Consider the following 57,671-nt stretch of genomic DNA (forward strand, 5'->3'; position numbering starts at 1 on the left):
GCTTATCCGAACGGCATTAACTACATTGAGCGGGCTTTCTATAAATCGTACAGTCTAACGTTTCAATTAGTCAGCTGTTTAAGGCTTTAGCCTCGATTCTCGTTTGAGAAATCCTAGCTTAGTCGAAAAGACCTAGGTTTTCTTTTGCGTATGCTTCAAATTCTGTGCAGCCGCCGATGTGGTCTTGGTCGATGAAGATTTGTGGCACTGTGTCTACAGGCTTACCAACAGTCTTCTCTAGGTCAGCTTTGCTGATGCCTTCAGCGTGGATGTCAACGTAACGGTAGTTGAAGTCATCACGTTTAGCTTTAAGAGTTTCAGCATGCTCTTTTGCACGAACACAGAATGGGCAAGCAGGGCGACCAAAAATAACTACAAACATTTAATTTCTCCTAAATACGGAATGAGGCTCGTTAACTCTATTATGTTAACTATTCTTTAGTGAATGCCACTCAAAATTTCTTAAAACCAACTATGCCTCAATGCCATGGGGAAATAAAGATGGAATTACCTCTTAATACAATAGGTTTTGTCTATCAGAGCAAATAATAGTCACAAAAAAGATCCATGCTGATTTCTGATGGGTATCTAGATTGATTACCCTTAGTTTAAGAGTGTGAATTACCCCTAAGAATAAGACTTTAATCCATCTTTAATGCGACAAGTTGCACCTCGTCAAAAAAAGCGCATACAGAACGAGGCATCTTAATACTGATGCACGACATAAAGGCTAAATTACAACAACCAAGAGTTCGCAGTTTTGTTCAGTCATAGGCGCAGGAGGCACCATGTTTCAATTTATGACATCTACAAAGATCATCTTTGGTGATGGAGCACTGTCTGCTTCATTGTCTCTCTTTAATCAATACGGTTACAGCGTGCTATTGGTTACTGGTAATACATTAGAACGCACCTCAATTGTTACTGATTATCTCGATGCACAGAGTATGCGTCATCAGCACATTGCCGTTTCCGGCGAACCTAATATCAAAATGGTTGAAGAGGCGGCGATCTCTGCACGACGGTTTAAGCCCGATATGGTCGTTGCTATGGGCGGCGGCAGTGCGATTGATATGGGCAAAGCGTTAGCCGCGGTTTTACCTAATCAAGGTAACTTGTATGATTATGTTGAAGTCGTCGGACGTAATGTTCCTCTAAAAACCAAACCTCTCCCGTTTATCGCTATTCCAACTACTGCGAGCACTGGTGCAGAAGTGACCAAAAATGCGGTTCTGAAGTCTGGGCAAGACCAAGTAAAAATCAGCCTTAGAAGCCCAGATATGTTGGCTGATGTTGCGATTGTTGACCCAACCTTAACTCATGGGACAAGTCTGTACCTATCTGGACGAGGCGCGATGGATGCCTTTACTCATCTAATGGAAGCCTATGTGTGTGGTGAACCAAACCCGTTAACCGATATGATTTGTGAGGAGGGGCTGCGTAAGTTGAGTTGCTCGGTGGTTAAAGCGTGCGTTTATGATGAGCCTCAAGCGCGTTCTGATCTCGCTTTCGCTTCTATGCTTGGTGGCATGGCGATAACAAATGCCAAGCTTGGTGCGGCTCATGGCTTAGCCTCTGCATTAGGTGGCAAGATCTCCGCGCCTCACAGTGTGATTAGCGCGCGCCTAGCGCCATTTGTGATGTTAGAGAACATAGCAGTCGCGAAAGAGCAGCAAAGAAGCGACATTCTAGCGCGTTATCAGCGAATCGCTCAGATAGTGACTGGCAAGGTAGAAGCAAAAGAAGAAGACGCAATTGCTTGGTTATCTGAAGTGCTAGATACGCTTAAGTTACCCAACTTGCTGGAGTTTGGTGTTTGTGAAGCCCAGTTTGATGAGGTGTCTGCCGATGCCCTCAAGTCAGTAGCGATTAAAGGAAACCCTTTACCGTTGAACCAAGAGAGGCTAGTACATATTCTTAAGCAGGTTTGCGAGAAGTGCAGTTGTGGAGAGAGGGATCATGAGACTATTTCGATCAATCCAATTGGGCAAGAGCCCGCTGCTGAGTCGAGTTTCACCATTATTAACTCTTATGCCTCAGAGAATAGCGTGGTGGAGAAGGGCAATAGCTGGACAATCTAAAACGGCGAACAAGCACAGTTAAAACAAAAACGGAGCCATAAGGCTCCGTTTTTACAATGAATCTACAGTTAGTTTAGAACTGAGAATATTTCTCGTAGCGAGAATCACGCAGTGACTCTTTCACACGTTTTAGATTTTCGCGGAAACCAGAACCACGACGTAGCGTAAAGCCTGTCGCTAACACATCGATAACCGTCATTTGAACAACGCGGCTTGCCATTGGCATGTAAACGTCAGTGTCTTCGGGAACATCCAATGAGATAGACAGCGAACTCGCTTTATCCAATGGAGAATCTTTTGCTGTGATAGCAATAACGGTTGCACCGTTTTCACGCGCTAAGTTTGCAATCTCAACTTGGCTTTTAGTGCGGCCAGTATGAGAGATAAGAACAATAACGTCGTTATCACTGCAGTTAATGCAGCTCATTCGTTGCATCACGATGTCTTCGAAACATGTGATTGGGATATTAAAACGAATAAACTTGTTTTGAGCATCTTTGGCGACAGCAGAAGAGGCACCCAGTCCGAAGAACGAAATGCGTTTTGCTTGAGTCAACAAGTCAACCGCACGGTTTACTTGCATCGCATCTAGGCTGTTTTTAGCAACGTCTAGACAAGCCATAGTTGATTCGAAAATCTTATGCGTGTAAGCATCTGGACCATCATCTTCTTCAACATTACGGTTCACATAAGGTGTGCCGTTCGCCAAGCTTTGAGCTAGGTGAAGTTTGAAGTCAGGGAAGCCCTTTGTGTCTAATCGACGACAGAAGCGGTTAACTGTAGGCTCACTCACGTCAGCCATTTTCGCTAAGGTAGCAATGCTAGAATGAATTGCAGTTTGAGGGGAAGCCATAATTACTTCGGCTACCTTACGCTCAGACTTGCTGAAATTTTCCAGGTTTTTTTGTATTTTTTCTAATGTATTCATAGTGTTCACAAGGGTATAGAGAACAACTTGCTAGTTAATATCTTTTTCCAGGGGGTATGGCTGAAGCAAATATCAGTAAACACAAAGCCAAATGTATATTTGGTCTCGTAAATACTGCTGCGTCAAATAGATATCAAGCTAACTAGCACCATAGAGTCAGTATAAACCCAACATACTATTTACTAATACAAAAACACGGCATGAATGCTTAAGAATATGACAAACCTCAACAAAATTTTAGAAAAGTACAGAATTGGAAGAGGGTTTGAGCAAAAAGAATGCAAAACGAGTATGAACTGACAGCTTAGTTACATCAAAAAGAAAGAAATTTTCAATTTGATGCAACTAAAATTGAATGACTATGCGTTGATTTGCGTAACCAGTTTGTTGATTTTGCCCATCAAGTTTGGTGCTAGTTTAGAGATCTCACGTTGTTCTTCAAGCATTGATGAAAGAATGTCATTGCCTGTTAGTGGGTTTGCTAGTACCACGCGGAAGACGATGATTGGCTGATGTGCCCACGTTTCAGGATTTAAGCGCGTACGCGACACGAAAGACTTACCTGTTTCACGCTGCTTCTTCTGAATAAACTTAGTGAGCTCATTGAGTAACTCATTCAACTCGCCACGCTCGGTCGCCTCAGCTTTAAGCAGTGCTGCTTTGACAGACTCCGGCACATAGCGATATGTCAGTAGGCAAAGTTCAGGCTCAGAAACGAGTTCGAAGTCATTCTGCTCTTTAATTAGGTCTGCAAAGTAGCGTGCTTTGTTGATGCTTTGGTCGATTAGCAGTTCGTATCCAGGGCGGCTAATGATGTGCATCGCAGCATAAACTAGCATTGCCATGCCTGAACGAGAACCCTCTAATGTATGGCTGCCTAAATCTTTTGATCCCTTACGAAGGATGTATTGAGCGTGATGTTCAATCGCTGTCATCGCATCTGGCTTCTTGAACAGAACCATGCCCGCACCCATAGGGATGTAAAGCTGTTTATGCGCGTCAATCGTGACTGAATCAGCTAGCTCAATACCATCAAGTAGGTGACGATGATTGTTAGACATCAGAGTCGCACCGCCCCAAGCCGCATCCACATGGAAGTGACAATCTGATTCGGCGCACACCTCAGCAATATCTTTAAGTGGGTCGATGTTGCCAGTTTCGGTTGTGCCAGCCACGCCGATCACGGCGAAAGGCTTAATCTTGTTCTGCTTAAGTTGTTCAATCTTAAGTCTTAGATCGTCAGTGCAAATGCGGTTGTCGTTATCCGTCTTAACCGATACCAAACCTTCTTGACCAATACCAAGCACATCTGCGGCTTTCTTAAGAGAGTAGTGACCACGTTCAGAGACTAAGATGGCGAGGCCTTCGTAGTCGTAGTGCTTCATAGCTTTAAACAAGCCTTCTTTTTCCACACCTTTGAACGAACCTTTTGCTTTTAGTGCATTGTTACGTGCAACCCAAAGTGCAGTAATGTTCGCGATGGTACCACCAGAACAAAACGCACCTAAAGAGTGGTTTGCACTGTGCATCCAACGAGAATAAAACTGGTCGCTATCTTGATAAATCAGGCGATGTAACATGCCCAGAACTTGACGTTCTAGGGGAGTGAAAGCTTTTGAGGTCTCAATTTTTACTAGATTCTGATTTAACGCAATCATGATTTTAGAAAGCGGCATCAGGAAGTACGGCAAAGCAGAGGTCATGTGGCCAATAAAACTTGGCGAAGACGTGTGAACCGAATGAGACACAAGAGAATCGAGGAGATGCTCAGTATGTTCAGAAACAAACTCAGGCTGCTCTGGGATATGAGCATTTGAAAAATCTTTCTCAATTTCACGCAGCGGCTTTTCTTCAGCCACAATATGTTCACGTAAGAATTGATTCAGGTTTCGTGAAAGTTTGTCTTCAATTTGAGTGAGTGTTGAATCTGGGCCTTCAGGTACTGTAAAGATACGTAGAAGACTGTCGAAGCTAACATCTGCTGTTTTTTGTTCCGTAACCATAGCAAGCGAGTTATTTTTTTAATATTGACGCGAGCGGGACAATCTAAACGAAAACGGGAACAATGTCCCGTCTTAATTATGAAATCCAACTTCTCATAAAAGCGCATTAAACCAAGGGTTATTTACACTTAATCGCTTCCAGTTTACTAATCGACTGGTTGTAACGCTGCAGTGCTGAGTCGATTTGCTTAGGGTGACTCAGCAGTTCTGCAAAGGCAGAGCGTAGTTCGTAGTTTTGAGCGTGAGGCGTTGATTGGCGGTCGTCGAAGGTTGTTTTCGCGATTTTGCCAAGCTCATCATCACGTGTTGATAGTGTTTTGATATCGTGTTGCTCTAGTTGCAACCAACCTTCTACCGGTTGCTCTGTAGCCACTTTACTTGAATCGTTTACAAGGTAGTAGTTTACCGCTGCGCGGTTAAGCTCAAAGTGGTGCTTGCGTCCTTCTAGGAACCACTCACTGACCTCTGTTAGCTCTGGATATTGCTCAGAAGTTAATGCAGCAAGGTCGGCATACCAATTCAAAGAAGCGTCGATGTACGCATCATATTTTTTTGCTTGGCACTGGTTTGTCTCAGACATTGAATCTGCTGCAAAAGAGAAAGTAGAAGTTGAAGCTAGCAGTAATGCGACGCAAAGGCGTTTCATAGTGGTTCCTTTTGTAAGTTTATTCTTTTTATAACTTTGTCGTTACAGGTTACCGTGACCGTTATTTGTTGAGCAATGACACTTAGTGCCTTTTTATTTCGGTAACTGTATCGGTGTCTTGGGCATTGGTATTCGAGTTGCATTCTAATCTAAAACAAACGCTATTCCTGCGATCTAGTTAGCAAGAGATACAAAGAACAACATCAAAATAGGCACGAGTAGACTTAAGATAAAGCCACTAACAATCGCGATAGGCACACAACGCACGCCACCTGTCGTTTGAATCACAGGCAAGGTAAAGTCCATTGCAGTCGCGCCAGCATAGCCAATAGAGGTGCATGGGTAACTGCGGATCAGCACTGGAATTAGTACCAAGGCAACTAATTCTCTTAACAGTTCAAGCATGAAAGATGCGCCGCCATAGACAGGACCAAAGGCGTCACCCATCAAGATACCAGCCAGAGAGTACCAACCAAACCCAGAAGACATTGCCAAGGCTTTAAACAGAGGGATATCAAGGATATAAGCGGCGATCACACCACCTAACATAGAGGTGATGATAATCGTGACTGCGATAACCATGCCGTGCTTATTGAGTAAGATCTGGCGAAGCGTGAGTCCGCTATTACGCAGTTGAATACCGATAAAGAATAGAAGAACAAACAGAATCCATTCGCTTGCGGTATCAACCCAATCAAGACCAATTGGCAGCACTAAGCCAGCGATGAGCCCTGAACCTACCACTAAGATAAGTTTGGCAGATTCCATCGCCATAGAAGAGAGGGGAAGTTTCTTGTTGCTACTGTCGGTTTTGAGTGGCAATAACTTATCAATGGCAGGCAGTGCCATTAGGTTACAAACGCTCAAGCAGACAAAGAAAGTGATGGTATAAAGAAGGATTGTCTGCAGGTTACTGCCTAGATTATCAAGTGCGGCTAAGCTTAGTCCCATTAACGCCAGAATCACGTAGATCAGACGTGAAGTCGATCGGTTGATAAATTCTAGCGTTTGAGCGTTCGAAATTGCAAAAAGATACCCCACGACGAGTGGCGCAAATATAAAGATCATCCCTGTAAACATGCTTTCCCCGTTGCATTTACTTCATATTACATTTACTTGTAATTTAACAGTGACTTAGAAGCCGCTAGTATTGATCACGTCGCTTAGCTTTGCATTAAAATCATGTTTGCTCAAGTTGCTTAACGTATAAAGCACCTCTGCACCAGTCACGTTAAGTTCCACTTCGTGATCATCGATGTTCTCATCCTTGTTTCTGAACATCAGCAGGTGGTTTGCGATTCGAGCGATATCCAAGTAAGAGACTTCACGTTTCTCGTGGTTATTGATGGTATTGCTGCACACATCAATAAAGTCGCTGTCAAAGCCCCAACGATTAAGTACCAATTTACTGGTAGCAGAACATTGGCCTTGGAAGATTTGTAGAGCAATGTCGTGATCTAGGTAATTGCCATTTTCGAGGTAGAGATGGTATTCGCTAACCAAACAGAACAAACCGATATCAGCCAGTAATCCAACAAGCAGTGATTTTTCATGTTCGAGGTAACGGTATTCAATAGGGGAGAGTTCTTTGAAGCCATTGGTCACCAGTACCATAGTGGCGCCAAGCTCTTTGGATATAGAAGCGCTTTGAACCAATAACTTATTACACTCTTTACTGAGGTTTACTGAGTGTTTGAGTTGCTCAATAGCTTGAGCTGTCACTATGTCACGCACTCGCAATATGCCAAGGCGTGATACCGCCGTCATAATGTCAACACAAGTAATATTGCGTCGGTTGAAGACGACGGAGTTAGCCACACGAATGACGATAGCTGTGAGGCCTGGATCTTCGAGTAAGCACTCGGCAACTTCAGCAATCCCAGTTGATTCGAGGGTACAAAGCGTTTGAATCTTCAGTACAACATTGGGGATAGGAGGAAGTGTTATTTTTCCCGCTGAGATAGAATGTCCAACAAGTTGGGCAAACTCTGATTCTAGGCCCTTTAAGAGAAGAGCCTTATTTTGTGGTAGCCAGAAAAACGATAAATGATTCATATAAAAAGTAAAAACAGGTCGGTCCTGCCATTTTACAAGCCACAATGCTGCGAGGCAATACTCACCCGTCTACATAACCTTTAATAATTTGAACCGGTGTATCACTAGGTGTCCAAATTCAAGCATGGTTTGATAGTTTACTGTGACGTCAATCATGAAAAACCAGAATACTCAATTGATTGATGTGAACTAAGTCCAGACTTATTTTTCTTTTCGAAGTATGATTTATTTAAAGGTGAAAAACGAAACCATAATATTCACCTATAGAATAACAAAATAGATTTAAAATTTTTCGCATAACAAGCTGCTTGTCTGGTGATCAACCTAATCGGGGTAATTTGATTAAGGATCAACGGATATGACCGAGACAGCATTTATTAATTACGTGAATCAATTTGGTGAGCATCAAAAACGTTCTATGTTCGGAGGTATTGGCCTCTTTCAAAATGACGCTATGTTCGCTTTATTGAGTGAAGGTTGTTTATTCATTAGAGGTGGAAAGTCATTAGATAAAAAACTGACCGATCTTGATTGTGAAAAGTATCGTCATGTAAAAAAACAGACAACAGCTACCGTTAATTACTACGATATTACTGACTTGTTTACATGCGAACATCCTGAATTGGATAGCATTATTCGTACTTCAATCGATAATTCAATTCAGCAACGTAGCTTTAAGAAGTCATCAGCTAGCCGTAGATTAAGAGATCTACCAAACATGCAGCTTACATTAGAGCGTATGGTTAAAAAGGCGGGTGTGGATGATGTTTCAACCTTTATGCAGTTGGGCGCGCCTGAAGTATTTAATAAGGTTCGTGAAGCTTACGGAAATGATGTTGACCTAAAACTACTTTGGAAATTTGCAGGTGCAATTGATGGTATCCATTGGAAACTGTTACAAGAGCCACGCAAGCAGCAATTACTAAAGAGCTGCCACTAAAGAAGTTTGCCTTATATGCTTAAGATTACTGTTAATAAATAAAAACCGAGGAATGTCCTCGGTTTTTTTGTTTCTGTCTTAGCAAGTTTGAGAGGCTAAGTGCTCGTTACGAGCGAGTTCGACTTTAAGTGTTAGTACTTGAAGCGAGCAGTGAACATCAGTTGGTCACCGTAGAAGTCGTTAATACGAGCTTCAGCGCCTAGAGAGAAAAGCTCTGTAGAGTGGAAACGCGCGTAAACAGAACCTGTCCAATCATCGTTGTCATCGATAGAAACGTAACCACCTTTACCACCCACTTCTAGTTGGGGACCAAGCCATTGACGAACACCAATGTTGATTTCCATACCGATATCAGTAGAGCTTGAGTTCTCAGGCTGAACGATACGAGCTAGCATTTCACCTGTTAGGTCTGCCCAGTTGTTTAACGGAGCGTGGAAACCTAGACCTACAGCTGAGTCGTAATCGCTTTCAAATTCTGAATCGATACGTGCTATAGCGTGAGCGTTCGGGTGAATTGACTTACTGAACGCACCACCAAATGTTACTGGGCTAGCACCGATACGTGCTTCAAAGTAATCATAGTTAAAGTTGCTCATTACCTGTGGTTGTTCATCAACAGCTAGTGCTTGACCAGAAGCCAATAGCATAGCGGTAGTAAGTAGAATTTTGCGCATAACGACCGTAAACCTATATTAGTGTTAATTCCTTTTGGTTTGAGACAAATCGGCAAACCATAAACATTGGGACAGTTTAATCTAACTCACGGAAAAGTAATCCTTTAAAATGTAAATCATTGGTCATTTAGTTAAAAAACAAGCAAATTAAGGATCAGTCTGTAACGGAGATCTCATGTTTTAGGGCGAATCAGAAAAATAGACAAGCGAATTATCCAAAATTTATATGTATTCGGACAGTTCTTATATCGGATGCCGCTTTTCTCAGTATCTATTACCAATTAGTGCTATTCACCAAAACTGGTGCGTTTATCCGCCATGGAAGTCAGTATGCGCTCAGTATCCAAGATCGAAGTCCAGTTAAGCAATTGCTTGTCGTTGGCGATGACATAGTCAGTCAATTGTTGAGTAATCGTGTCTCTCAATTGGTCGCCTTGCCAAGGTTTTGAAATATAGAAATCAAGCGCAGCGTGATTAATTGCTGTTACTGTATCTTCCAGCCCAGCTTGTCCGGTGAGCAGCAGCTTGCGGCTTGGTTTAGTCGCGTCGTGTTGGTTGAGTTCGATCAGAAAATCGATGCCGGTCTTTTCTGGCATGATGTGATCGCACAAGATTAACGCGAGCTTAATACCATCTTGTCCCATTTCTTTGATTACTTGCTTGGCTTCATCGACCGACTCAGCCCCTTCTACAAGAAAGTTCTCTTCAAATATCGCCAAGTCCTGAAGGACACTATTGAGAACTTCAGGTTCATCATCGACACATAAAATTAGGTACTTATTCATGAGGTGCTCCTTCTTGTTTGAATGGAAGCCACACTTGCATGTTTGTATGACTGCCTACCTCTGACTCCACCAAAATAAACCCTTGATGAGCCGAAACGATTTGTTGAGAAATGGATAACCCAATCCCTAAACCAAAGTTGCCTTCTTTTTTGGTTGTGAAATTTGGGTTGAAAATGGTGTTAATGTCTTCTTTGGCAATGCCGTGGCCAGTATCGGATACTTGCACCACAAGAAACGTGTCGTCACCTTTTGTGTGTTGAGAGGTGGTGATGGAGATCCTTCCTCGTTCAGAAAGGGCATCGAGCGCATTGGAGATAAGGTTCGTCCACACCTGTTGCAGCGAGAGCGACTGACACAATAAAGGCGGTAAGTCTGTGTCGTAATGCTTTTCGAGTTGGTGATGCTTAAGCCTGTTTTCAAAGATCACTAAGGTATCTTCAAGCCCTTCATGGATATCTGTGTAGTGGCGAACTTCTTCATCTTCGCGGGCATAGCTTTTTAGACTTTTAACCATGTCGGCAATACGCTTGCTGCATACTTGAATTGAGCGGATAGAGTTTCCAACATAGTGATAATGCTCTAAGTCATTGAGCAGCTCTTTGCCTGCGACAGGGGACTCTTTCAATGTGTTGAGAACCGTAGAGTCTTGGTTTAGGTTTAGTCTGACAGCTTTTTTGGCTAGCGCTCGATCGTCAATGGTTGAGGTGAGATGTTTTACGAGTTGTCTTTCTTGGGCTGTAGATAGTGGCTTGGCTAATTTTGAATGGGCGAGTACGTCTGTCCCTTTATTCGATTCTGGAAGTGACGAGTTTTCGAGTATCTGGTCGAGATGTTCAGACAAGGTTTCGATGCTTCTCAATATGGCTGCAATCGGATTATTAAGCTCATGTGCGACACCTGCCACAAGCTGCCCCAGCATTGCCATCTTCTCTTTCTCAATCAGTTGTTGGTGCGCAGATTCTAATGACTCTAATGTTTGCTGAAGCTTGATTTTATTGGTGATGCTGCGTTGCAAGCGTCGATTAAAGTGACGGAGCAATAGGTTGGTAAATAGCGGCAGCAGAGTGTTGTTTGAGTGCATCACCTGAGCAAAGCTATCTTTATCCAGTTTGATGACGCGTGTTTGCGTTAGGGTTATCGCGGTAGAAAACGAAGGCTCGCCCGTCACAAATGACATCCCGCCGACAATGTTCCCTTTGGAGTGGCGCACAACTTCTCGTTGTTGCCCAAGTTCATCTTTCTTATAAAGAGCCGCTTCCCCTTCAATGATCAGCCATAAAAAGCGATTGTCTTCGCCTTCTACTGTGAGCAGATGTTCGGGAGAGTAATCACGAATGGCCTTGGTTTTATCATCTTTCGAAAACACATCTTGTAAGGCATTGACGACACGTTCAGCGAGGGCATTATCAGATAGCTGGTGGTAGTCGTGAATGAAACCCGATTGGAAAGAGTGAATCTTTTGTTCAATGTGCGCCCTGAGTAGGCGCTGTTGATCCAAAGCATGACTGTAAGACAACAGGTTCTCTGAGTCGTATTGGATAACAAAAGACGTTAACTCTTTTTGCGCTGACTTGAACAGAACCTGATCTTGAATCGGCTTGGTCAGGCAGTGATTGAGCCTGCCTTCATTGACTGCGGTAAGAATGGACTGAATGTCTGACGAAGCGCTGACTAATATCGTTCTAGCGGTATTACTATGGGGCAGCTGTTCAAGTTCAATCAGAAATTGCACGCCATTAAATTCGGAATGATGATGAGTGATCACCAAGGCAACAGTTTGGTGGTGATCATGGATATCTTCTAATGCGTGATGCGCGTCTTCTATGTTCTCGGCAGTATAAATATCGAATACAGAAGCCAACGGAGCCAGCTCCGAACGTATTCTTTCAATGCTAACCGGATTATTGTCCAAGCAGATAACAGCGTATTGATTCACAGCTCAACCTTAATAGTAGCGACGCTTCTAGCCTAGCAAGAACTGCCAAATAAGGATGAGAGCTAGCCGTTAATTTATTGAGGCAATCGAAGTATCGAGCAATAGACTGATTTAACTCAATGTTTCTTGTTTGCTACTGATGGGTTAGACTAAAAAAAATCGACTCGTGTAGAAAGAGAACTCATGGAACAGTTAAGAAAAATTGGTGCAATTGGCGGAGCAATCTCATTGGCACTTTGTTGGCCGTTAGCGGTAGGGCAGATCGGACAAAATGCGATTACTGATGGCGTTGCAAAGCTTAACAATTCGAGCATTCAAGCTGAGATCGTAGAATACGATAGAGGCTATCTGTCTTCCAATGTCACTACTCGCGTAACTGTGACGGATGAAAACCTGAAAGAGCAACTTGCAATTGATGGATTACCGAGTGAGTTTGTCATTAACAGTGCGGTTAGCCATGGTTTGGTGAGCCTAAATGCACTGTCGACGTTTGAAAATACCGATATTCTGCCCCTAACTCTGACGACTAGCACTGAGTTAAATGGCAACACTGACTTCAACTTCGAATTAAGCCAGTTCAATCATCAAGGTTCTGATGAGAATGGAACTTCGGTATCCATCACTAAATCGAACCTTTCTGGTCATGCGACCGTTTTAGGGCAGGTTGATTACGAGCTTTCAATTCCTTCAGTTCAAATGGATTTCGAAACTGGTGAAGAGGTAACGCTGTCGAACTTGAAAGGTGTGGGTTCAGGCCAACAAGCGAAAGGCTACTGGTTAGGCACGCAAAACTTTACTATCGATAGCTTCTTGGTTTCAGATTCTGCAATGCAGCCATTCATGACCATTGAAAACTCAAAGTACGATTTTGAATCGCACTTAGATGAAGCAACTAAGCGTCTGCGCAGCAACCTTAAACTGGATATCGCAAATATCGAGACCAGTGAAGGCCAGCTGAACAACCTAAATGTTGATTTTGAAATATCGAAGTTGGATAGCGAATCATTCGAGAAAATCTTCGAAATTTACCAATCTAATCCAGTGTTGTCGCAAGAAGACGTTGCAGAGATCATTCCATTTATCGATATCCTGTTTGCTAAAGGGTTCGATCTTTCAATGAACAATATGTCGCTAGAGCTTGGCAAAGGTCAGTTCGAATCTAAATGGTTGATGAGCGTACCGGAAGGAACAGACAACATCAGCAGCAACCCTTCAATGATCATGCCTGCATTAACGGGTAACCTTCACTCTAGCTTCTCAAATGAGCTTGTTGAGGAATACCCATTCATCCGTGAAGGTATCGATGAGTTACTTGTGATGGAAATGATCAAGCAAACAGAAAGTGGTTATGAAATCAGTGCTGACTTAGAAAATGGAAACCTAGTGTTCGAAAATGGACAAGAAATTCCATTAATTACCCTACTTATGCCTGTTTTTGTTCAATAAACAGAACAGGATTGAATACTGGATAGGGTGATTGAGACGGTTAAGCTTAAACATTTTATACGGTACAAAACAAAAGAGGCCTTAAGACCTCTTTTGTTGTTTTTATGTTGGGTAAAACATGGTATTACTTGCATAGTTATTATTTAGCAGGAGCAATCATCCCCATGGAACTTACATTAGATAACGTATTCAACTTCAGTGCTGGCCCAGCTGCACTGCCTAAACCAGTGATGAAACAAGCGCAAGCGGACTTTATTGATTGGAATGGTTTAGGGACTTCCGTGATGGAAATCAGCCATCGCAGCAAGGAATTTATTCAAGTTGCTGACGAGTCCGAGCAGGACCTGCGTGATCTTCTGAACATCCCAGACAACTACAAAGTTCTTTTCTGTCAGGGGGGCGCTCGTGCTCAATTCGCTGCTGTTCCTCTAAACCTTCTAGGTGACGCGACGAAAGCGACTTACATTGATGCAGGTTACTGGGCAGAAAGCGCAGTGACTGAAGCGAGTAAATATTGCGAAATCGATGTATTCAACGCGAAGACGTCAATTGATGGCAAAGCAGCGGTTGTTCCAGCTAAAGATTGGAAAATCGATCCAGAAGCGGCGTATGTACATTTCTGTCCAAACGAAACCATCGATGGTATTGAAATCAGTGAGCTTCCTCAAACGGACAAGCCAATCGTTGCGGATATGTCATCTAACATTCTGTCTCGTAAGATCGATGTGTCTCAGTACGGTGTTATCTACGCGGGCGCGCAAAAGAACATCGGTCCGGCAGGTATCTGCATTGCTATCGTACGTGATGATCTACTAGAACTCGCAAACGACGTGTTGCCGAGCATTCTTAATTACAAAGTACTGGCTGAAAAAGACTCAATGTTCAACACGCCACCAACGTACGCTTGGTACCTATCGGGCCTTGTGTTCAAGTGGCTGAAAGCTCAAGGTGGTGTTGAAGCGATGGAATTGGTGAATAAAGAGAAAGCAGCGTTACTTTACGATGCAATTGATAGCTCAGCTTTCTACAAGAACGATGTTCACACTGCAAACCGTTCTAGAATGAACGTGCCGTTCCAACTGGCTATACCTGAACTCGATGGTAAGTTCTTAGAGTTGGCTGATGCCGCAGGTCTGAAATCACTGAAAGGTCATAGAGCTGTGGGTGGAATGAGAGCTTCACTTTACAACGCAATGTCTCTAGAAGGCGTTCAAGCTCTTGTAACCTTCATGAAAGATTTCGAAGAGAAATACGCTTAATGAATGACGGGGCTTTGACCGATAAATAGCTTATTTGAATTTTTATTGTGTCGAATGCACAGAACGAGATAAATGCCGCTTTTGCGGCATTTTTTTTGTCGTTAATAATAAAGGGTATGATATGTTGATTTGTTGTAAGAACAGTCGTTCAGAGATATGACGGATGTATCGGAATGAGCAAACTGTTCTCTTTAAGCGAGAGTATCAACTGTCTTTTAGCCGCTTTTTACTATATAAGGTGTCGCCCAAAGCTGAGCCTCTAAGTTATGTCTAGCGAGCGATATGCCGTAAACGATCCGGTTATTGATGGGGGATAAAGGCAAACGTCTAATTTTTACCACAAGGAACAAAGCGTGAGGTTATTGAGTCTATTTGCGATGTTATTTCCAGCTGTTGCTTGTTCGTCCACGCTTGAGATATGGGCTGGTATTAATTATGAAACGGCCGATTATGTAAAAGAACATATCGAAACGATGACTGACCATCGCGTGGAAATTCGTTCATTTGACGTCAACAGTATTCGTTCTGAACTCCTTGTCGCTGATCCTAGAGACAATACCTTTCCCGATGCCATTTGGGTTCCTTCTGACTTCTTGGGTCTTACTGAATACATCGAATTAGCGACGCTTCCAGATGCCTGGGTCGACACCCAACGATATGAGAAAAAAGCACTCGATGCGGTGGTCATCAATGGTGAGCTTAAGGCGTTACCTGTTGGTATTGGAAACCAGGTCGTTTTGTATTCGAGAAAGCCTCAAACGAAAGCCGTAACATGGGAGAGCTTGATTGAACGCTCTGCTCAATCTAATCAAATAAGTGTGCTTTTCCCCAATCCAAATATGTATTTCTATTTAGCGTTCTATCAGCTTTTTTCTGAAGACCTATTATCGTCGCAGAATATTAACGGTGAAGGGTTAGTTGCCATTTTTGATTTCATCGACATGTTGCAGCAGAAAAAAGTCATCGAACCATCGTGCAGTGACACTTGTGCGAGGCAAGGATTTATCAATGGGGAAGTCGATTTTTTGATTGATGGCGACTGGGCTTTTAGCGAGCTTGATGCCGCTTTTGGTCAAGACTTATACATTAATCCGTTGCCTACTTACCGTGGGGAAAGTATGTCTTCATTTAGTGGTGCTAAGATTTTTGCTGTTACAGAAAAAGGCATGCAAAACCCAGCTAAAAAATTAGCGTTGAAAGAGGTGATTCAATATCTGCAATCAAACAGCTTCACCTATTTAGCCCATTCTAATGCCATGGTTTCGCCGTTTTATGAGGTTAACCAACGCCGTGTTGAAGAAGGTAACCAAACCTTTTCAAATATGTACGATGAGTTTCAAGCATCGCAAATGATGTCGAGTGATTACATGATGGCGATCGTTTGGGAGGCGTCAGCGAGGGCGTATCAGCGTTACAAGTCAGGGATGCCAAAGAGTGAACTGCATCAGTTTTACAATGATTTTGTTCAATACTACTCGGCGAATATGAGGGTAAGTGATTGAAGTTATCCTTAAAGTACACTATGGGCTTGGTGTTGTTGGCATGTTCAATGCTCCCTGTTTACCTCGCGGGGCAGTTGATCCTCAATAAACAAAATCAAAGCTCTTTAGAGCAAAAAGAGACCAAGCTAGACAATTCTACGACGGGTATTCGTCAAACTGTACAAGAGCAAATCAAATTAACAGCGAACCTAACCCAATGGTATTCGCAAGATCGCTCATTGATTAAAGCGGGTGGTAACATCTTTTTCTCGAGTGTCGTTTGGGACAAGATGGATAACTTCAATGCGCTGGCGGAGAGTGTGTCCGCGACTTATATTCTGGATAAAAACTGGAAGCCCATTTATGACAGCAAAGGCAGTTTGTACCACTTTGAGCAAAGCCAGTTACTAGAAAAGTTGAAGCGTACCCAATCGGTTTATGGGCAAGGAAAATTGTTCCATACCGAGTTTACCGAGACTGAGTTAGCAGATGATGCGACTACGGGGATCGCATTTGTCGCGCCGGTCTTACCTTATCGTTTGATTGAAGGCTCCACATATACGCCACAGGGCTATCTTGTCGTTCTAATGGGGTATGACAGGCTTAACACTAAAGTAACGCCTTTCCTGTACCAAAATGAGTCGGTTGAGTTCAACTATGTTGATTCGAATGAAAAGCAATCTTCTGAACAAAGTGCCAATCTTATTTCTATCGACAGCAAACTTTTTACCGACAAGTTAGTGCTGAACGTCAAACATCATATTTCTGACAACGCACGCCTACTAGAGATGCAACAAGCACAGGTTGTCTTTGTCAGAATCTTGATGGCGACGCTTGCCATCGCAATTGTGTTTGCTCTATTCCTAAGCCGTTGGTTCTCAGGACAGCTGAATCTACTTACTGAATCTGTTCAGTCGTATTCGCATAACCAATCACCTGTTCATAGTGTGGATGAACATCGCTTTACAGAGTTCTCTACACTGAGTCGTTTATTGGAAGCGATGTGGGGTCGCATACAGCACCAAGTCCGCGAGCTGACCGAGAGCAACGATAAACTTGAAAGATTTAATATTCAGCTCGAGGACTTAGTTGAAGAGAAAACCAGCAAGCTGACGTATTCGTTGGCGCGTGAAGAGTCTCAAAAACATCGAATTTTGAAGATAGTGCAGTTTGCATCATCGAGACAGACGGCTGAATATCGGTTGATCCCTCAAATGGTCGAGCAAGAGTTAAAGACCTTGCTTGCTCAACATGCGATTCAGTTTCATTTTAACCAGACTAGTGAAGCTGACTTGATACTCTGTGATTCACAGGGATTGGCAATTGGCTATTTTTGTTCAAGTTCATTTGATTTGCTCAGTGAAGAAGATCTTTTGATTTTTGACTTGTACCAAAAACAGTTAGCAGGTTGGATAGAACTCGAAAATATCACGCGGATCAACATGCCCACTGGCTGTTTGAATCGAAAAGCTTTCAATGAAGATCTTGAATTTAGCAAACGAAAGATGAACCACAATCTACATCAGCTTTCTTTACTCATTATTGATATCAACGGTTTAAAAACGACGAATGATGTTCACGGACATGAAGTTGGGGATGAGCTGATACAACGCTGTGTAGACGTGATCCGCCACGAATTGACACCTGCTAGTAATCTATATCGTTTGGGTGGTGATGAATTTGCGGTGCTTACCTTAACGTCGGGTGAGTCGAATTCCCTCAACGTCGTAGAGATGGCTGAGCAGCTGTACATTGCCCAAGAGCAGCAGAACATCGAGACTAAAATGGGTATCTCTGTTCCGGTCAGGTTCTCTATAGGTGTCGCTTCTAGTGAATCAACAGACGTTGAGCAATTGTTCACGGTCGCTGATGAAAATATGTACCAGAAAAAACGTAGTTACTACCAAACTTTGTCTATGGTAGGGAAGTAACATTGTTAGTTATCCTTATATCCCACACTGGCTTGCTAGGTTACCATGCTCGTAGTAGTGAATTAAGCCAAGGGTGATATCGCCTTATTTCACGAAATTCAGCAAATGTGTTATTCAGTAATAAAGTTTCCAGCAATAAGGAAGGGATATGAAGAAGTTAGGTGTAATCAACAGCGTATTGGTAGGTAAAACCGTTGCCTTTGCACATGGTACACAGAGTGCCATCGACAAACAGGTTTTATCTGAGCGTCAACACGCCACAGAGCTTGGCTTTACTCACGATGAACAAGGCGACCCTCGTTTTCATGGTGGCATTCAAAAAGCACTTCATATCTACCCAAGTGAACACTACCCAGTTTGGGAAAAAGATTTGGGCAGCAAAGTGATCTTTCAAACTGCGGGCGCATTTGGTGAGAACTTAAGTTCAAGCGGCGTTACTGAGTCGACTATCTGTTTAAAAGACAAGATTCGGATTGGTTCCACATTGCTGGAAGTTTCACAAGGACGCATGCCTTGTTGGAAGCTCAACGTGCGATTCGAACAAAACGACATGGCAAAAAGGCTACAAGACACCCTTCGAACAGGTTGGTACTTTCGTGTCTTAGAAGAGGGCAATATTGGCGCGGGTGACGAGATTATTTTATGTGAAAGACCTTATCCAGATTGGTCGCTCGCACGCATCATGGGCGCTGTTTTCACGGGTAATTTAGATAAAGATCTGTTAAGTCAGATGGCAGAGCTTCCTTTGGTCGAATCTTGGGGGGCACTCGTTGCGCGTCGCCTAGAAACGGGTGAAGTTGAAGACTGGGAAATGCGACTAGTTGGACCGACAGCACAATAAAAACAGACGATAAAAATGATAAAGCCCACTCATTAGAAATAGTGGGCTTTGTGTTTAGACGTTTTGTTCAACGTATGTGTTGAATGCCAATTAGAGCCAGAAACTCTTCAGAGGCATCTCAGAGTCAAAGTGATGGGCAATCTGCGCTTGGAGTAGCTCTGCGGTCGCAATAGCGTCAGTTAATGCATGATGCGGCGTGTAGTCGGGTAGGTGGTAGCGACGACGGCTTTGTCCTAGTCTCACTGATGCTGGCTTCTTACCTTTTAGCTTATTCCACAACCCGCCCGCCAATTTGTTTTGGATCTGAGATTCAATCTCGAGCGTGTCGAGGACTGGGAACTCAATACCTTCACCGAGTCGTACTTTCAATGCATTATCCAAGAAATCACGCTCGATACGACGATAGTGAACCACCGGAATATGCCCCGCCATTGCTTGTAGTATTTCGTCTAATACTTCGCTCAGGTCTGGCGCGTCAATAATGTCATTGTGAGTGATGCCGTGAATCACGACAGACTCTTCTTCTAGCTTCTGCTTTGGTCTCAGAGTCCAATGTTTAGCTTGTCGTAAGTAAATACGATTGAGCGTAAAAGGAACTAGGCCAATGGTAATGATGCCGTCTTTGTTTGGGTTTAATCCCGTTGTTTCGAAGTCGACCGCTAAGAACATCACTTTTGAAATTGGCGTATCTGGCGCAGGAAGAGGCTGGCTATAAAAGTGCTTCAAGCGCTCGTCCCTCGCTCGTTCTAGCTTCTGAGCAAACTTAAATGGCCAATCGACCGCAGGTGATCTGAATAGTTTGTTCATAGGCCCTACTTAAACTTATTGCTGGCTTGATAACGGAACTTAAGGAAGTTTTGCGCATTACTTAATATTTGGAATGCATCCTTTAGGTTACGTCGCTCGAAGTCAGATAGGTTCTCTGGCTCGATGTTGTTATCAGGCTCGATATTGTTATCGACATCGTGCGCTTGGTGGCGAATACGAACCAGAGAGATAAACTCCATCGCATCTTTCAAGTCTTGAGCTCTACCTTTTGGCAGAATGCCCGCATCAATAATGTCATCCAAACGTTCGAATGAGTTCTTTGAACGAGAACCGACAGCTAATGAGTGAACACGAATCAAATCGGCCAATGGCGCAGTACCACGACGCTTGAGGTTGATTGAGTTGTTGTGGCGGCCATCTTTCTCCATCACGAAATCTTTGAAGAAGCCCAGTGGCGGAGTACGGTTTAGGGCGTTACGAGCAAGACACGCTAAGAAACGGTTGTTCTTACGCGCGCGTCTCACAATGAAACTGTTTAGTTGCTCAGCCCATTTTAATCGACCATAGACGCCATCTAAGTCAAAGAAGATAGAAGCGTTCAACAGGGCTTTCGGGTTTGGATCATCAATCCAATCAGCAAAGCACTCTTCCCATTGTCGGCGTGTCATGCGCCAAGTTGGGTTCGTCGCCATGATGTCACCTGTACAATACACATAACCACACTGGTCTAAGCCGTCACAGATGAAGGTTGATAGCTCTTCAAAGTACTTGCCGTGTTTTGTCTCGTCGTAGGTGTCATCAAGAATGATGGCGTTATCTTGGTCGGTAACCAGTAGTTGCTCGTCACGCCCCATAGAGCCTAGCGCAAGGAAGCAGTATGGAATGGGTGATTTACCTAACTTCTCTTCACCTAACTCGATAATACGCTGTTTGAAGCTGCGACCAATTACCGACATTGCCGTACCCACCATGTGGGCGTTGGCATCTTCGTTAACCAAACGTACAAAGCTGTCTTTCACTTGCTCGGAGAGTACCTTCAGATCTTCAATACTTTGTTGTTGGAAGATGCTACTTACTAGTAATAGCGAGTTTTGAGACTCGTAGCGAACAATATCGGTCGCTTCGATAATGCCGATAGGTTTTTTATCTTTTAGCACTGGTAGGTGATGCACGTTGTAGCGAAGCATGGTCATCATAGCTTCGTATACATAGGCATTGTGATCGAGTGAGATAACCTCAGCGGTCATTACGCTAGAAACTTCATCCGATGGATCAAGGCCTTCGGCAAGAACGCGAGTACAAAGGTCACGGTCGGTGATGATGCCGATCACCGGAGTTGAGTCATCTTCATCATCTTCAACGATATCAGGGTCGATGATTAGCAAAGACGAAACATTATCTTGCGCCATCATGGTCGCAGCTTGCTGAATCGTGCGCGTCTTTTCGATCATTGGCGCTTCACTGGTCAGCAGCGTTTTTACCTTAGACGTCGTTAAGTCGTTAGCATCGTTACTGTCAGAGTTGGCTTGGCGTAGTCGCGCGTTATCTTCTACTTCTACGAAGTCGGCAAAGGAGTCGTAGTTGTCGTAGAGTTCTTGGAATATTGGCTCAGGAATGCAGTAGAGCAGGGTGTCTTCCGTCGCTTTAACTGGGAAACGCACCTTGTTGTTGGTCAGAAGACCCATTTGACCGAACAAGTGGCCTTCATCAAGGCGGTTATAGAGTTCGCCTTTACGACGATAGACTTCAACTTCGCCACTTCGAACCATGTACAGGTCATGAATTTGATCACCAAAGTGAATGATAGGGGTATCTTGGCGGTAATAAGAAATTTCCACGCTACTGGTCACTTTCGCCAACATCTCCTCAGGGAGCTCTGTGAAAGGGGGGTATTGTGCCAGAAAGTTTTGAATCTCTAATAACTCAGCATCCATAATGATCATCCATTGGTTTGTATGATTTCATGGTACAACATTTGATAATATTTTGCCGTCACAAATCAATCTGTGAGCTAAAACCTTTTTAAAGTCTTATGGATAGACTAACCTTTCAGTAAATGGAGTGACAGTTTAAGGATGATAGGAATGTCGAAGTGGAAGCTTAGTTTTGTATCTGCGGTTGTTATGTTTTCTCCAAGTTTGTGGGCGGACACTAACGCGGTGGATATTCTTGATTATGACCATGTTTATGCCACGGCGCATTCGGGCAGTTTAAATGAAGATGCGGGTGGTAATAACAACGCATCGTCATTCGGACTTGGGGTTAGTTACACCATAACTGATGATTGGTTGTTGTTAGGTGACTATAGTGCGCGCTTTATTCATCCAGATGAGAGCACCACTCGAATTGATACGTTAATGGCGGGCGCAGGCTATCGTTATAGCATTAAGAAAGACTTGGACATTGTGGCTTCTTATCTGCTCGGTGTCACCAAGGGCGAGATAGAGCTTAATGGAACCAATGAGACATTAGAGTCGGACACCGAATTTGTTCAAGGCGTAAAAGCTGAACTAAATTATGGGTTTGCCAAACGTTGGATCGCTAATGGTAGTGTGCAACTCAATCGCAGTGATCTGTTTGATGAAGAGATTTATCACTTAGGCCTGCGTTATTTAGTGACCAACAAGTTTGCGATTGGTGGTTCATACCAGCATCGAGATGGTGAAGGCAGTACGGGTGTGAGTGAAAGAACCAATGAATTAGGTGTTGAGTTTTTCCTAGAATACTAACTTCTCAAGCATCTAAATCTGAAAGTCGAGACGCAAAAAAGCCAGCTTAATCGCTGGCTTTTGCATATCTATTGGTCTGCAAGTGCAAGTGCAGATTTCGCTTTTCGATTAAAGAACCGCAGCGATCCCTTTACATAGAGGACCCATGTTTGACTTAGTCATGCCCGCTACGCTGATGCGGCCAGAGCCAACAATGTAGATAGCGAATTCGTCTTTTAGGCGAGTTACTTGCTCTTTGCTTAGGCCAGAGAAAGAAAACATGCCGTTTTGACGTTCGATGAATGTGAAGTCTGCATTAACACCTTCAGATTTCAGTGTTGTTACGAATAGCTCACGCATCTCTTGGATACGGTCACGCATTTCAGCAACTTCTGCTTCCCATTCAGCACGTAGAGCAGCATCACCAAGGATGTGAGTTACTACAGCACTGCCGTGCGCTGGTGGGTTAGAGTAGATAGAGCGGATGATGCTCTTAACTTGAGAGAACGCTGTTGTTGCTACGTCTGCCGATTCTGCAACTAGAGTGAATGCGCCAACACGTTCGTTGTACAAGCCGAAGTTCTTAGAGAACGAGCTCGCCACAAGGATCTCTTTGTTGTACTTAGCAAAAACGCGTAGGCCAGCTGCATCTTCTTCAACGCCTTTTGCAAAACCTTGGTAAGCAAAGTCGAATAGAGGAAGCAGTTTCTTCTCAGCTACCAGCTTAGCTAGCACTTCCCATTCATCAGCTGTTGGGTCGATGCCTGTTGGGTTGTGGCAGCAGCCGTGAAGAAGAACGATATCGCCTTCAGAAGCTTTCTCTAGGTCAGCAACCATGCCTGCGAAGTCTTTGTCTTTCGTCTCAGCGTTGTAGTAGCTGTATTGAGCCGTTTCGATACCCGCAGCAGCGAAAACGCCGTTGTGGTTAGCCCAAGTTGGGTTACTGATCCAGATTTTCACGTCGTCCAGTTGGCGTTTGATGAATTCACCCGCTACGCGAAGTGCACCTGTACCACCTGGAGCTTGTGCTGTTTTAGCTCGTTGAGATGTTACGATCTCTGCTTCTGCACCGAAAAGCAGTTTCTGAACTGCTAGACCGTATTCAGCTGTACCTTCAATCGTTAGGTAAGATTTGGTTTTTTCGTTTTCAAGAAGTGCAGCTTCTGCTTTCTTTACTGTTTTAAGTACAGGTGTTTGACCATCTTCATTTTTGTAGATGCCAACACCAAGGTTGATTTTCTCTGCACGAGAGTCTTTTTTAAACTCTTCAGTAAGGCCGAGGATAGGATCGGCGGGAGCAGCTAACACTTTTTCAAACATAATCTTCATCCATGTCAATTGAGAGGGGATAGTATCTATGGGTAGTTATACCTGTATGGAATTTTTAAGACAATACGAAGTGAACAGAAAGGACAAAAAAAATCCATTTCAATCAGATTTATTGACTAAAGAGGGTATTTGATAACAAAACACCCTACGGATTAACCTATAGGGTGCAAGAAGTTAGTGACTTTTGAGTAGATCAGGCAGGTTGAGCAACAAAGCTTTCGCGCTCGAGTTCATTGGGTACATTTTTGCCATCTTTGTAGGTTGCGGCAATTGAAACGAACTCTTGTTCGACGGCTAGAAAAGCTTGGACAACTTGCGGATCAAAATGCGTCCCATTGCCCTCTAAAATAATCTGTTTTGCTTGTTCGTGAGTAAAGGCTGGCTTGTAGACGCGCTTTGATATTAGCGCATCATAAACATCGGCTAATGCCATCAAACGGCCAGATAAAGGAATATCTTCACCAGAAAGCTGATTTGGATAACCGCTGCCATTCCATTTCTCGTGGTGAGTCAGAGATATCTCTTTTGCGACTCTTAAGAAAGAGCTACTTCCTAACTGCTTTTCTGCAATAGATAGCGCTTCAGCCCCAATTTCTGGGTGACCTTTCATTATCTCAAACTCTTCGTCCGTCAATTTACCCGGCTTCAATAACACGCTATCGGGAACGCCCACTTTGCCTACGTCGTGCAAAGGCGCGGATTTGTAGAGCAACTCGATGTAGTTTGGTGTTAGCAAGCTTGAGTGAGTTTCTGACTTACTTAACTCTTGCGCGAGTACTTTTACGTACTCTTGAGTTCTTAAAATATGAGCGCCCGTTTCATTGTCTCGAGATTCAGCTAATGCGGATAAGCTTACAATGGCAACGTCACGTGTGGTTTTGACTTCGTTTTGTGCCGTTTCGAGGCTATCAAGCATGGTATTGGTCATAGATGCCATTGAACCAAGCTCGTTATAGCCGAAAATAGGTAAGCGAACGCCTTGTTCGCCATTGGTGACTTTACTCAATGCGTGTTCTTGGCTTAAGAGAATGCGTTTAATCAGTTTACTCCAAAGCGCCATGATGGTTATCGCATATCCACCGAGTACCACAGCCAAATAAATAAACTCTTTGATCACGCTGATCTTGCCTGTGCCATCTAATAAGCGGTCTGGGTTGTGTTCTAGCCAAAAGATGTCTTTCACGGCAATCATCGTCAACATAGTAGTCAGTGTAACCAGAAGCACGATGACCAAACCAATCATTTGCTTAACCAACGAACTACGCTCACCAACCAATTGGAAGTCAAATCGTCCAGTCGTCTCCATTTTATCCATTTGACTGAGCTTGGCGTTCAATTGAAGAATGGTTCCGGTAAAAAAGCCGAATAGGCTCATGCCAAACAGCACCTTCAAATTGCTATCTATGGTGAACTCGTAGCTTAAATTGTAGTAAAGCGCGAAAGGGACACTTGCAGCAAAAAATAGCAGAGTATCGAGTTGTGCGAATCGACCTTGTTTGACTAGGGTGTGCTTTGCGAATAAGTAATGACGCGCGAGCCATAATAAGACAAACACAATACTGACTTGTGTGAAAATCTCTAGCGTCGTTAAACTCTCGAGCATAGGGCACACCCGACTGCCGTAGGTGCCAAAAAGCACGCCAGCGATGACGTATAATTTAGTCGTTAACGATTGATTGTAATTTGAAGTATCCATCGATAAGCCTTTGTTCTCGTTCTTATTAGATTCACGACGTTAAGAATTGCGAATGATTTGCATAGCTGACGTGAATAAGACCGAGAATTCTATCGATAGCTTTCGTGGATTGATACAAGAAACTGGCTTGTGTTAGAGATTTGTTAGCTAGATGGAGGTTATTGCAGCATTTTTATGAAGATACTTGAATAGCCTCGGTCGAGGTTCGAGGCTATTCAGTTTGTTTACAGGGTTAGAATCACGAGTGTTCGAGTTCGCTATCTACCTTAAAGTCATTACTTTTTCAGATTGATTTCAGCTTCGATTGAGCCTGTTTCAATCTCAGGGTGAGATGCTAGCTTGTCTGCAGCCCATTGGTTGATGTGTTTCAGAATAGCAGACACCGCATGTTTTTCTGTTGGTGCTTGGTCTTGTTCGACATCGATTTTTTGTTTTGGATGTGAGCCTGTCGCGTCTTCAGCAATATGGAGCCAGTCTGGGTGCCAGTAGTATGGTTGGCCGCTCGGTGTTGTCCAACTATGAACACCGTTTGACTCTCCTTTATAACTTAATTGGTCTGCTTCTATTTTTTTCATTGTTATCTCGCATGTTTTTGGGTTACATCAAATTATTGAGATAGAAAGCCAACTTAGCTCCTACCTTGGGTACAAACTTAGCAAAGCTTACAAAGTTATCTGTGAACTAATTCACACTATTGTGGAAATTAGGTGCGATCATATGGATAGCAGCAATAGTTGGTGGCGTAAGTGATAAAATCACCGGCTCACAGAATTTCTCTAGGTAGTACAATTAGATGGCGCGTTATGAAGAGCTTGCAAAGGATATTCGAACTCAGATAACCAACAATACTTGGCGATCCGGAGAGAAGATCCCTTCGGTACGCATGAGTTGTCGCAATTACAATGTCAGCAATAGTACTGTCTTACAAGCCTACCAGTTACTAGAAAGCGAAGGCTGGATCATCGCTAAACCTCAGTCGGGCTACTTTGTTGCGCCAAGACTGGACGGTGTTGATTACGAACAACCACCGGTTCGTGAAAAGAAAGCCATTAATGATCGCTTATTTGATTTCTTGAAGTCGAGTTCCGCTGAGGGGGTGATTCCTTTCGGCTCGGCATTTCCTGATCCAGATCTTTTCCCACTACCTACCTTGACTCGAAACCTTGCCAGCGCAGGCCGGAAGATGACTGGTGCTAGTGTGATCAATAATTTGCCACCGGGTAGTGAGTCTTTAAGAAGACAAATCGCGCAGCGGTATCTTCAGCAAGGGATTACGGTTAATCATCAAGACATCGTGATTACCTCCGGTGCAATGGAAGCGCTGAACTTGAGTCTACAAACTGTCACTAAGTCAGGTGACAATGTAGTGATTGAGTCACCTGCGTTCTATGGGGCTTTGCAGGCTGTCGATAGGCTAGGGCTTAACCCTATCGAAGTGGATGTTTGCCCTATTAATGGATTGAACATAGATCAGTTTGAAAACGCATTACAGAATCAAGATGTCAAAGCGTGTTGGCTGATGACGACTTTTCAAAACCCGACGGGAACCAGTTTGTCGGAACAGGCAAAGCGCCGTGTGGTAGAGATTGCAGAACAGCACGAAACCTACATTATTGAAGATGACGTGTATGGTGACCTTTATTACGAAGGGCATAAGCCGAAGCCACTAAAGGCCTTTGATAAGACAGATTCTGTTTTGCTTTGTGGGTCATATTCAAAAAGCTTATGTCCGGGTTATCGAGTTGGCTGGGTTGTGAATACGCGTTTTAACGATGCAATTCAAAAGTTGCAGCTTCTTTCCACGTTATCGAGCAGCGCTCCCGTTCAACTTGGTGTTGCACACTTTTTAACGCATGAAAGTTACGATAATCACCTTCGGAAATTACGCAAAAACCTATTGGTCAGGAAAGAACGATTCATCGATGTCATTAAGCAGTATTTTCCGCATTCAATCGAGATTGAAGAACCGGCTGGTGGCTACTTCATATGGATTCGCTTCTCGGAAAAATTCGACAGCCAACAATTTCATCAACTGGCTATCGAGCAAGGCATTAGCGTCGCATCTGGCGACCTTTTCAGTGAGCAGGGCAGGGTGGATAATGCGATTAGGTTAAACTTCTCTTATGAACTGACGGAAGAGAAAGAGCAAGCGCTCATCTTACTTGGCAAGTTGGCGCATCAACTTACACCCTCGTAAAACTTTAAGTCCCTCATAAAACAGATAATGATTCGAACTGTACGGGTTGTTTGTGGCGTAACTGTACGCCTAATTGACCAGAGAGTTGTGATTCAATAACGGTAGACCAAATCTTGGAGATACCGTTATGTTGAAAATGACTATGGGAAATGAAGTTAAGCTGATTATTGTCGCGATTGTGTGTGCGCTTCTGCTTATTCTCGGCCACGTACTGCTGGCAAAAGCATTCGTTGATATGGCATGGGCAGAATACACCACTGCGGCCATCCCGTTTGTTATGATGGCAATCTGCGGTCTCGCAATAAAATACGCTATCGACCAAGATGTGGATTAGCTTTTGAAATAATGAGTCTCAGATAGTGGCACGCAGAAACAGCCGTCGTCTCGTTTTATTCCGAACATAAAAAAACCTCCGCAAGTGCGGAGGTTTTTGGATTCTTTCTTTTAATTCGAGCTTAATGCGTAATTAGAAGTTCGCAGAGCGAGGAGTACGTGGGAATGGGATCACGTCACGAACGTTGCCCATACCTGTTACGTAAGATACTAGACGCTCGAAACCAAGACCGAAACCAGCGTGTGGCACTGTGCCGTATTTACGTAGGTCGCGGTACCAGCTCATGTGCTCAGGGTCGATACCCATAGCAATCATACGCTCGTCTAGAATGTCTAGACGCTCTTCACGTTGTGCACCACCGATGATTTCACCGATGCCTGGTGCAAGTACGTCCATTGCTGCAACTGTTTTGCCGTCGTCGTTTAAGCGCATGTAGAAAGCTTTGATGTCTTTCGGGTAGTTCTTAACGATAACAGGTGCTTTGAAGTGCTCTTCAGCTAGGTAACGCTCATGCTCAGAAGACATGTCGATGCCCCACTCAACGTCAAACTCAAATTTCTTACCAGAGTCTAGTAGGATTTGGATTGCGTCAGTGTAGTCAACTTGTGCGAAGTCAGCGTCAACGAATTGCTCTAGACGAGTAATTGCTTGCTTATCGATGCGAGAAGCGAAGAACTCAAGGTCATCGCGGCGCTCTTCAAGAACAGCTGCGAAAACGTACTTAAGCATATCTTCAGCCAGTTTCGCTACATCGTTAAGATCTGCAAAAGCAACTTCAGGCTCAACCATCCAGAACTCAGCTAGGTGGCGGCTTGTGTTTGAGTTTTCAGCACGGAACGTAGGACCGAACGTGTAAACCTTGCTTAGTGCACAAGCGTAAGCTTCAGCATTTAGTTGGCCAGATACTGTTAGGAACGTCTCTTTACCGAAGAAATCTTCGTTGAAGTCTACGTCGCCTTTTTCAGTGCGTGGTAGGTTTTCCATGTCTAGCGTAGAAACACGGAACATTTCACCTGCGCCTTCTGCATCAGATGCAGTGATAAGCGGAGCTGAAGTCCAGAAGAAACCTTGCTCGTGGTAGAAACGGTGAATCGCTTGAGATAGACAGTTACGTACACGTGCTACTGCGCCGATCACGTTTGTACGTGGACGTAGGTGAGCAACTTCACGAAGGTATTCGATAGAGTGACGTGTCTTCGCCATTGGGTAAGTGTCAGCGTCTTCAACCCAACCAACAACTTTAACATCAGTTGCTGCTAGTTCGAAGTCTTGACCTTTCGCAGGAGACTCAACAATCTTACCCGTTACTTCAACAGAGCAGCCAGTCGTTAGCTTTAATACTTCGTTTTCGTAATTATTAAGATTATTAGGAACCACGGCCTGAATCGGGTCGAAACAAGAGCCGTCATAAATGGCAAGGAAAGAGATTCCAGCTTTGGAATCACGACGTGAACGGATCCAGCCGCGAACAGTTACTTCACTGTCTACCGCTAGCTTGCCGCCAAGTACGTCTGTTACAGGCGCGTAAGTCATGTTGATTTCATTCTCCATTGAGGGACAAATTCAACTCAAAGTCTCTGGCTTTACTGCAAATAAATATATATTTGCACAATAATTAACCGAAACATTAAGTTGTATAAACTTTTTAAATCGATTGAACATATTACCTGTCATACCGACAGCTTCAACCTTTATTCTTGCTTGGTGAAAGAAATATTGTGTCTACTGACCATAAATACGTTTGAGGGTGTGTTTTTTGTTCGATCTTAGCGTGCACCTTACCTTTCAGCCCAATGTCAGCCGTTAAATGAGCAAGGCGTAATCGAAACCTTTGTTTTCAATAATGGGAGTGTGATTGTGTTGAGACTCGCTCTATATTGGCGCGGATTCAGTCATATTGGACTTTATTGCCTTCTTAATTTCCCGCTAAAACAACAAGAGGAGTTTAATATCTACGTGTTAATTACGCCGCCTTAACCCCTGCATTCTCTCTACACCCGCACTTTTCGAGCGCTCGCTCATTCAAGAAAAACAGTCGATCAAATTATGTCTCAACAAGGCAGGACTGGCTGTACAAGTAAAAGAGAATTACATGCTTAATTATTTAAAAAAACACTGGTTATCAAACGTTAAAGGAGATTCATTATCTGGGATTGTGGTTGCACTCGCATTGATCCCTGAAGCCATCGCATTTTCAATTATTGCAGGCGTTGACCCTAAAGTAGGGCTCTATGCTTCGTTCTGTATTTGTGTCGTAACCGCTTTGGTTGGCAGTCGTCCGGGGATGATTTCCGGTGCAACAGGTGCTATGGCGCTATTAATGGTCACCTTAGTGAGAGAGCACGGACTAGAGTATCTACTCGCAGCTTCATTCTTAGCTGGTGTCATTCAAATTGCAGCTGGATATCTCAAGCTCGGCAACCTGATGAACTTCGTTTCCAAATCGGTGATTACGGGTTTTGTTAACGCGCTCGCCATCTTAATATTCATGGCCCAGCTCCCTGAATTGATCAACGTTCCTTCAAGCGTTTATGTGTTAGTTGCTTTGGGTTTGGCAATCATTTATCTGCTTCCTTATTTTCCCAAGTTTGGTCGTGCGATACCTTCTCCATTGGTCGCGATTGTTACCCTGACAATCATTAGTTTGTTGTTCGGGTTAGATGTCAGAACGATTGGCGATATGGGCAAGCTTCCCGATTCACTGCCTGTGTTTTTGATTCCCAATATTCCATTCACGTTCGATACGCTTGCAACCATCCTTCCATATTCGATTGCTCTGTCTCTGGTTGGCTTATTGGAATCCTTGATGACAGCGACCATAGTCGATGATCTGACAGATACTGAAAGTAATAGAAACAATGAGTGTAAAGGGCAGGGCGTTGCGAACATCGTGGCTTCACTATTTGGTGGTATGGCGGGCTGTGCGATGATTGGCCAGTCGATCATTAACATCAAATCAGGCGGTTTAAGCCGATTATCCAGCATGATTGCCGGAGTTGTTTTGTTATTAATGGTAGTGTTTGTTTCGGATTGGTTGAAGCTGATACCGATGGCGGCTTTAGTGTCTGTGATGATCATGGTTTCAATCGGTACATTCTCATGGCGTTCTATTGTCGAGCTTAAAGACCACACACTTCCAACTAATGTAACTATGTTAGCGACCGTGGCGGTGGTGGTGTTTACTCATAACTTAGCGATTGGTGTTGCGGTTGGCGTGGTGTTATCGGCTCTGTTTTATGCACATGCCAGTAAATCTATGGTCTTTATATCCGATGAAGTCGTGACTAACGAACTGCACACTATCCACCGAGTAAAAGGGCATGTCTTTTTTGCATCTTCAGATGCGTTTGTTGATCTATTTGATTATGACAACGCGACCTCTTTAGTGACCATCGATATATCGGATGCTTCGTTCCTAGATAACACTTCGGTTGAGGCGCTTGATAAGGTCGTGTTTAAGTTCCGTAAAAAGGGCGCTTATGTGGAGGTTTCTGGAATGGATACTGTGAGTGCGAATCTCATAGTCAAACACGCGATGTATCACAAGCATAAAGACTTAACCGCGGTTTCCATTACGCACTAGTCATCCTCTAAGGTTACGTGAACACCTTAATTAGACATAGCTAGGAAGATAAAGCGCTCATGGTTGAGCGCTTTTTATTGTAGACGATCTATGACTTCTTCTTTGTACTCGACAAAGTAAACTGATTAATCAGTGACTCAAGGTGATCGGACAGTTCTTCTAAGTCATTACAGATCCCACGAGTTTCACCAGCAGATTGCGACGTATTATCGGCATGAGAGGTAATGGTCTCAACTTTTTGCTGCACATCTTGGGTAGCGTGTGTGGTGGATTGCGTTTGCTGCTGAATATTCTGTGCGTGAGCTAGCACTTGTTTCATTTCTTCGACGACACCATTCATTTCAGTCGAAAGTGCATCGATATCTGTTGAGCTTTGATGTGCTTGTTCGCAAACGCGATCGGCAGAAGTCAGTGACTCTTCACTACCTTGTTGGAATTGATGAATGATTGACTCAATACTGCCTGTTGCTTCAGCGGTTCGCGATGCAAGATGGCGAACTTCATCAGCCACTACCGCAAACCCACGCCCTTGTTCTCCCGCTCGCGCCGCTTCAATCGCTGCATTCAAGGCCAGAAGGTTGGTTTGGTCAGCAATGCCACGAATCACACTCAATATTGAAGAGACCTCTCCGGTTTGCTCATTGAGTGTCAGGATTTTGTGTTTCACTTCTTCTATGCTGCTGACGAGGTTCTTTATCTCACTGCTTGCGTCGTGTGCTTGGTTGGCACTCTTACACGCCACATCGGCGGTGTGATTGATAAGCTCTGAAGCCGTTAAAGTCGCTTGTTCTACGTTGACTTGCTGTGCCTGTATTCCTTCGACATTGTGTTGCACTTCAGCGGTTTCGCTTTGCTGGTCGCTTGCAGCTTGCTCGGTAATTTGCGCGACGCTAGTCAGTTGGTTAGCCGAGGCATTCAACTTGTGCGAGGTGCTTTGTACCTTTTCTAAGCTGTCAGATACAGTGCCCATGAACGAGTTGATGGAGTTAGCTAGAGTGCCAATCTCATCTTTGCTTTGTTCGGGTAGGCGAGTGGATAGGTTTTTATCGTTGCTGACTTGGGTCATAAAGCGAGAAGTTTGTTGCAGCGGGCGTACGATAATCTTACGAATTAACCCCATCGTAAGCACGAATCCGGCAAACGAGATCACCGCCATAATGCCAATAGCAGCCATGGTTTGAGTGTTGATCAGCGAGTTAACATGGTTGAGGTTATATTCGAGGCGAATAGCACCCAAGACTTCACCCTCTGCTGCCATATGACAGGCGACACAATTGGTTCCTCGGTAATCTTCACTCGACTTCATTGGCAGAGCAATAACTAAGCCTTTGCCCCAATCAGCAGAAAAAGGTTCGATAACGGTTTCGCCCGCTAGCGCTCGTTTATCAATATCGTCAACCGGTGTTTGGTTGTCGTTACCTGGGCCGTATAACTTGCTGACAGCGTCGGCGCGTAAAACACGAACGTCTTCGATGCCTTCTTGAGCCAGTGCTTTCTGACGAAGGGTCTCTTTCTGTGCCATGGTGCCAGTCAGCATCATCATGTTGAGGCTATCGAAGTAGTTACTTGCTTTGTCGTGAAGCTGCTCGCTTAACACTGAGTTTACAAGTTGCTTTTGCTGCGAGTATTGGAAATAGGTCGATATTGCCAGCAAAAAAGTGAACACGATGGCGAGGGCCACTAGGATTTTGAAGGTGATTGTTGAGCGCATAAGGTGGTTGTTTTTATTAATTATAATGACGCAAATACTGTACTAGTAAGAATTCCTACCACCTATGAGGTATAACTAATTGTGTGACCACACTCCGGTTGTGGTTATGTTTCTGTGATGTAGCGAGTTTGTGTTGTGTCTGATGTTGAAATGGAACGCGCTTCAAGCTAGTTGCTGTTCTTAAACACGTGTTGTTATTGGAACATACAGCTGTTTTGGGAATATAGGACTGTTATTGAAGTGCAGCATCGGGTTGTGAGTTTGCTGATAATTAGAAAAGCCTAGGTTGTTAATTAGCTCGGTGTATTTTTCCGCTTGTCTTTTATCAATAAAGACTATTGTTTTAGACGACTTAGTGGTCAATTTATATCCAAATGGCTGTTTTGTTCAATTTAATAGCAAAAATTGTGGTTATAGCGTTGTGTTTCGAGGCTCATTCGATAAGATGAAAAGACCTCTATGATAGAGGTAGGGCAGCAACGGATACGCTGCTTCAAATACTATGGAATGTGACTTATTGGACACATACATGAAATTCAAGATTACATCACCGATTATTGAACCTACGGAAGGTTCACCACATCAGTTAATGCTTACACACGCTTCTCGTTTTACCTCTTTTAAGACAAGCTCCCCTTTGAACGCCCTGTTCGACCACGTCTCTGCACGCTTCTTTACTGCTTATCGCTCCTATTGTTATTCGTTTTATAACTTTATTTCTATCTGAACACCTTTGTCATCCGCTCGATGTACGAAGACTCACACCTATAAAAACTAAACAAATAAGTTAAAAACAATGAATATTAAAATGATGGGTAGCTCCCTAATTATCGCTGGTACCGCTCTCGGTGCTGGTATGCTTGCGATCCCAATGGTATTAGCTCAATTCGGATTGCTTTACGGCACACTGCTGATGGTACTGATCTGCTTCGGTACGACTTACGCAGCATTACTACTTCTAGAAGCGACCATCAAAGCGGGTGGCGGTCTAGGATTAAACTCTATTGCCCGAAAAACCTTGGGTAAACAAGGCCAGTTACTTACCAACGGCTTACTATACGCGTTATTGATTTGCCTATTAATGGCTTACATTCTAGGTGCAGGTGACTTACTGAGTAAGTTACTGTCTAACTTTGGCGTTGAATTGACCGCGACCACGAGTCAAATCGTATTTACCTTGCTTGCTGGTGCTGTAGTCGCAAGTGGTACTGGTGTGATTGATAAACTCAATCGTGCATTGTTCTTCGTGATGCTTGCTAGTTTGTTTGCAACCATGGCGTTCTTGGCGCCGAGCATGACTCAAGAAAACTTGATGCAGGTAACCAGTCATGATCATGTTGATCTCATCAAAACCAGTGCCATCCTGTTTACAAGCTTTGGCTTTATGGTTGTGATTCCAACCTTGGTTTCTTACAACCACGAAGCAACAGACAAGCAGCTGCGTAACATGGTGATTGTTGGTTCTCTGATCCCGTTAGTGTGCTACTTGTGCTGGTTGTTTGCCGTAGTAGGTAACTTGAGTGAAGAGCAATTCAGAAGCTTTAAGAATGTCTCTGATTTGATGTCGGCGTTTGAGGCTCAATCTCCTTGGGTAGGTAATGTTCTGTCTACCTTCACTGGTTTGGCGTTGTTGACCTCTTTCTTTGGCGTAGCAATGGCCTTGTTTAACCAGAACAAAGACATGTTCAACCAAAACACAGCAGTGACCTACTGCATTAGCTTCATCTTGCCGTTGGCGGGTTCATTGCTTGCTGCTGACAAGTTCCTACAAGTATTAAACTACGCAGGCATCATCTTGGTGTTCCTAGCTGTGTTCGTTCCTCTTGTTATGGTTCACAAACAGCGTTTCATGAAGGTAGCAGAAGATAGATACAGCGCAGAAGGTGGCAAACCAATGTTACTTTTCTCATTGTTGTTTGGCTGCTTCTTGCTTATCTCACAAGTGATCTAGTTTTTGGGTCAACTGTCTAAGGTGTGAAGCGAGCATCTTAGATTTAAGTTACCGAAATTTAGATACAAAAAAAGGAACGCATCGGCGTTCCTTTTTAGTATCTGCTCATTACAATCAGATTGAATGAGAGGTTGGCTTGTTAGCTAATACGAACTAGCAAACAACCTTAACAGCCAAACCACCTTGAGAAGTCTCACGGTATTTAGCGTTCATGTCTTTACCGGTTTCTAGCATAGTTTCGATAACTTTATCTAGAGAGACAGTAGGAGCAGAAGAACGACGAAGTGCCATGCGAGTTGAGTTGATTGCTTTTACTGCCGCAATACCGTTACGCTCGATACATGGTACTTGTACTTGGCCTGCTACTGGGTCACATGTTAGACCTAGGTTGTGTTCCATGCCGATTTCAGCAGCCATGCATACTTGCTCTGGGCTACCACCCATTAGCTCAGCAAGACCAGCTGCAGCCATAGAACATGCCACACCCACTTCACCCTGACAGCCAACTTCAGCACCAGAGATAGAAGCGTTACGCTTGTAAAGACCACCGATCGCACCAGAAGCTGCGAAGTAACGGATGTAGTCTTTCTCTGTCACTGTTTGGATGAACTTATCGTAGTAAGCCAATACCGCAGGGATGATGCCACATGCGCCGTTTGTTGGAGCCGTTACAACACGACCGCCAGCTGCGTTTTCTTCGTTTACTGCGAAAGCAAACATGTTCACCCAGTCAACAACAGACATTGGATCGTTAGTTGTTTTTTCTGAAGTCATTAGTTGCTGACGAAGTGCTGCTGCACGACGCGGTACACGCAATGGACCTGGCAGGATACCTTCAGTATTCATACCACGATCCATACACTCGCGCATCGTTTTCCAGATGTTAGCGAAGTAAGTACGTGATTCTTCGTCTGAGTGGAGAGCCGCTTGGTTTTTCATAACCAGTGTACTGATAGAAAGGCCGCTTTCTTTACATTGGTTCACTAGCTCTTCAGCTGTTGTAAATTCGTAAGGGGCTTTGATTGGGTTTTGTTCTTCTTTGCCGAAGTTCTCTTCGTCAACGATGAAACCGCCACCAATTGAGTAGTAAGTTTTTGAGTATGCAACTTCGTCGTCAATCCATGCGTGGATGCTCATGCCGTTCTCGTGAAGAGAAAGGTTGCTAGTATGGAAGTTCATACCGCCATCGCGTGGGAAAGAAACTGTGTGACAGTGCATGCCAACAGGTAGGCGTTCAGTTTCCTCTACGCGAGCAATAAAGCCAGCAATAGAATCGATATCAACACGCTCAGGGGTATTGCCAGCAAGACCCATGATGATTGCGATATCTGTGTGGTGACCTTTCCCTGTCAGTGATAGTGATCCATATACGTCCACGGTGATTTTAGTGATGTCGCGCAATTTTCCCATTGAACGTAGGTCATCAATAAACTCTTTACCCGCTTTCATTGGTCCAACTGTGTGTGAGCTCGATGGACCAACACCGATTTTATAGATATCAAATACACTAATCATAGCGATTACCTCAAAAAGAGAGCCTCCCAAGGGGAGTAGGGAGGCTCATTTATTATCATTATATTTTGTGTCTAATCTCTCGATATAAGATGGGGCGCATCTTATAAAAAGGCTTGAGATTAAAGAGCGCCGTAGATTACAGAACTAATAGCCGCTAGACCACATAAAGCTGTAAAGATTTGTACAGGCGCTGAAGTTTTGTACTTAGCCATTGCTGGTACTTTGTTCATTGCGAATACAGGCATTAGGAACAGGATAGCTGCAATCATTGGAGCACCCATTGTTTCAATCATACCTAGGATGCTTGGGTTAACTACCGCAACAATCCAAGTTGTAATAACGATGAACGCTAGAGACGCTTTTTCAATCTTGCTTACTGAAGAACCAGAGCGAGATTTGATTAGACCAACAAGACCTTCGTGAGCACCTAGGAAGTGACCGAAGTAGCTAGAAGTAATCGCTGCGAACGCTACAAGAGGACCCATGTAAGAGATAAGTGGAGACTCGTGAACGTTAGCTAGGTAAGAAAGAACTGAGATGTTCTGTGCTTGCGCTGTTGCTAGTTGCTCTGGAGATAGAGAAAGCACTACAGAGAATACGAAGAACATTACAAAGCCCATCAGCATCATTGCTGCGCCGCCAGTGATTTGGTCAGTTTTCTTAACTGCGTCTTCACCGTATACACGACGTTGCTCTTTAGAGAACTGTGAAATGATTGGGCTGTGGTTGAAAGAGAACACGATGATTGGAATAGCAAGCCAGATAATAGAAGGCATTGTTGACCATTCTGGGCTTACATCCATCATTGAAGTGTTCCAGTCAGGAACTAGGTAGAAAGACAGTGCTAGTAGGATGAATACTAGTGGGTAAACCATCGCTGAAGTTGCTTTAAGCATCAGCTCTTTACCGAATACAACACCTGCTGTCATAGCAAGGATAAGTGCACCAGAAAGAAGAGGACGTGGAATAGATTCCATACCCATTTGGTTTACTAGGAAAGAGTCAACCGTGTTTGTGATACCAACACCGTAGATAAGAACAATTGGGTAGATAGCGAAGAAGTAAGCAAAAGTAATAATGTTTGCGCCAGTCTTACCGAAGTGCTCTTCAACTGTGTCTGTAATATCAGCTTCAGGGTTTTTAGCAGACAGTACGAAACGAGCTAGAGATTTGTGTGCGAACCAAGTCATTGGTGCCGCGATTAAAGCTAGGATAACTAATGGCCAAAAACCACCCGCACCAGCTTTGATTGGAAGGAATAGTACGCCAGCACCAACTGCTGTACCGAATAGTGATAAACACCAGGTAAAATCTTTGTAGTTAAACTTGCTTGAATCTTTAACGGCATTTGCCGAAGAAGTTGTTGTGTTCATGTTAAATTACTCATTTTTTGGGAACAGGAAATAAGTCGGGGCTAATTCTGCAGAATTTTCTTCTACAAAAAATAGATCTAAATCATGTAATGAAACGGCGTGTCACATGATATGCGAAAAACGGATTTTTGATCACGAAAATAGCGTGCCACAGGTGATTTATGTTTATGCTTGTTATTAGTTTTTCTTATGCGAAAGGCGGGGTTGTATAGATTTATACCAGGGAAACGTTTGCGTAAAATTGCATTAATAAATCTGTTCCATAGAAAGTCTGGATTTTGTTAACAGAGATTAAACAAAACGTAGTTTCTATGTAATTTGTTGCACTACATGTTGCTGCAGTGATTGGATGATTTGTGCCGTAACGCCCCAAATTAGGTGCTCTTGGAAGGGCATTGCAAAAACACGATGCTTGATTTGTTTGAAGTTAATAGTGTGGCTGTGTAACTTGGCTTGGTCTAAAACATAGGTGGCAGGCACCTCAAAAATAGAGGCAACTTCGTTCTCATCAATGATGGCTTTATAGTCAGAATCGACCATGGCAACAATCGGTGTCACAGAAAATTTACTAATAGTACTCAAAGCGGGTAATTGCCCAACAATTTTAACTTGATCCGATCGAATTCCTACCTCTTCATGGAGCTCTCTGAGTGCAGTAAATTGCATAGAAGGGTCAGAAAGTTCGTGTTTACCTCCAGGAAAGCTGACTTGGCCGGGGTGATGCTTTAAATGAGCAGCTCTTTTAGTAAAAATGACATGTAAACCATCTTCTCTTTCAACTAAACCTACCACCACTGCTGCTTTACGTAATTGCTCGCCACTTATATGCGAAACACGCTCTACTGACTCTGGGTGATAGCCAACAGTGGGATTAAGTTGGAATCGTTGAAGGAAGTTTTCTTTATTCATATCAAGTCAATATATTGATTATTATGATTTTAAGTATAGACATAACAGTGTGTTAATTACCAATAATGAGTTTTCCTTCATTTACTTACCCTTAGTTCAGTCATTAACTAAGCATAATAAAGGGGAGGGGGCTGTCACCCATCGCCTCAAAACGAGGGGGTTTGCTATATTCAACATTTGTACATTTCCGAGTAAGCGTTACCCATGTCATAAAATTAGGTGATGAAACGTAGTTTTTTTGTTTAAGAATTTGATAACAATAACTTAGTAGACCATTCTAAAAAGAAATAGAAGAAAAGGTATGAGATGAAAGGAATCATATTCACCGAATTTTTAGAGCTTGTTGAAGACAAGTTTGGGCTAGAGCTTTTGGAAGAAGTTTTAGAGATGTCAGAAGATGAAGGGATCTATACATCGGTCGGAAGTTACGACCACAAAGATCTCGTGAAACTCATCATTAACCTGAGCAAAAAAACGGACATCGATGCAGAGAGTTTACAACGCGTATTCGGGCAATCTGTATTTAAGGATCTGTTAGCATCTTTACCCAATAAAGCCAGCCTTACACACTGCAATACCACTTTTCAATTTATTCAGCACGTAGAGCGCTACATTCACGTTGAAGTGAAAAAGCTTTACCCAGACGCTGAGCCACCAGAATTCAGCTTTATCACCACTACCGAAGCTGAGCTTGTATTCGACTACAAGAGCGCAAGGTGTATGTCGCACGTTTGTCTTGGATTGATTGAGGGGTGTGCCGCTTATCACGGTGAATCGATACATGCCGAGATGACGCCGCAGAATGAAGATCAAAGTGTCGTACGTTTTAACTTAAAAGTAGAATAGCCTTATGAGTTCAGAGTCGGCAATTGAGCGTAAGCTCAAGCGTCAAATCGCGGCAAGAAAAGAAGCGGAAAGATTACTGGAACAAAAAAGCTTGGAGTTGTTTGAGTCAAATCAGCAACTCGAGTTAGCTCTGCGACAATTAGAGAAACGCTCAAATGCGAATCTTCGAAGAATCGAGTTTCAGGAACAAATCGACAACTTGTTGATCGATTTCGGGCGCGCTTTCCTTAGAAATGACCTAAACGATGTCATGCTCTCGGAGCTGACGACCAATGTGACAAACAGTTATCTGATTGAAGCCAGTCGGTTAATACTGCCCCCTAAGCTGCTTCCTCAACTCCAAGCCAACGATTACGGTGATGATACGGTAGAAGCTCTCGACCAAGACATACAAGAACCGCTTTGGAATGGTGAGGTACTGACTGTGCCTTTAGAGGTTGAGAAGGTGATAGTCGGAACGCTGATCGTGAGAGTGCGTCTACTCGACCAAGATTACGAATTTATTCAGAGCCAATTACTATTGGTTACAGACCTAATTTGTAGTGCATTAACCCATCAGCTTGCGATTAACCGTAATATTGAATCGCGCCAAAGAGCAGAAGAGTCTGAAAGGGCGACTCGCGACTTTGTGGCAATGATAAACCATGAATTACGTACGCCACTCAACGGCTTGTTGGGCAGCGCCGAATTGATCAGCGACACCGAACTGAGCAGTTCTCAGCGTGAGATAGTGAATAACCTGAGCCAATCTGGCGAGTTTCTCAGAACCATCATTAACGACCTACTCGATTACAGCAAAATCAATGCTGGGATGTTGGAGTTGATTCCCAAGAAATTTGCGCTGCGTGATCTAAGAAATACGATTGAAAGTATCTTCGTCAATCGAGCAATAGAAAAGCAGCTTGAATTTAATATCAGTGTCGCATCAAATGTTCCCTCTCATTTCCAAGGCGATTTAGAACGCATCACCCAACTGTTTGTAAACCTAATCGGAAATGCGATTAAATTTACGGATAAAGGGCACGTGAACGTAGACATCGAGTGGGACAACAACCACTTCGTTTTTTCTGTGGAAGACACCGGAGTAGGGATTGCTGAATCGGCGCATAAGACGCTGTTTGAACCTTTTACTCAGGCTGATAATTCTAGTAGCCGTAACTATGAGGGCACTGGGCTTGGGTTAGCGATTTGCCGCAAGCTGGTGGCTTTGATGAACGGCGAGATTGGGGTGAGCAGCGTTGTTGGAACCGGTACAACGTTTACCATCTCGGTTCCGCTTCAAGTTGTCGATATGCCAACAGAGAGTGACCAAGTTTCGAAAGGCTTCCAATCTGAGGTCGAACTGTCTCTACTTAAAGTACTGGTAGTCGATGATATTAAGATGAACCAAATCATCATTCAGCAGATGCTACGCAAACATAAGATCGAGCCTGCGATTGCCAGTAACGGAGTAGAGGGGTTAGAACTCGCTTCTGACAACGAATACGACATCGTATTTATGGACTGCAGAATGCCCGTTATGGATGGTTTTGAAGCCACAGAGAAGTTAAGAGAGAAAGGTTACGCCCGGTCAATTGTGGCACTGACTGCCGGAACTACGCTAGAAGAACGAGAGCGTTGTATTCAGTGCGGGATGGATGACATTTTGAGTAAGCCTTATACGGCCAACGACCTTAACGAGATGCTTAAAAAGTGGGGTGTTTCTTCGGTGAAGGGAGCTTAAGTACGCGACTAAAACGCTGTAAAAGATAAACTCAACACTCAACACTCAACACTCAACACTCAAGGACCAAATACGAAAAACCGAAGTGATCTTACGATCCTTCGGTTTTTTTATTTTTAGCTTTCACCAGTCGTTACGCTTAGCAAGCTTCAAGTACGGGGAGAATTCGACTTAGCTTGTCTAGTGTCTCTTGGTACTCAGACGCACAATCACTATCAAATACCACACCACCGCCAGCCCAGGCATAAAGCATGTTGTTCTCTGCGACTAATGTGCGAATGGTAATGCTGGTATCCATTCTTCCATTTCGGCTGATGTAACCAATACTGCCGCAGTATGCTGAACGACGATGTGGTTCCAACTCTTCAATGATCTGCATAGCGCGAACTTTAGGAGCGCCCGTAATCGAACCCCCAGGGAAACAAGCTCTCAGAAGATCGGTCGCTGAATATTGATAATCAAGGTCGGCTCTGATTGTGCTCACTAAGTGATGAACTGCAGGGAAGCTCTCAATATCGAAGAGCTTTGGTACATGAACCGTCCCGGGTTTAGCCACGCGGCCAATATCATTACGAAGCAAGTCGACGATCATCAAGTTCTCCGCCTGATCTTTATCGGCGTTTGCTAAATCTTGAGCATTAGCGTTATCAATCACATGATCATCAGAACGAGGGCGTGTGCCTTTGATTGGCTTGGTTTCAATGACGTTATCTTTAAGTTCCAAGAAACGCTCTGGCGAAACACTGATGATTGCACTGTCGGCCAAACGGATAAAACCAGAAAAGGGCGCTGAGTTGTATTGTTCTAATTTGTCATAAGCCAACCATTCACTGCCTTGGTATTGGGCATTGAAGCGCTGAGCCAAGTTAATCTGATAGCAATCACCTGATAGCAGATATTCTTGAACGCTATCGAACTTGTCCGCATAGCTCTGTTCGCTCATGTTCGATTGCCACGGTGTCGTTAGGCCAAATTCTGCTGCGTGTGGCTTGTCTTGCTGCTCAGATAACCAACTCCAGTGCGCTTCGATGTTCTGTCCAACCACACATGCTGTCTTAAGCTTGTGATCAACCACAATTGCCCATTCATACAAACCAACCGCCATATCGGGTGCTTCAATATCGCGCTCTGCAAGTGACGGAAGTGTTTCCACTCTGCGTCCTAAATCGTAGCTGAAATAACCTAAAGCGCCGCCAATGAATGGCAATTCAGGATGGTCTTTAGTTGCTGGTAATAATTGCTGCTGATATTGGTCGAGAAGCTCGAAAGGATCAGAGTCAGAAACCTCGCACGTCTCATTAACATTAACGGTGGTTTTTGCACCGATTGTTTCGAAGGTGGCGATGGGTTGAGCAACTAAAATGTCGTATCGACTATCAACATGGCTTTCTGAAGCGGAGCGTAATAGCATTGCCCACGGCAGACTTTCAATATGAGAAAACAGCTGTTTAGCTAAAGTTGATTGATATTCAAGCGGCTTGATTTGGATAGAGCGAAATTCGTTGTTATTCATTTGTTTAATTTGTGACAAAGAGTTCGATCACTGCATGGCGTGTGAGAGGAAGCAAGAGTATCATAAATTGAAAATAAAATGGGTTCTTGATTAGAACGGAGTAATCCAAGTGGTTTAGTTTACAGCTATGCAAGCGATTGCTAAAGCAACTAAATACAGCTCAACACAATAAAAAGCTAAACCACCTAATTCGATTTGGCATGTATAGCCAAACGGTGAACCCACATGGAACCAGAACAATAAAGAGGCATGCAATGACGGTTATTCGTAAGCAAGATGTGATCAGCAGTGTCGCTGACGCACTTCAGTACATTTCTTATTATCACCCTTTAGACTTTGTCCAAGCCCTAGAAAAAGCGTACGAGAAAGAAGAGAGCCAAGCAGCTAAAGATGCGATCGCTCAGATTCTTATCAACTCGCGTATGTCGGCGGAAGGCCATCGTCCAATTTGTCAGGATACGGGTATTGTGACTTGTTTCGTGAACATCGGTATGGATGTTAGGTGGGAAACGGATCAAACAGTACAACAGATGGTTGATGAAGGCGTTCGTCAAGCTTACAACAACCCAGATAACCCATTGCGTGCGTCTGTCCTAATGGACCCTGCAGGTAAGCGTATTAATACTAAAGACAACACGCCAGCGGTTGTCCACATTAATATGGTTCCAGGCAACAAAGTTGAAATTCAAATCGCGGCGAAAGGCGGCGGTTCAGAGAACAAAACCAAGATGGTTATGCTAAACCCTTCTGACGATATTGCAGAGTGGGTAGAGAAGACGCTACCAACAATGGGGGCGGGTTGGTGTCCACCGGGTATGCTAGGTATAGGCATCGGCGGTACGGCTGAGAAAGCAGCGGTGCTAGCGAAAGAATCTTTGATGGAACACATCGATATTCAAGAGCTTATCGAAAAAGGCCCTGAGAACGCAGAAGAAGAGCTTCGTTTAGACATCTTCAACCGTGTAAACAAGTTGGGTATTGGTGCACAAGGTCTTGGCGGTCTAACGACTGTGGTTGACGTAAAAATTAAAACAGCACCAACACACGCAGCCTCTAAGCCAGTATGCTTAATCCCGAACTGTGCAGCAACGCGTCACGTTCACTTTACGCTAGACGGCAGCGGCCCAGCAGAGCTAACGCCACCTAAGCTAGAGGAGTGGCCAGATATCACTTGGGAAGCGGGCGCAAATACACGCCGTGTTAACCTTGATGAAGTAACTAAAGAAGACGTACAAGAGTGGAAGACCGGCGAAACGGTTCTTCTGTCAGGTAAGATCTTAACCGGTCGTGATGCTGCTCATAAACGTATTCAAGGCATGTTAGAAAGCGGCGAAGGTTTACCTGAAGGTGTCGATTTTAAAGGCAAGTTCATCTATTACGTAGGCCCTGTTGATGCAGTTGGCGATGAAGCGGTAGGTCCTGCGGGCCCAACAACTTCAACACGTATGGACAAGTTCACGGACATGATGCTGAACGAAACTGGCATTATGGGCATGATCGGTAAAGCTGAACGTGGGCCCGCAACGGTTGAGTCAATCAAAGAGCACAAAGCGGTTTACCTAATGGCGGTTGGCGGTGCAGCTTATTTAGTGGCGAAAGCAATTAAAAAAGCACGCGTAGTTGCGTTTGAAGATCTAGGTATGGAAGCGATCTACGAGTTTGAAGTTGAAGATATGCCAGTAACGGTAGCGGTTGACTCTAACGGCGTGAACGCACACCAGATCGGCCCTGACACGTGGAAAGTGAAGATTGCTGAAGCTGATAAAGCATAATTAACCGAAGCCAAAAATTCGCAGTTGTCGCTAACTTCAGCGTTTGAATTGCAATTTTTGACAGAAAGTTAAAGACAAAAGTGCAGCATTATCTGCACTTTTGTCATATTATCAATGATATAGTGATAAACACATAGTTTGATATAAGAACATAGGAGAGAGGAATGCCTCGTTTTATTCAGATCCTACAGATTATCTTGGCAGTGGTGATTGGTGCTTTTGTTGGCTACGACCTGATCTTGAAAGGGATTAGTATCTTTGATAATAAATACGTAACGATTACTTGTGCGCTTTGGCTAATTGCAGAGATTGCACTGTTTGTTATCTACAAGTTGATTGAAGACGATTAAACGTCGGATATCGTGCAAAAATTCTAAAGCCCCTGATTATGAATGTAGTCAGGGGCTTTTATTCATCTAGCATTAAGAATGTGTATTGCATACTCATCAGCAACAGAAAAAGCATACAAACTGTCCCATTTGGGAAAGAACATAGGTTAGCCTCTTTATTATTCTAACTCGCTAGCCTAATTATCACGGAGTCGTTCAAATGAAACACCTAACTCAAGAAATGAGTGACTTTATAAGTAGAGGAACGGACTCTCACATTCGAGTAGCGGTCACGGGGCTTTCTCGTGCGGGTAAGACAGCCTTCATTACTTCGCTGGTTAACCAGCTTCTTCATACGTCTACCCACAAAAACCTACCTCTGCTTGCATCGGCGAGAGATGGAAGAATTATTGGCGCAAAGCGCATTCCGCAATACAACATGATGATCCCGCGTTTCTCTTATGATGAAGCTATGGAGTCGCTCACTTCTCAGCCGCCAGAATGGCCAGTGCCAACGCGCGATGTCAGTGAGATTCGTCTAGCAATCAAATATAAGCCTGCTAAGGGTGCAAAAAAACTGCTGAGTAAAAACAGCACCCTTTATCTTGATATTGTTGACTACCCGGGCGAATGGCTGCTTGATTTACCATTGTTGGACATGGACTTCGATACTTGGAGCCAATCTCAATTTGCCGCGTTGAAGGGCGATAGAGAAACCTACTCGCAACAGTGGAACGCAATGCGTGGTGATATCGATTTGCTAGCAGAAGCGGACGAAAAGAAACTGGTCACGATTGCCGATAGTTATACCCAGTACCTGCATACTTGTAAAAGTAACGGATTGCATTGGGTACAACCGGGTCGATTCGTATTACCCGGTGAGCTTGAAGGCGCACCTGTACTGCAATTCTTCCCGTGTATTGCACCCGAGGGTAAGTTCTCAAAAACGAGTAACTATGCAGTGCTGAAGGCCCGTTACGAAGAGTATCAACAGAAGGTAGTGAAAGCGTTCTACAAGAATCACTTCGCGACGTTCGACAGACAAATCGTGTTGGTGGATTGCTTACAGCCACTTAATGCGGGCTATGACTCTTTCATGGACATGCGTGGTGCTTTAGAACAGTTGCTTAAGAGCTTTAAGTACGGTCGAAGCAATATCTTAAGACGCCTGTTTGCACCAAAGATCGACAAGATATTGTTTGCGGCTACTAAAGCTGACCACGTGACACCGGATCAACATCCGAACTTGGTGTCACTGTTACAGCAGATGGTGCATCCGGCTTGGCAACAAGCGGCGTTTGAACACATCGACATGAGTTGCATGAGCATCGCGTCGATTCAAGCGACTAGCGCGGGTTATATCTCATCGGGCTCAGACAATGTTCCGGCCTTGCAAGGTGTGACTTTGGAAAATGTTCCTCAAACCATGTATCCGGGCGAGGTGCCGCGTAAGTTGCCCAACAAACAGTATTGGGATACCAACCAGTTTGATTTCACGAGCTTTAGACCGATGGAGCAACATTCCGATGAGCCTTGTCAGCACCTAAGAGTCGACAAGGTTTTAGAGTATCTCATTGGCGACAAGTTGAAGTAATTGAGGCAATCAAAATGAGTGAGTTAAAAACAAAGCAGGTCTTTAATGAACCGTTGAAGACCTCTTTTGATGAGCAAGATAAGAACGATGTTGGCCCGGGTCTAGGCGCTCAACAACTGTTCACAGAACAAGAGAAATTTGTCCCAGTTGCACCTCAAGTGGAAACCGATCTTGATGGTGAAGCTGAGCAACAATTGGAACAAGTGATTCGACCGAGCAAAAAGAAGAAGTGGTTTGGAACGGGTTTATTGGTCGCTTTCTCTGGCTTAGTTGGCTGGCAGGCAATTGATTCGGTCATTACCGCGATTCAAACAGCCGATTGGCTGGCGTTAGGTTGGGCAGGCTTTATTGCTGCAATTGCTTCATTGGGTTTAGGCGCAATAGGCAAAGAGCTGTGGAAGTTGCGCTCACTTAAAGATCACTTCAGTGTGCAAGAGCAGAGTGAAGAGCTACTCCAAAGCCAAAGTGTCGGCAAGGGCAAAGCATTCTGTGAAAACATCGCGAAGCAGGGCGGAATTATTGCCGAGTCACCTTCGTATGATAAGTGGCGAAACAGCATCAACCCAGCACACAGCGATGCTGAAGTGTTGGACATGTACGATGCTTTGGTTGTCGCTCAACAAGATAAAGTGGCGACTCAAATTGTCACTAAGTTCTCGACTGAATCGGCGGTTTTGGTCGCGGTGAGTCCGTTGGCTGCTGCTGATATGTTGCTGGTGGCGTGGCGTAATTTCACCATGATAGACAAGCTAGCTGACGTGTACGGCATTGAGCTTGGTTACTGGTCGCGTATTAAGTTGTTTAAGTTGGTGTTAATTAACATGGCCGCTGCGGGTGCGAGTGAACTGGCAATTGATGCGAGCATGGATCTTGTCTCGATGGACTTAGCTGGCAAAGTTTCAGCTCGAGCAGGGCAGGGCTTAGGTGTCGGTATCCTTACTGCGAGACTGGGTCTAAAAGCCATGACATTGCTGCGTCCTATGCCGTGGCACAACGAACGAAAAGTAAAACTGGCTGACCTCCGTAAAGCCGTCCTTTCAGAAATAAAGCGCATTACTCTCAAATAAAGCGTTTGAAACTCAATAGTTTGAAAAGAAGAGTAAACATATGTTTACTCTTCTTCTTGACTGAACTCAGAGCTTAATCCACACTACTGTCAACTTATCCTGACACCTATAATAGGACTATTTGTGCGTCTTGAAGTATTGTGTGAAGACAGACTCGGCTTAACGCGTGAGTTGCTCGATATCTTGGCCTCAAAAAGCATTGATTTAAGAGGAATCGAAATTGATGTTAAAGGCATTATTTACCTAAACTGCCCTGATATCGATTTTGATGCTTTTAGTGAACTTATGGCTGAAATTCGCCGAATTTCAGGTGTGAAGGATGTACGTAAAATCCAATTTATGCCAAGCGAAAGGCATAATACAGAGCTGATTGCTCTGCTGGCAAACCTACCTGATCCCGTGATTGCGATTGACCTTAAAGGCTCAGTCGATATGGCAAACCACGCTGCATTAAACCTATTCAACAAGCAAGAAGACGAAGTGATCGGTGAACCGCTAGCGTCATTCGTTCCTAGTTTTAACTTTGCTCGTTGGATCGAAGGCGATGTAACACGTCATCGTGAAGTTGTCGTGTTGGATGGTTTAGATTTCTCTATCGAAATCTTGCCGATTTACCTTGGTGGTGATGTCAACGAAGCGGTACTGGCGAGCGCAGTAATGACGATTCGTTCTTGTAACCAAGAGATGAACACGCCAGATGCGATCCCTGAACAGAATAACTTAGGTTTTGAACACTTTGTTGGTGTCTCTAATCGCCATAAAGCCTTGATCAGCCAAGCTAAGAAATTGGCTATGCTGGATCAGCCTCTACTGATTGAGGGTGATACGGGGACAGGTAAAGAGATGCTGGCTAAAGCGTGTCATAACCGTTCTAACCGTTCTTCTTTCCCATTCTTGATTCTAAGCTGCGCATCAATGCCTGATGACGTGGCAGAAACGGAATTGTTTGGCCATGCTCCGGGTTCATTCAACCATGAACAAGGTCACAAAGGCATTTTCGAGCAAGCGAACGGCGGTACGGTATTTTTAGATGAAATTGGCGAAATGAGCCCGCATCTACAAATCAAATTGCTGCGTTTTCTACAAGATGGTTCATTCCGCCGTGTTGGTGAAGAAGAAGAGATGCACGCTGATGTTCGTATTATCGCATCAACGCGCCATCGCCTTTCTGAATTAGCAGACTCTGGTTCGTTCCGTGAAGACTTGTTCTACCGCTTGAATGTACTGACTCTGTCGATTCCAGCTCTGCGCGAACGCTCAAATGACGTTGCACCTTTACTGGAGCTTTTCGTGGCGAAGTACGCGCAGCAACTAGGCATGTTAAAACCAAAACTGACTCAAGAGTTAATCGATCAGCTTGGTAATTACCAATGGCCGGGCAACATTCGTCAGTTAGACAATATGGTTCTACGCGCACTAACAGAGTTAGACTCAGACACGTTAACGGTTGAGCAATTTCACTTGCCACAGCTTGAAACCATGACAGCTGGAATGGCGAACTTAAGCCTAGATGGCTCGTTGGATGAAATCATGAAAGACTATGAATCTCAGATTCTAGAGAAGCTTTATCAGTCTTTCCCATCAAGCCGTAAACTTGCAAAACGTTTGAATGTATCTCACACCTCAATTGCGAATAAGCTTCGTGATTACGGTATCAGAAAGAACTGATCGAATAAGAACAAGATTATGGAAGATTTGAGTACACCAGAGCGCATTTATAAGCATGACGGAAACCTGATTTTAAGAACGGCTGAAATCGACGACGCAGCGATGATTAGCGATTACTTTCAGGTTAACAGGGAGTACCTGAAACCGTGGGAACCGATTCGCGAAGATGCGTTTTTTGATAGAGCGGGTTGGGCGCAGCGACTGATCAAGTTAAACGAGCTTCATAAAATGGGGCTAGGCTATTACTGTTTACTGATTAATGCAGACTCTAATGAAATGTTAGGCACCATATCGTTCAGTAATTTGTCTCGTTTCCCGTTTTACGCTTGTAACGTCGGTTACTCATTGGCGCAAAGCGCACAGGGGCACGGTTACATGCGCAGAGGCTTGAGCATGGCCAAAGACTACATGTTTGATGTACAGAACATGCACCGCTTAATGGCGGGCTACATGCCTCACAACGAACGCAGTGCTGGTGTATTGGAACATCTTGGTTTTGTTCGAGAAGGTTTTGCTAAAGACTACATACAGATTAACGGCAAATGGGAAGACCATATACTGACGGCATTAGTTAACCCAAACTGGGAAGACAGGCGCGCTGTTTAGAGGCCAATAGTCATTAGGCGTAAGTATCACTTACGCGTAAATACAGATTTAGAGGCAGTGACGAACATAGATAAAATGAAACCGTCACCGTATCAAAAAGAGCATATAGGCATGGAAATCCATAAGCCTAAGAAGAAATTTGAGGAATTTTGATGTCATACACAACTTTGGATGAATACCAAAGAAAATGGATTTTCACCCACCAGTCAATGCCGCTGCCGGCAGAGGACTTGGAAAAGATTAAGCCAATGACACAGGCGAGAGCATCTCAGTTCTGGAAAGAGAACGTGAGCCCTCAAAGCCCAGACGCAGAACGACTAAGCTCGCAAGACTGGCCAAGCAAAGCATCGAACTGGAATGAAGAGATCAGCTGGATGGCACACTGGGAAGCAGATGAGCCAGAAATGCCAGAAGAGATTCTTAACTTTATTGATTGGCAAGATGACGTAACTGTTTATTTTTGCTATGAAAAATACAATGTTCTTGAAACCAAATGGGCGATCTTCAAGAAGCATTGGAAGAATTTTTTGTTCTATGATGATGGCCCGATTCTACTCGGTCGCCGTCGCTCAGAAGCACTGTGGTTTGCTACAAACGGTACCGTGAAAATCGGCAACCGCGCTTAATTACAGCATGATTTAATTAAGTCTACGTTGTACAAACGACAGATCAAAAGCGAGCATCGAGCTCGCTTTTTTTGTGCCTGTTGATCTTTGACGATCGTTATGAAAGTCCCGCTATTTGAGCCCAATTAAAGAGGCCATTTCCCGGTTGTTTAAAGCGGTAAATTATGAAATTGAGATCGCTATCTCATTGGGTTAGTTGAAGTTTTATGGATTTGGGCTATCTTTATAGTACTGCCTTAGTGGAGGTGAAGTATTATGATTTGGGATACTCTCGAACGTGTAAATAAACTTCGCAAGGAAGCAATGGAGGATCCAGAGTTCTTGGATTCAGCAAAAATGCATGAGGAATGGCTTTTAAGCGAAACTCATAATCAATCAAACAAAGGAGCGAAAGAGAAGAAACCGAAAAAACTATCTGACATTTATGAAAATACGGATTTTCCTATCAACCCAACTGGAACCAAACATTAACAATGATGAACTGCAACACGGCTAAGGCTCTTAACCAAAAAGCTATAAGTCGATCATACATACCAGCCTTAAGCCACCAGTAAAAAAGCCACTTTCAACGAATCGAAAGTGGCTTTTTCTTTACTCATTAGCAACTAAAGCTAATCGTTTTTAAACCTAGTTATTAATCAGGCTTAATCCGCTTGGTAACGCATCACCAAACACACGCTTAGATTCGCTCTCAGAAAGTTCAGTCACTTCATTCACTAGTGTTAACCATGAATCAGGTACCTTGCTTTGCTTAAGCTTCTCAATCACTTGATTGCGATAGTCGTCAGAGATATCAAACTGACGGTCACCGGTTTTACGACAAATCATCACTGCAGCAAAGGCAACCATCTGCTCTTTATGCCAGTTCTGTTCAAGCAGCTTCGGTAACCACTGTTCAGCTTGCTCTCTTGGAATCACGCTGTGTTGGCTACCATACAAAGGCGTTCTTGAAGCCAATCGACCTAGTGCCCACCAGTGCGCTTGTTCAAATTGGTTATGGTTAATCGCTTTGCTTAAGAACCAACTTGCTAACAACACTTTGTCTTCAACCTCAAGCTGCTCAAGTGATGCAGCTAAACGAACCATGGCTTCATAGCCATTGTCTTGTGCATCTTTGGCTGTCTTAGGGTTCTTCATTGCGCCTGGGTGAAGGTATTTAGCGATGTCAGCCAAGATAGTCTCTTGTTGTTCTTGGTTGAGCCCACCAGCAACACGACGCCAGAATACCCACCAATCCGTCCAACCTTGATGGTTCTTGAACTGAATATTCTGTTGGTAAAGACCCCAAATTTGCTCAATACGCCATGAGTCCGTTGGATCACCAAAGCCAGGACGTAGTGAGTAACCGGCCAAACGTAGCCAGTTTTTCTCGTGTGCTTCAGAGCGACGGCGACGTTTACGCCCTAGTGAGAAGGTATCAAACAGATGACGAAGAGTCGTGAAATCCCATTCATCGCGTTTACCTAGTCGCTTCTCAAGATCTTTAGACAGGGTCTTGATCTCTTTTGATTCCGCACTCTTTTTGTTGCCGCTGTAGAGGCGAGAAATCAATTCCTTGCACTCTTCCAATCTTGGATGAAGTTTAGAGTTATCGGATTCATCGCCTTGCTTGTTTCTGACTTCGAATTCAAGCAACCAACGCTTAGAGTCATCTTCTGTACTCACACACTCCATTTTTAGTGTGCCGACTTCGGTTAACTGACAAGCGAGCAGCACTTCAACACGCTCTTTTTGGTTGGCTTGAAGTTCCGCGGTACCTGAACCTTCCAACGTAGAAATATACGGTGGAAGAGGGGAGAACAAGTCGGCATCCACATTGACCATCACACCGTTTTGAATAGCGGTTTCGTGAGCTATTTGATCGTGTGTTGAAGTCAGTAGGTTAAATCGTACTGGCTCGCCTAGTGTCAGTGAGAAGCGGCGGCTGTTTAAGCGTATCTCTTGGCCTTCTTCTGTCCCTTTGGCAAGTAGACAAAGCGCTTTACCCATCTTGTTCTTCTCTTGTAGATGCAAGAAGTAAGAACGAGCAGCACCACCGCCGATTTTCAGCTGCGCGCCACGGCGGGCTTTACCAAAGGCAACTGCCCCAAGTGCAACAGACCAATCAGGGTGAGGGTTATCTAATACTGTGATTGGAGAACCGTTCCAATTGCCTAGTAACTGAGTAATGCGCTCAGTCACAAGTTCGCTGTTGAACACACCACCATTAAGCAACACACCCACAGGGATGGCCGGTTTGGTATCATCGAACTCAACCGCATCTGAATTTTCTAACGCAGCCTTAGACACTTGTTGATGCGTAGTTAGGAATTCTGCAACGTGCTTACTCACTGCTGGATCGGCAACGTAAGGCAGACCGAATTCAACCACGGCGCTACGACGTTTATCTGGTGTTTCAGTAAACTCAGACAGTGGGAAGAAGCCTTCCAATGCGATTTGATGAACTTCTTGTTTGGTTAAGCCAATACTTTTAGTACCGCCAAGCAATTTTGAACCGCTGCCCAGCATAGTGATCTTCACATCATCGGGTGCATTGGCAGAAAGCAGGCTCTCTTTTGCAGCGCGAGTTTGTTGAATCAGTTTGGTTAGGCTAGAGGCATTCAGCTTTTTGTTTTGATTGAAGCGCTGCTCAGCAAGGTGAGCGAGGGCCAAATCGAGGTTATCACCACCCAGCATCAAGTGTTCGCCAACGCCGATACGGTCAAGTGCTAGCTCGTTATTACCGCCGTTGTTCGCATCGTTATCCGCATTGAATTTGGCTTCAATTAAGCTCAAATCGGTGGTACCACCACCAACATCACACACTAGAATAAGCGGGATCTGTTGGAGTTCTTCCGCAGCCGTTTGCTGGTGACGTGCATACCAGTCGTAACAAACTGCTTGTGGCTCTTCGAGTAAGAGGATCTTGCCTAAACCGGCTAGCTCTGCGGCTTCGAGTGTCAGCTTACGTGCTGTCTCATCGAATGAAGCCGGAACCGTCACTACAACATCTTGGTCTTCAAGTTTGTTGCTTGGGTTGCGGTAGTTCCATGCTTGGCGAATGTGATTCAGGTAGCTTGCACTCGCGACAACTGGCGAGACTTTATCGACATCAGCTGCGCCTGCCCAAGGTAGAATGTCGGAGTTACGGTCAACCGCTTGGTGTGATAACCAGCTTTTAGCACTCGACACTTGGCGACCTTCAACCTTAGCGCCCAATTCACGCGCCCATTCACCGACGATAACGTTCTTAATATCGCCTTCAACTGGGCTTGGCTCCCACGGCATAGTCAGGTCTGAAGGGGATATTTGACCTTGTGCGGGGTGGTAACGAAATGATGGAAGTAGGGGCTTGCGAACCACTTCACCGGGGCCGATGAGTTGGTCAATATCGAAAAGAGAAACGGGAGCATGTTGTAGGTCGTCGTTGATTTCACAGTAAGCGACAACCGTATTTGTTGTGCCTAAGTCAATGCCGACTAAAAAACGAGGAGTTGCCATACAAAACCTTATTCTTCCAGAGTGATGACCAGTGTGTTGATAGCTTTGGTCTTATTGTTGTTATTTGTAAACGTCATCCCTGAGAAACAGGTAGGACTGAGTTGGGAATGGTATTGATAAAATAACGGCACCCGCTAAGGTGCCGTTGATACATTATGCTTCTTCGTTTGAGTCGTTGTTCAAGTCTTCGCGAACGTCGAACTCAACGTGCCATTTCTGACCGTTGTCAGTGGCAATTGCTTCTAGGTATAAGGTACCTAGCTCAGTAACGCGAGAAGCCAGAGTAACTGGAACCACTTCACCTTCGCGACGGCCTTCAGAAACCGGCAGCGTCACTTGGATTTCAGGAAGCTCGTCTAGCTCTTCCGGTGCCCAGTGATCAAGGTGTGTACCCGCTTCATCTTCACGACGTGTGGTCGAACCGAAGAATTGGAAGTGTACTGGCTGGCCAATCACGAGACCAAACTCTTGGCTAGGAACTTGAACGCTCGATCCTTCTTCCATACCAAATGGTGCAACACACAAAGCTTCCATTGGAGGAGCCATACCTGGGATAGCTGGCATCGCACTTTCAATTCCTACGTAGTAAGAAGATGCGATACCGCCACGGATACGAACGCCTTGGCCACGACGTACAGCGCCGTAGTAAGAAGCGCCGCTTGCAACTGCTAGGTCTAAGTCTAAACCTGATAGCTGTTTCGCGAACTCAGCGTCTGCGTTAATTAACCATTCATTGATCGTGTCTGAAAGACGATCAGCAAGCAGGTTCGATTTTAGAACACCACCGTTGAACAGGATTGCTGTTGGCTTAATGAAGTCTGCTGCAGGCGCTTCAGCACCTGGCATACCGGGCATGTTTGCAAACGGGTTGAAATCTTGTTGAGCGGCTTCGCTATTTCCAGAAAGCGCGTTCGCTTGCTTAGAAAGGAATGCAGCAATGTGACGAGTAATGCCCGCGTCTTGAGCGTAAGGCAGACCCATTTGAGTCAGTGCGCCGCGCGTCTTTTGTACAGGGTGCTCAGTTACAGCAACTTTAGGGAAGAAGCCATCCACTAATGTTTGTTGTACTTCTTGCTGAGTCAGTTCTGTTTTCAGTGTCGCGCCAAGCAGTTTAGAACCACGGCTAGGAACTACGATTGGCACAGCTTGAAGTTCAGCATCGTTAAGCAGCGCTTCTTTTGCGTCACGACATGCGTGAGTCATCGCTTGAACTTGCCAAGGTGCTAATTCTTTGCCTTCTTGCGCCAGTTTCATTTTCAGGCGGTAAGCTAATGCTAAGTCCATGTTGTCGCCGCCAAGTAGGATGTGTTCACCTACTGCGATACGGTTCAGGCTTAGGTTACCGTCATCTTGTGTTACTTCAACCAACGAAAGGTCGGTTGTACCACCACCGATGTCGACAACAAGCACTATATCACCAACGTTTACCTCATCACGCCATGTATCGTTGCTGTTATCAATCCAGCTGTAAAGAGCAGCTTGTGGCTCTTCAAGAAGCGTTAGGTGAGTGAAACCAACATTACGTGCAGCTTCAGCGGTTAGGTCACGAGCCGCAGGATCAAACGAAGCTGGAACCGTGATCGTTACATCTTGGTCTGCCAGTTTGTGTTCTGGGTTAGCGTGGTTCCAAGCGTCTTTAAGGTGCTCAAGGTACAATTCAGTTGTCTTAAGCGGAGATACTTTTTCAACCTCTTCAGGGCTGCCTGCAGGCAGGAAAGCATCGCGACGGTTAACACCACCGTGGCATAGCCAAGATTTTGCACTTGCTACCAAACGGATAGGGGTTTTAGAACCAAGATTACGCGCAATCGCACCAACCAGAGCTTTAGGTTCAGAAGACCAAGGAAGAACGCGAGAGCCTGCATCCATTTCGTGTTCGTGCGGCTGGTATAGGAACGAGCCAAGTTGGCTGCGAGTTTCTACTGTACCAGGAGCCGTCAGTTGAGGGATTGGCATCACCTCAACGCGTGCATCTTCATTGGTTGTATCGATGAAAGACAAAACACAGTGTGTTGTACCTAAATCGATACCAACACTGAACTTTGGTGCCTGATGTTGCTCTTGAGAAGATAGCTCTTGCGAAGGCTCTTGAGCTGAATGATTTTGGTGTTCCATTATAGCTCCACCTCTGCCGGTGCAATCACAGATGCATCGTAGTTTTCAGCAAGCTTAGGCAGGTTCATGTCAGTTGCTTTCCAACCTTTGTGAACTAGTGTGCCGTTGAATGGTGCATTGCCCGTTACGTTGCCAGTTAGGCGGATTTCTTGAGGGTTGAAGCCTTCAGCGATAGTGATACGAGTCTCTTCATCTTCAGTGCGAATGTGAGAAAGCGTCACGTAGTCAGCAAGTACTTTTTGACCGCCAGTGTGAATAACACGTGCTGCTGCGCCAACTTCTTCATCAGAGAATGACGTTAGGTCTTCTTTCAAGAAGTCGATTAGACGCGCTTCTTGCTGCATGATAGACAGTAGCTGCATTGCAGAATCTGTTGGTGCTGTAGCAAGCTTAGACTCAACTTCTACTACTTTTTCGATGACTCTTTCTACTTCAACAACTTTTTCTACTTCGACAATTTTTTCAACTGGCTTTTCAACTTCAACGATCTTCTCTACTGGTTTTTCTACAACTTTCTCAACCACTTTGGTTTTACGAGAAACGGCAATTAGCAGTAGTAAAACGCTTGATGCAGTTAGACCTGCGTGAAGCATATCAAACGTCTGTGGGATTAGGTTCAAATCAACGATCATAGTGATTTTTCTCTTTAAATTGATTTAACGGTATATTCGTCGGTTCAAAGGAATATACAGGTTGGAAAGAAACTCACTGGTACAAGACCAATACGGTCGCTTTCAAGCTATAAATATGGATGGATACTAGCATATTCAAGGCTTAAGAGTGGTAATTTATGTTTTCAAACCAATAGTTTTTGAGTGTGTTAGCTTGAAATTTAGTCGAGATTTGGTCGATTGTTAACCTGTGATGTAAGGGCGAAGTAAAGTGCGCGCGTTTTATGTCATTTTTGGGACGAAAACTTAAATGGAGCATCATTCCCTTCCGTTATATACTTTGTGCTCATCAAAGCCTATTTGGAACCTCTATGCCGCACACTACCGACCCGATAACTGGGTTGAAGAGACGAATGCTACCACTGGTCGTATTTTCGGTCAGTTTTATGATTACAGTGTTGTGTTTTATTCTAGTCATGCTCAACCAAAACCGTGCATTGAACATGAATTTGGACAGCTTTGCTAAACAACAAACACTGAGCTTAGAAGCGTTTATCAATAATGATGTGGCTTACATAGGTTCTGGCGCAAACTTCTTCTATTCTAATGATCCTGAAAATTGGGATAAATTCGATCGTTTT

46 protein-coding genes (1 of these 46 running past the window's edge) are annotated in these 57,671 nt (G+C 44.2%); 23 read left to right on the top strand and 23 right to left on the bottom strand.

The window, feature by feature from the left end:
* Positions 1-118 precede the first annotated feature (118 nt).
* Entirely contained in the window at positions 119-382 is a 264-nt protein-coding gene (locus BCT34_RS04125; RefSeq protein ID WP_009847069.1) for a GrxA family glutaredoxin, read from the bottom strand.
* 406 nt (positions 383-788) lie between these two features.
* Here BCT34_RS04125 and BCT34_RS04130 point away from each other — a divergent pair, with 406 nt between their 5' ends.
* Positions 789-2,081: an iron-containing alcohol dehydrogenase gene (locus BCT34_RS04130; RefSeq protein WP_076652885.1), complete on the top strand. Its 1,293-nt coding sequence runs from the start codon at positions 789-791 to the stop codon at positions 2,079-2,081.
* A gap of 73 nt (positions 2,082-2,154) precedes the next feature.
* Here BCT34_RS04130 and BCT34_RS04135 read toward each other — a convergent pair whose 3' ends face one another.
* The 5 genes from BCT34_RS04135 to BCT34_RS04155 form a co-directional block, all read right to left on the bottom strand.
* The gene (locus BCT34_RS04135; RefSeq protein WP_004734686.1) at positions 2,155-3,009 is read right to left on the bottom strand and encodes a MurR/RpiR family transcriptional regulator; all 855 of its coding nucleotides are present in this window, start codon (positions 3,007-3,009) and stop codon (positions 2,155-2,157) included.
* A gap of 359 nt (positions 3,010-3,368) precedes the next feature.
* The gene (gene panP, locus BCT34_RS04140) at positions 3,369-5,012 is read right to left on the bottom strand and encodes a pyridoxal-dependent aspartate 1-decarboxylase PanP (RefSeq protein ID WP_076652888.1); all 1,644 of its coding nucleotides are present in this window, start codon (positions 5,010-5,012) and stop codon (positions 3,369-3,371) included.
* A gap of 118 nt (positions 5,013-5,130) precedes the next feature.
* Positions 5,131-5,658, bottom strand: a complete 528-nt coding sequence (locus BCT34_RS04145) for a hypothetical protein (RefSeq protein ID WP_017065407.1) — start codon at positions 5,656-5,658, stop codon at positions 5,131-5,133.
* A gap of 174 nt (positions 5,659-5,832) precedes the next feature.
* The gene (locus BCT34_RS04150; RefSeq protein WP_076652890.1) at positions 5,833-6,738 is read right to left on the bottom strand and encodes a lysine exporter LysO family protein; all 906 of its coding nucleotides are present in this window, start codon (positions 6,736-6,738) and stop codon (positions 5,833-5,835) included.
* Positions 6,739-6,792: 54 nt separating this feature from the next.
* A complete protein-coding gene (locus BCT34_RS04155; RefSeq protein ID WP_076652893.1) occupies positions 6,793-7,713 on the bottom strand; it encodes an HDOD domain-containing protein in 921 nt (306 codons plus the stop codon).
* Positions 7,714-8,071: 358 nt separating this feature from the next.
* Between BCT34_RS04155 and BCT34_RS04160 the strand changes: the two genes are divergently transcribed.
* Positions 8,072-8,653, top strand: a complete 582-nt coding sequence (locus tag BCT34_RS04160) for a TfoX/Sxy family DNA transformation protein (RefSeq protein WP_076652895.1) — start codon at positions 8,072-8,074, stop codon at positions 8,651-8,653.
* 131 nt (positions 8,654-8,784) lie between these two features.
* Here BCT34_RS04160 and BCT34_RS04165 read toward each other — a convergent pair whose 3' ends face one another.
* The 3 genes from BCT34_RS04165 to BCT34_RS04175 form a co-directional block, all read right to left on the bottom strand.
* The gene (locus BCT34_RS04165) at positions 8,785-9,327 is read right to left on the bottom strand and encodes a hypothetical protein (protein WP_017065409.1); all 543 of its coding nucleotides are present in this window, start codon (positions 9,325-9,327) and stop codon (positions 8,785-8,787) included.
* Positions 9,328-9,614: 287 nt separating this feature from the next.
* Entirely contained in the window at positions 9,615-10,112 is a 498-nt protein-coding gene (locus BCT34_RS04170; RefSeq protein ID WP_076652898.1) for a response regulator, read from the bottom strand.
* A complete protein-coding gene (locus BCT34_RS04175; RefSeq protein WP_076652900.1) occupies positions 10,105-12,048 on the bottom strand; it encodes an ATP-binding protein in 1,944 nt (647 codons plus the stop codon). Before BCT34_RS04175 ends, BCT34_RS04170 begins: the two co-directional genes overlap by 8 nt.
* A 183-nt stretch (positions 12,049-12,231) precedes the next feature.
* Between BCT34_RS04175 and BCT34_RS04180 the strand changes: the two genes are divergently transcribed.
* From BCT34_RS04180 to BCT34_RS04200, 5 genes are all read left to right on the top strand, one after another.
* Positions 12,232-13,494, top strand: a complete 1,263-nt coding sequence (locus tag BCT34_RS04180; protein ID WP_076652902.1) for a DUF945 family protein — start codon at positions 12,232-12,234, stop codon at positions 13,492-13,494.
* A gap of 164 nt (positions 13,495-13,658) precedes the next feature.
* Positions 13,659-14,753: a 3-phosphoserine/phosphohydroxythreonine transaminase gene (gene serC / locus BCT34_RS04185; RefSeq protein WP_076652904.1), complete on the top strand. Its 1,095-nt coding sequence runs from the start codon at positions 13,659-13,661 to the stop codon at positions 14,751-14,753.
* 377 nt (positions 14,754-15,130) lie between these two features.
* A complete protein-coding gene (locus tag BCT34_RS04190; RefSeq protein WP_083702793.1) occupies positions 15,131-16,255 on the top strand; it encodes an extracellular solute-binding protein in 1,125 nt (374 codons plus the stop codon).
* A gap of 20 nt (positions 16,256-16,275) precedes the next feature.
* Positions 16,276-18,165, top strand: a complete 1,890-nt coding sequence (locus BCT34_RS04195; RefSeq protein WP_076652908.1) for a GGDEF domain-containing protein — start codon at positions 16,276-16,278, stop codon at positions 18,163-18,165.
* A 148-nt stretch (positions 18,166-18,313) separates the two neighbouring features.
* Positions 18,314-19,006 (top strand): MOSC domain-containing protein, encoded by a 693-nt coding sequence (locus tag BCT34_RS04200; protein WP_076652910.1) that lies wholly within the window; start codon positions 18,314-18,316, stop codon positions 19,004-19,006.
* A 90-nt stretch (positions 19,007-19,096) separates the two neighbouring features.
* On the opposite strand, the gene BCT34_RS04205 is transcribed toward BCT34_RS04200, so the two are convergent.
* On the bottom strand, positions 19,097-19,813 hold the full coding sequence (locus tag BCT34_RS04205) for a 3'-5' exonuclease (RefSeq protein ID WP_076652912.1): 717 nt from the start codon (positions 19,811-19,813) through the stop codon (positions 19,097-19,099).
* Positions 19,814-19,818: 5 nt separating this feature from the next.
* A complete protein-coding gene (locus BCT34_RS04210; RefSeq protein ID WP_076652914.1) occupies positions 19,819-21,708 on the bottom strand; it encodes a putative nucleotidyltransferase substrate binding domain-containing protein in 1,890 nt (629 codons plus the stop codon).
* Between the two features lie 150 nt (positions 21,709-21,858).
* Between BCT34_RS04210 and BCT34_RS04215 the strand changes: the two genes are divergently transcribed.
* Positions 21,859-22,503 (top strand): outer membrane beta-barrel protein, encoded by a 645-nt coding sequence (locus BCT34_RS04215; protein ID WP_076652917.1) that lies wholly within the window; start codon positions 21,859-21,861, stop codon positions 22,501-22,503.
* A gap of 108 nt (positions 22,504-22,611) precedes the next feature.
* On the opposite strand, the gene BCT34_RS04220 is transcribed toward BCT34_RS04215, so the two are convergent.
* From BCT34_RS04220 to BCT34_RS04230, 3 genes are all read right to left on the bottom strand, one after another.
* Positions 22,612-23,802: an amino acid aminotransferase gene (locus BCT34_RS04220; RefSeq protein ID WP_076652919.1), complete on the bottom strand. Its 1,191-nt coding sequence runs from the start codon at positions 23,800-23,802 to the stop codon at positions 22,612-22,614.
* 202 nt (positions 23,803-24,004) lie between these two features.
* Complete coding sequence (locus tag BCT34_RS04225) at positions 24,005-25,507, bottom strand: HD domain-containing phosphohydrolase (protein WP_076652921.1); 1,503 nt, start codon at positions 25,505-25,507, stop codon at positions 24,005-24,007.
* Positions 25,508-25,782: 275 nt separating this feature from the next.
* The gene (locus BCT34_RS04230; RefSeq protein ID WP_017060414.1) at positions 25,783-26,082 is read right to left on the bottom strand and encodes a hypothetical protein; all 300 of its coding nucleotides are present in this window, start codon (positions 26,080-26,082) and stop codon (positions 25,783-25,785) included.
* Positions 26,083-26,300: 218 nt separating this feature from the next.
* Here BCT34_RS04230 and BCT34_RS04235 point away from each other — a divergent pair, with 218 nt between their 5' ends.
* Entirely contained in the window at positions 26,301-27,704 is a 1,404-nt protein-coding gene (locus BCT34_RS04235; protein ID WP_076652923.1) for a PLP-dependent aminotransferase family protein, read from the top strand.
* Between the two features lie 127 nt (positions 27,705-27,831).
* Positions 27,832-28,038, top strand: coding sequence for a hypothetical protein (locus tag BCT34_RS04240; RefSeq protein WP_076652925.1), 207 nt, complete (start codon positions 27,832-27,834; stop codon positions 28,036-28,038).
* Positions 28,039-28,170: 132 nt separating this feature from the next.
* Here the strand turns inward: BCT34_RS04240 and asnS are convergent, their stop codons facing one another.
* A complete protein-coding gene (gene asnS, locus BCT34_RS04245; protein WP_017060416.1) occupies positions 28,171-29,571 on the bottom strand; it encodes an asparagine--tRNA ligase in 1,401 nt (466 codons plus the stop codon).
* Positions 29,572-30,130: 559 nt separating this feature from the next.
* Here asnS and BCT34_RS04250 point away from each other — a divergent pair.
* Positions 30,131-31,621, top strand: a complete 1,491-nt coding sequence (locus BCT34_RS04250) for a SulP family inorganic anion transporter (protein ID WP_076652928.1) — start codon at positions 30,131-30,133, stop codon at positions 31,619-31,621.
* 88 nt (positions 31,622-31,709) lie between these two features.
* Here the strand turns inward: BCT34_RS04250 and BCT34_RS04255 are convergent, their stop codons facing one another.
* The gene (locus BCT34_RS04255) at positions 31,710-33,332 is read right to left on the bottom strand and encodes a methyl-accepting chemotaxis protein (protein ID WP_076652930.1); all 1,623 of its coding nucleotides are present in this window, start codon (positions 33,330-33,332) and stop codon (positions 31,710-31,712) included.
* Between the two features lie 808 nt (positions 33,333-34,140).
* Here BCT34_RS04255 and BCT34_RS04265 point away from each other — a divergent pair.
* Positions 34,141-35,283, top strand: coding sequence for an aromatic amino acid transport family protein (locus BCT34_RS04265; RefSeq protein WP_102300684.1), 1,143 nt, complete (start codon positions 34,141-34,143; stop codon positions 35,281-35,283).
* A 153-nt stretch (positions 35,284-35,436) separates the two neighbouring features.
* On the opposite strand, the gene BCT34_RS04270 is transcribed toward BCT34_RS04265, so the two are convergent.
* From BCT34_RS04270 to BCT34_RS04280, 3 genes are all read right to left on the bottom strand, one after another.
* The gene (locus tag BCT34_RS04270) at positions 35,437-36,798 is read right to left on the bottom strand and encodes an L-serine ammonia-lyase (protein ID WP_076652935.1); all 1,362 of its coding nucleotides are present in this window, start codon (positions 36,796-36,798) and stop codon (positions 35,437-35,439) included.
* 119 nt (positions 36,799-36,917) lie between these two features.
* Positions 36,918-38,171: an aromatic amino acid transport family protein gene (locus BCT34_RS04275; protein WP_076652937.1), complete on the bottom strand. Its 1,254-nt coding sequence runs from the start codon at positions 38,169-38,171 to the stop codon at positions 36,918-36,920.
* Between the two features lie 309 nt (positions 38,172-38,480).
* Positions 38,481-39,080, bottom strand: a complete 600-nt coding sequence (locus BCT34_RS04280; RefSeq protein WP_076652939.1) for a CoA pyrophosphatase — start codon at positions 39,078-39,080, stop codon at positions 38,481-38,483.
* A 306-nt stretch (positions 39,081-39,386) separates the two neighbouring features.
* Between BCT34_RS04280 and BCT34_RS04285 the strand changes: the two genes are divergently transcribed.
* Both BCT34_RS04285 and BCT34_RS04290 read left to right on the top strand, forming a co-directional pair.
* Positions 39,387-39,926, top strand: coding sequence for a heme NO-binding domain-containing protein (locus tag BCT34_RS04285; protein WP_076652942.1), 540 nt, complete (start codon positions 39,387-39,389; stop codon positions 39,924-39,926).
* 4 nt (positions 39,927-39,930) lie between these two features.
* Entirely contained in the window at positions 39,931-41,649 is a 1,719-nt protein-coding gene (locus BCT34_RS04290; RefSeq protein ID WP_076652945.1) for an ATP-binding protein, read from the top strand.
* 139 nt (positions 41,650-41,788) lie between these two features.
* Here the strand turns inward: BCT34_RS04290 and pabB are convergent, their stop codons facing one another.
* The gene (gene pabB / locus BCT34_RS04295; RefSeq protein WP_076652947.1) at positions 41,789-43,162 is read right to left on the bottom strand and encodes an aminodeoxychorismate synthase component I; all 1,374 of its coding nucleotides are present in this window, start codon (positions 43,160-43,162) and stop codon (positions 41,789-41,791) included.
* A 254-nt stretch (positions 43,163-43,416) separates the two neighbouring features.
* Between pabB and BCT34_RS04300 the strand changes: the two genes are divergently transcribed.
* The 8 genes from BCT34_RS04300 to BCT34_RS04335 all read left to right on the top strand — a co-directional run bounded on the left by BCT34_RS04300 (position 43,417) and on the right by BCT34_RS04335 (position 51,295).
* Positions 43,417-44,934, top strand: a complete 1,518-nt coding sequence (locus BCT34_RS04300; protein ID WP_076652949.1) for a fumarate hydratase — start codon at positions 43,417-43,419, stop codon at positions 44,932-44,934.
* A 164-nt stretch (positions 44,935-45,098) separates the two neighbouring features.
* Complete coding sequence (locus BCT34_RS04305; RefSeq protein WP_004734731.1) at positions 45,099-45,284, top strand: hypothetical protein; 186 nt, start codon at positions 45,099-45,101, stop codon at positions 45,282-45,284.
* A 199-nt stretch (positions 45,285-45,483) separates the two neighbouring features.
* Positions 45,484-46,857 (top strand): YcjX family protein, encoded by a 1,374-nt coding sequence (locus tag BCT34_RS04310; protein WP_076652952.1) that lies wholly within the window; start codon positions 45,484-45,486, stop codon positions 46,855-46,857.
* 14 nt (positions 46,858-46,871) lie between these two features.
* Positions 46,872-47,924 (top strand): TIGR01620 family protein, encoded by a 1,053-nt coding sequence (locus tag BCT34_RS04315; RefSeq protein ID WP_076652954.1) that lies wholly within the window; start codon positions 46,872-46,874, stop codon positions 47,922-47,924.
* Positions 47,925-48,047: 123 nt separating this feature from the next.
* On the top strand, positions 48,048-49,592 hold the full coding sequence (gene tyrR / locus BCT34_RS04320) for a transcriptional regulator TyrR (protein WP_076652956.1): 1,545 nt from the start codon (positions 48,048-48,050) through the stop codon (positions 49,590-49,592).
* Positions 49,593-49,610: 18 nt separating this feature from the next.
* Positions 49,611-50,198: a ribosomal protein S5-alanine N-acetyltransferase gene (gene rimJ / locus BCT34_RS04325; RefSeq protein ID WP_076652959.1), complete on the top strand. Its 588-nt coding sequence runs from the start codon at positions 49,611-49,613 to the stop codon at positions 50,196-50,198.
* A gap of 152 nt (positions 50,199-50,350) precedes the next feature.
* Positions 50,351-50,824, top strand: coding sequence for a DUF2947 domain-containing protein (locus BCT34_RS04330; protein ID WP_048664809.1), 474 nt, complete (start codon positions 50,351-50,353; stop codon positions 50,822-50,824).
* A 255-nt stretch (positions 50,825-51,079) separates the two neighbouring features.
* Entirely contained in the window at positions 51,080-51,295 is a 216-nt protein-coding gene (locus BCT34_RS04335; protein WP_012604204.1) for a hypothetical protein, read from the top strand.
* A 156-nt stretch (positions 51,296-51,451) separates the two neighbouring features.
* On the opposite strand, the gene BCT34_RS04340 is transcribed toward BCT34_RS04335, so the two are convergent.
* The 3 genes from BCT34_RS04340 to BCT34_RS04350 all read right to left on the bottom strand — a co-directional run bounded on the left by BCT34_RS04340 (position 51,452) and on the right by BCT34_RS04350 (position 57,051).
* The gene (locus tag BCT34_RS04340) at positions 51,452-54,304 is read right to left on the bottom strand and encodes an Hsp70 family protein (RefSeq protein WP_076652962.1); all 2,853 of its coding nucleotides are present in this window, start codon (positions 54,302-54,304) and stop codon (positions 51,452-51,454) included.
* Between the two features lie 153 nt (positions 54,305-54,457).
* The gene (locus tag BCT34_RS04345) at positions 54,458-56,419 is read right to left on the bottom strand and encodes an Hsp70 family protein (RefSeq protein ID WP_076652964.1); all 1,962 of its coding nucleotides are present in this window, start codon (positions 56,417-56,419) and stop codon (positions 54,458-54,460) included.
* Entirely contained in the window at positions 56,419-57,051 is a 633-nt protein-coding gene (locus BCT34_RS04350; RefSeq protein WP_017091262.1) for a DUF2760 domain-containing protein, read from the bottom strand. Before BCT34_RS04350 ends, BCT34_RS04345 begins: the two co-directional genes overlap by 1 nt.
* A gap of 350 nt (positions 57,052-57,401) precedes the next feature.
* On the opposite strand from BCT34_RS04350, the gene BCT34_RS04355 reads away from it, so the two are divergent.
* On the top strand, positions 57,402-57,671 hold the 5' end (the start) of the coding sequence (locus tag BCT34_RS04355; RefSeq protein WP_076652966.1) for a sensor domain-containing diguanylate cyclase. It continues 1,269 nt past the right edge of the window; 270 of the gene's 1,539 nt are visible here — the first part of the coding sequence; the start codon lies at positions 57,402-57,404; its stop codon lies beyond the right edge, outside the window.

This window comes from Vibrio sp. 10N.261.45.E2 (assembly GCF_002875705.1).
Taxonomy (GTDB): Bacteria; Pseudomonadota; Gammaproteobacteria; order Enterobacterales; family Vibrionaceae; genus Vibrio.

Coding starts and splice junctions, on each gene's coding strand:
- BCT34_RS04290 (WP_076652945.1), top strand. CDS start 39,931: ATGAGTTCAGAGTCGGCAATTGAGCGTAAGCTCAAGCGTCAAATCGCG.
- BCT34_RS04340 (WP_076652962.1), bottom strand. CDS start 54,304: ATGGCAACTCCTCGTTTTTTAGTCGGCATTGACTTAGGCACAACAAAT.
- BCT34_RS04230 (WP_017060414.1), bottom strand. CDS start 26,082: ATGAAAAAAATAGAAGCAGACCAATTAAGTTATAAAGGAGAGTCAAAC.
- BCT34_RS04225 (WP_076652921.1), bottom strand. CDS start 25,507: ATGGATACTTCAAATTACAATCAATCGTTAACGACTAAATTATACGTC.
- BCT34_RS04180 (WP_076652902.1), top strand. CDS start 12,232: ATGGAACAGTTAAGAAAAATTGGTGCAATTGGCGGAGCAATCTCATTG.
- BCT34_RS04220 (WP_076652919.1), bottom strand. CDS start 23,802: ATGTTTGAAAAAGTGTTAGCTGCTCCCGCCGATCCTATCCTCGGCCTT.
- BCT34_RS04270 (WP_076652935.1), bottom strand. CDS start 36,798: ATGATTAGTGTATTTGATATCTATAAAATCGGTGTTGGTCCATCGAGC.
- BCT34_RS04135 (WP_004734686.1), bottom strand. CDS start 3,009: ATGAATACATTAGAAAAAATACAAAAAAACCTGGAAAATTTCAGCAAG.
- BCT34_RS04255 (WP_076652930.1), bottom strand. CDS start 33,332: ATGCGCTCAACAATCACCTTCAAAATCCTAGTGGCCCTCGCCATCGTG.
- BCT34_RS04310 (WP_076652952.1), top strand. CDS start 45,484: ATGAAACACCTAACTCAAGAAATGAGTGACTTTATAAGTAGAGGAACG.
- asnS (WP_017060416.1), bottom strand. CDS start 29,571: ATGACTTACGCGCCTGTAACAGACGTACTTGGCGGCAAGCTAGCGGTA.
- BCT34_RS04240 (WP_076652925.1), top strand. CDS start 27,832: ATGTTGAAAATGACTATGGGAAATGAAGTTAAGCTGATTATTGTCGCG.
- pabB (WP_076652947.1), bottom strand. CDS start 43,162: ATGAATAACAACGAATTTCGCTCTATCCAAATCAAGCCGCTTGAATAT.
- BCT34_RS04145 (WP_017065407.1), bottom strand. CDS start 5,658: ATGAAACGCCTTTGCGTCGCATTACTGCTAGCTTCAACTTCTACTTTC.
- BCT34_RS04305 (WP_004734731.1), top strand. CDS start 45,099: ATGCCTCGTTTTATTCAGATCCTACAGATTATCTTGGCAGTGGTGATT.
- BCT34_RS04275 (WP_076652937.1), bottom strand. CDS start 38,171: ATGAACACAACAACTTCTTCGGCAAATGCCGTTAAAGATTCAAGCAAG.
- BCT34_RS04160 (WP_076652895.1), top strand. CDS start 8,072: ATGACCGAGACAGCATTTATTAATTACGTGAATCAATTTGGTGAGCAT.
- BCT34_RS04350 (WP_017091262.1), bottom strand. CDS start 57,051: ATGATCGTTGATTTGAACCTAATCCCACAGACGTTTGATATGCTTCAC.
- BCT34_RS04215 (WP_076652917.1), top strand. CDS start 21,859: ATGTCGAAGTGGAAGCTTAGTTTTGTATCTGCGGTTGTTATGTTTTCT.
- BCT34_RS04285 (WP_076652942.1), top strand. CDS start 39,387: ATGAAAGGAATCATATTCACCGAATTTTTAGAGCTTGTTGAAGACAAG.
- serC (WP_076652904.1), top strand. CDS start 13,659: ATGGAACTTACATTAGATAACGTATTCAACTTCAGTGCTGGCCCAGCT.
- BCT34_RS04165 (WP_017065409.1), bottom strand. CDS start 9,327: ATGCGCAAAATTCTACTTACTACCGCTATGCTATTGGCTTCTGGTCAA.
- BCT34_RS04345 (WP_076652964.1), bottom strand. CDS start 56,419: ATGGAACACCAAAATCATTCAGCTCAAGAGCCTTCGCAAGAGCTATCT.
- BCT34_RS04155 (WP_076652893.1), bottom strand. CDS start 7,713: ATGAATCATTTATCGTTTTTCTGGCTACCACAAAATAAGGCTCTTCTC.
- BCT34_RS04195 (WP_076652908.1), top strand. CDS start 16,276: ATGGGCTTGGTGTTGTTGGCATGTTCAATGCTCCCTGTTTACCTCGCG.
- BCT34_RS04280 (WP_076652939.1), bottom strand. CDS start 39,080: ATGAATAAAGAAAACTTCCTTCAACGATTCCAACTTAATCCCACTGTT.
- panP (WP_076652888.1), bottom strand. CDS start 5,012: ATGGTTACGGAACAAAAAACAGCAGATGTTAGCTTCGACAGTCTTCTA.
- BCT34_RS04170 (WP_076652898.1), bottom strand. CDS start 10,112: ATGAATAAGTACCTAATTTTATGTGTCGATGATGAACCTGAAGTTCTC.
- BCT34_RS04200 (WP_076652910.1), top strand. CDS start 18,314: ATGAAGAAGTTAGGTGTAATCAACAGCGTATTGGTAGGTAAAACCGTT.
- BCT34_RS04265 (WP_102300684.1), top strand. CDS start 34,141: ATGATGGGTAGCTCCCTAATTATCGCTGGTACCGCTCTCGGTGCTGGT.
- BCT34_RS04210 (WP_076652914.1), bottom strand. CDS start 21,708: ATGGATGCTGAGTTATTAGAGATTCAAAACTTTCTGGCACAATACCCC.
- BCT34_RS04235 (WP_076652923.1), top strand. CDS start 26,301: ATGGCGCGTTATGAAGAGCTTGCAAAGGATATTCGAACTCAGATAACC.
- BCT34_RS04125 (WP_009847069.1), bottom strand. CDS start 382: ATGTTTGTAGTTATTTTTGGTCGCCCTGCTTGCCCATTCTGTGTTCGT.
- BCT34_RS04315 (WP_076652954.1), top strand. CDS start 46,872: ATGAGTGAGTTAAAAACAAAGCAGGTCTTTAATGAACCGTTGAAGACC.
- BCT34_RS04150 (WP_076652890.1), bottom strand. CDS start 6,738: ATGTTTACAGGGATGATCTTTATATTTGCGCCACTCGTCGTGGGGTAT.
- BCT34_RS04190 (WP_083702793.1), top strand. CDS start 15,131: ATGTTATTTCCAGCTGTTGCTTGTTCGTCCACGCTTGAGATATGGGCT.
- BCT34_RS04300 (WP_076652949.1), top strand. CDS start 43,417: ATGACGGTTATTCGTAAGCAAGATGTGATCAGCAGTGTCGCTGACGCA.
- BCT34_RS04335 (WP_012604204.1), top strand. CDS start 51,080: ATGATTTGGGATACTCTCGAACGTGTAAATAAACTTCGCAAGGAAGCA.
- BCT34_RS04330 (WP_048664809.1), top strand. CDS start 50,351: ATGTCATACACAACTTTGGATGAATACCAAAGAAAATGGATTTTCACC.
- BCT34_RS04250 (WP_076652928.1), top strand. CDS start 30,131: ATGCTTAATTATTTAAAAAAACACTGGTTATCAAACGTTAAAGGAGAT.
- BCT34_RS04205 (WP_076652912.1), bottom strand. CDS start 19,813: ATGAACAAACTATTCAGATCACCTGCGGTCGATTGGCCATTTAAGTTT.
- rimJ (WP_076652959.1), top strand. CDS start 49,611: ATGGAAGATTTGAGTACACCAGAGCGCATTTATAAGCATGACGGAAAC.
- BCT34_RS04130 (WP_076652885.1), top strand. CDS start 789: ATGTTTCAATTTATGACATCTACAAAGATCATCTTTGGTGATGGAGCA.